General features: G+C 69.0%; 62 protein-coding genes and 10 pseudogenes. 43 read left to right on the top strand and 29 right to left on the bottom strand.

Features of this window, described 5'->3' with window-relative positions:
- Positions 1-485 precede the first annotated feature (485 nt).
- From CG747_RS40330 to CG747_RS40315, 4 genes and pseudogenes are all read right to left on the bottom strand, one after another.
- A pseudogene (locus tag CG747_RS40330) lies at positions 486-677 on the bottom strand (hypothetical protein); the annotation flags it as partial.
- A gap of 44 nt (positions 678-721) precedes the next feature.
- Positions 722-1,594 (bottom strand): glycoside hydrolase family protein, encoded by an 873-nt coding sequence (locus CG747_RS40325; RefSeq protein ID WP_100606864.1) that lies wholly within the window; start codon positions 1,592-1,594, stop codon positions 722-724.
- Positions 1,595-1,611: 17 nt separating this feature from the next.
- The gene (locus tag CG747_RS40320; protein WP_100606889.1) at positions 1,612-2,397 is read right to left on the bottom strand and encodes a thaumatin family protein; all 786 of its coding nucleotides are present in this window, start codon (positions 2,395-2,397) and stop codon (positions 1,612-1,614) included.
- 604 nt (positions 2,398-3,001) lie between these two features.
- Positions 3,002-3,238: a recombinase family protein gene (locus CG747_RS40315; RefSeq protein WP_100606863.1), complete on the bottom strand. Its 237-nt coding sequence runs from the start codon at positions 3,236-3,238 to the stop codon at positions 3,002-3,004.
- 50 nt (positions 3,239-3,288) lie between these two features.
- Between CG747_RS40315 and CG747_RS40310 the strand changes: the two genes are divergently transcribed.
- Positions 3,289-4,242, top strand: a complete 954-nt coding sequence (locus tag CG747_RS40310; protein ID WP_146022245.1) for a hypothetical protein — start codon at positions 3,289-3,291, stop codon at positions 4,240-4,242.
- Between the two features lie 15 nt (positions 4,243-4,257).
- Here the strand turns inward: CG747_RS40310 and CG747_RS40305 are convergent, their stop codons facing one another.
- Entirely contained in the window at positions 4,258-4,461 is a 204-nt protein-coding gene (locus tag CG747_RS40305; protein ID WP_146022244.1) for a hypothetical protein, read from the bottom strand.
- 37 nt (positions 4,462-4,498) lie between these two features.
- Between CG747_RS40305 and CG747_RS40300 the strand changes: the two genes are divergently transcribed.
- A complete protein-coding gene (locus CG747_RS40300; RefSeq protein WP_100606860.1) occupies positions 4,499-4,915 on the top strand; it encodes a hypothetical protein in 417 nt (138 codons plus the stop codon).
- A gap of 551 nt (positions 4,916-5,466) precedes the next feature.
- Positions 5,467-6,477, top strand: coding sequence for an aldo/keto reductase (locus CG747_RS40295; RefSeq protein WP_100606859.1), 1,011 nt, complete (start codon positions 5,467-5,469; stop codon positions 6,475-6,477).
- Positions 6,478-6,483: 6 nt separating this feature from the next.
- Here the strand turns inward: CG747_RS40295 and CG747_RS48530 are convergent, their stop codons facing one another.
- Positions 6,484-6,621 carry a hypothetical protein gene (locus tag CG747_RS48530; protein ID WP_180985924.1) on the bottom strand — a complete coding sequence of 46 codons (138 nt, stop codon included), beginning with the start codon at positions 6,619-6,621 and terminating at the stop codon, positions 6,484-6,486.
- A 38-nt stretch (positions 6,622-6,659) separates the two neighbouring features.
- Here CG747_RS48530 and CG747_RS40290 point away from each other — a divergent pair, with 38 nt between their 5' ends.
- Both CG747_RS40290 and CG747_RS51165 read left to right on the top strand, forming a co-directional pair.
- Positions 6,660-7,046: a hypothetical protein gene (locus CG747_RS40290; RefSeq protein WP_100606858.1), complete on the top strand. Its 387-nt coding sequence runs from the start codon at positions 6,660-6,662 to the stop codon at positions 7,044-7,046.
- A pseudogene (locus CG747_RS51165) lies at positions 7,030-7,465 on the top strand (aldo/keto reductase); the annotation flags it as partial. The gene CG747_RS40290 and the pseudogene CG747_RS51165, both read left to right, overlap by 17 nt.
- A 149-nt stretch (positions 7,466-7,614) precedes the next feature.
- On the opposite strand, the gene CG747_RS40280 reads toward CG747_RS51165, so the two are convergent.
- Positions 7,615-8,220, bottom strand: a complete 606-nt coding sequence (locus CG747_RS40280; protein WP_100606857.1) for a TetR/AcrR family transcriptional regulator — start codon at positions 8,218-8,220, stop codon at positions 7,615-7,617.
- 118 nt (positions 8,221-8,338) lie between these two features.
- Between CG747_RS40280 and CG747_RS40275 the strand changes: the two genes are divergently transcribed.
- The 4 genes from CG747_RS40275 (at position 8,339) to CG747_RS40260 (ending at position 10,966) form a co-directional block, all read left to right on the top strand.
- Entirely contained in the window at positions 8,339-9,442 is a 1,104-nt protein-coding gene (locus CG747_RS40275) for an alkene reductase (RefSeq protein WP_100606856.1), read from the top strand.
- A gap of 19 nt (positions 9,443-9,461) precedes the next feature.
- The gene (locus tag CG747_RS48910) at positions 9,462-9,653 is read left to right on the top strand and encodes a hypothetical protein (RefSeq protein ID WP_219621611.1); all 192 of its coding nucleotides are present in this window, start codon (positions 9,462-9,464) and stop codon (positions 9,651-9,653) included.
- Positions 9,654-9,692: 39 nt separating this feature from the next.
- A complete protein-coding gene (locus CG747_RS40265; RefSeq protein WP_100606855.1) occupies positions 9,693-10,649 on the top strand; it encodes an alcohol dehydrogenase catalytic domain-containing protein in 957 nt (318 codons plus the stop codon).
- 83 nt (positions 10,650-10,732) lie between these two features.
- Entirely contained in the window at positions 10,733-10,966 is a 234-nt protein-coding gene (locus tag CG747_RS40260; protein ID WP_100606854.1) for a hypothetical protein, read from the top strand.
- 285 nt (positions 10,967-11,251) lie between these two features.
- Here CG747_RS40260 and CG747_RS40255 read toward each other — a convergent pair whose 3' ends face one another.
- The gene (locus CG747_RS40255; RefSeq protein WP_100606853.1) at positions 11,252-12,019 is read right to left on the bottom strand and encodes a PIG-L deacetylase family protein; all 768 of its coding nucleotides are present in this window, start codon (positions 12,017-12,019) and stop codon (positions 11,252-11,254) included.
- Positions 12,016-12,429, bottom strand: coding sequence for an acyl-CoA/acyl-ACP dehydrogenase (locus tag CG747_RS48525; RefSeq protein WP_180985923.1), 414 nt, complete (start codon positions 12,427-12,429; stop codon positions 12,016-12,018). The genes CG747_RS40255 and CG747_RS48525 overlap by 4 nt, the downstream gene beginning before the upstream one ends.
- A 489-nt stretch (positions 12,430-12,918) precedes the next feature.
- Here CG747_RS48525 and CG747_RS48520 point away from each other — a divergent pair, with 489 nt between their 5' ends.
- The 11 genes from CG747_RS48520 to CG747_RS40195 all read left to right on the top strand — a co-directional run bounded on the left by CG747_RS48520 (position 12,919) and on the right by CG747_RS40195 (position 19,182).
- Positions 12,919-13,899: a histone protein gene (locus CG747_RS48520; RefSeq protein WP_180985922.1), complete on the top strand. Its 981-nt coding sequence runs from the start codon at positions 12,919-12,921 to the stop codon at positions 13,897-13,899.
- A gap of 6 nt (positions 13,900-13,905) precedes the next feature.
- Complete coding sequence (locus CG747_RS40240) at positions 13,906-14,808, top strand: SRPBCC family protein (protein ID WP_100606850.1); 903 nt, start codon at positions 13,906-13,908, stop codon at positions 14,806-14,808.
- Between the two features lie 222 nt (positions 14,809-15,030).
- Complete coding sequence (locus CG747_RS40235; RefSeq protein ID WP_180985928.1) at positions 15,031-15,417, top strand: gas vesicle protein; 387 nt, start codon at positions 15,031-15,033, stop codon at positions 15,415-15,417.
- Between the two features lie 82 nt (positions 15,418-15,499).
- On the top strand, positions 15,500-15,976 hold the full coding sequence (locus CG747_RS40230) for a gas vesicle structural protein GvpA (protein WP_100606848.1): 477 nt from the start codon (positions 15,500-15,502) through the stop codon (positions 15,974-15,976).
- Between the two features lie 3 nt (positions 15,977-15,979).
- Entirely contained in the window at positions 15,980-16,693 is a 714-nt protein-coding gene (locus CG747_RS40225) for a GvpL/GvpF family gas vesicle protein (RefSeq protein ID WP_180985921.1), read from the top strand.
- Positions 16,694-16,704: 11 nt separating this feature from the next.
- Positions 16,705-16,956: a gas vesicle protein GvpG gene (locus tag CG747_RS40220; RefSeq protein ID WP_100606846.1), complete on the top strand. Its 252-nt coding sequence runs from the start codon at positions 16,705-16,707 to the stop codon at positions 16,954-16,956.
- An 81-nt stretch (positions 16,957-17,037) separates the two neighbouring features.
- A complete protein-coding gene (locus tag CG747_RS40215) occupies positions 17,038-17,436 on the top strand; it encodes a gas vesicle protein (protein ID WP_100606845.1) in 399 nt (132 codons plus the stop codon).
- Positions 17,433-18,236, top strand: a complete 804-nt coding sequence (locus CG747_RS40210) for a GvpL/GvpF family gas vesicle protein (RefSeq protein ID WP_100606844.1) — start codon at positions 17,433-17,435, stop codon at positions 18,234-18,236. The genes CG747_RS40215 and CG747_RS40210 overlap by 4 nt, the downstream gene beginning before the upstream one ends.
- A 23-nt stretch (positions 18,237-18,259) precedes the next feature.
- Positions 18,260-18,490, top strand: a complete 231-nt coding sequence (locus CG747_RS40205; protein ID WP_257981050.1) for a gas vesicle protein — start codon at positions 18,260-18,262, stop codon at positions 18,488-18,490.
- Positions 18,480-18,887: a gas vesicle protein K gene (locus CG747_RS40200; protein ID WP_100606842.1), complete on the top strand. Its 408-nt coding sequence runs from the start codon at positions 18,480-18,482 to the stop codon at positions 18,885-18,887. The genes CG747_RS40205 and CG747_RS40200 overlap by 11 nt, the downstream gene beginning before the upstream one ends.
- Before the next feature lie 121 nt (positions 18,888-19,008).
- On the top strand, positions 19,009-19,182 hold the full coding sequence (locus tag CG747_RS40195) for a CsbD family protein (protein ID WP_100606841.1): 174 nt from the start codon (positions 19,009-19,011) through the stop codon (positions 19,180-19,182).
- 388 nt (positions 19,183-19,570) lie between these two features.
- Here CG747_RS40195 and CG747_RS51160 read toward each other — a convergent pair.
- The 3 genes and pseudogenes from CG747_RS51160 to CG747_RS40185 all read right to left on the bottom strand — a co-directional run.
- A pseudogene (locus CG747_RS51160) lies at positions 19,571-20,011 on the bottom strand (flavin reductase family protein); the annotation flags it as partial.
- 69 nt (positions 20,012-20,080) lie between these two features.
- Positions 20,081-21,295: pseudogene (locus tag CG747_RS40190) on the bottom strand (styrene monooxygenase/indole monooxygenase family protein); the annotation flags it as partial.
- An 81-nt stretch (positions 21,296-21,376) separates the two neighbouring features.
- Positions 21,377-22,597, bottom strand: coding sequence for a styrene monooxygenase/indole monooxygenase family protein (locus tag CG747_RS40185; protein WP_100606839.1), 1,221 nt, complete (start codon positions 22,595-22,597; stop codon positions 21,377-21,379).
- 530 nt (positions 22,598-23,127) lie between these two features.
- Here CG747_RS40185 and CG747_RS40180 point away from each other — a divergent pair.
- Positions 23,128-24,108 (top strand): AraC family transcriptional regulator, encoded by a 981-nt coding sequence (locus CG747_RS40180; RefSeq protein WP_100606838.1) that lies wholly within the window; start codon positions 23,128-23,130, stop codon positions 24,106-24,108.
- Between the two features lie 393 nt (positions 24,109-24,501).
- Here the strand turns inward: CG747_RS40180 and CG747_RS40175 are convergent.
- The 6 genes and pseudogenes from CG747_RS40175 to CG747_RS50215 form a co-directional block, all read right to left on the bottom strand.
- Positions 24,502-25,033: pseudogene (locus tag CG747_RS40175) on the bottom strand (transposase family protein); the annotation flags it as partial.
- Positions 25,034-25,171: 138 nt separating this feature from the next.
- A complete protein-coding gene (locus CG747_RS40170; RefSeq protein WP_100606837.1) occupies positions 25,172-25,702 on the bottom strand; it encodes a hypothetical protein in 531 nt (176 codons plus the stop codon).
- 411 nt (positions 25,703-26,113) lie between these two features.
- Positions 26,114-26,923 (bottom strand): hypothetical protein, encoded by an 810-nt coding sequence (locus tag CG747_RS40165; protein WP_100606836.1) that lies wholly within the window; start codon positions 26,921-26,923, stop codon positions 26,114-26,116.
- Positions 26,924-26,983: 60 nt separating this feature from the next.
- Positions 26,984-27,421: a DUF6221 family protein gene (locus tag CG747_RS40160; protein WP_146022243.1), complete on the bottom strand. Its 438-nt coding sequence runs from the start codon at positions 27,419-27,421 to the stop codon at positions 26,984-26,986.
- Positions 27,422-27,464: 43 nt separating this feature from the next.
- A pseudogene (gene rbsD, locus CG747_RS40155) lies at positions 27,465-27,829 on the bottom strand (D-ribose pyranase); the annotation flags it as partial.
- Positions 27,826-27,983, bottom strand: a pseudogene (locus CG747_RS50215) (ribokinase); the annotation flags it as partial. The pseudogenes rbsD and CG747_RS50215, both read right to left, overlap by 4 nt.
- Positions 27,984-28,020: 37 nt before the next feature.
- On the opposite strand from CG747_RS50215, the gene CG747_RS40150 reads away from it, so the two are divergent.
- Together CG747_RS40150 and CG747_RS50835 are read left to right on the top strand one after the other, a co-directional pair.
- Positions 28,021-28,362 (top strand): hypothetical protein, encoded by a 342-nt coding sequence (locus CG747_RS40150; protein ID WP_100606834.1) that lies wholly within the window; start codon positions 28,021-28,023, stop codon positions 28,360-28,362.
- On the top strand, positions 28,316-28,954 hold the full coding sequence (locus tag CG747_RS50835) for a collagen-like protein (RefSeq protein WP_100606833.1): 639 nt from the start codon (positions 28,316-28,318) through the stop codon (positions 28,952-28,954). Before CG747_RS40150 ends, CG747_RS50835 begins: the two co-directional genes overlap by 47 nt.
- A 35-nt stretch (positions 28,955-28,989) precedes the next feature.
- On the opposite strand, the gene CG747_RS40140 is transcribed toward CG747_RS50835, so the two are convergent.
- Both CG747_RS40140 and CG747_RS40135 read right to left on the bottom strand, forming a co-directional pair.
- Entirely contained in the window at positions 28,990-29,472 is a 483-nt protein-coding gene (locus CG747_RS40140; RefSeq protein ID WP_100606832.1) for a hypothetical protein, read from the bottom strand.
- Between the two features lie 14 nt (positions 29,473-29,486).
- Positions 29,487-30,929 carry a helix-turn-helix transcriptional regulator gene (locus CG747_RS40135; RefSeq protein ID WP_100606831.1) on the bottom strand — a complete coding sequence of 481 codons (1,443 nt, stop codon included), beginning with the start codon at positions 30,927-30,929 and terminating at the stop codon, positions 29,487-29,489.
- 181 nt (positions 30,930-31,110) lie between these two features.
- On the opposite strand from CG747_RS40135, the gene CG747_RS40130 reads away from it, so the two are divergent.
- The 6 genes from CG747_RS40130 (at position 31,111) to CG747_RS40110 (ending at position 33,860) form a co-directional block, all read left to right on the top strand.
- Positions 31,111-31,482 (top strand): DUF6415 family natural product biosynthesis protein, encoded by a 372-nt coding sequence (locus tag CG747_RS40130; RefSeq protein ID WP_146022242.1) that lies wholly within the window; start codon positions 31,111-31,113, stop codon positions 31,480-31,482.
- A complete protein-coding gene (locus tag CG747_RS48515) occupies positions 31,479-31,640 on the top strand; it encodes a hypothetical protein (RefSeq protein ID WP_180985920.1) in 162 nt (53 codons plus the stop codon). Before CG747_RS40130 ends, CG747_RS48515 begins: the two co-directional genes overlap by 4 nt.
- Positions 31,637-31,840 (top strand): hypothetical protein, encoded by a 204-nt coding sequence (locus CG747_RS40125; RefSeq protein ID WP_100606829.1) that lies wholly within the window; start codon positions 31,637-31,639, stop codon positions 31,838-31,840. The genes CG747_RS48515 and CG747_RS40125 overlap by 4 nt, the downstream gene beginning before the upstream one ends.
- A 169-nt stretch (positions 31,841-32,009) precedes the next feature.
- A complete protein-coding gene (locus CG747_RS40120; RefSeq protein WP_100606828.1) occupies positions 32,010-32,192 on the top strand; it encodes a hypothetical protein in 183 nt (60 codons plus the stop codon).
- Positions 32,189-32,677, top strand: coding sequence for an NUDIX domain-containing protein (locus CG747_RS40115; RefSeq protein WP_180985919.1), 489 nt, complete (start codon positions 32,189-32,191; stop codon positions 32,675-32,677). The genes CG747_RS40120 and CG747_RS40115 overlap by 4 nt, the downstream gene beginning before the upstream one ends.
- Positions 32,678-32,876: 199 nt before the next feature.
- The gene (locus CG747_RS40110; protein ID WP_100606826.1) at positions 32,877-33,860 is read left to right on the top strand and encodes a radical SAM/SPASM domain-containing protein; all 984 of its coding nucleotides are present in this window, start codon (positions 32,877-32,879) and stop codon (positions 33,858-33,860) included.
- 616 nt (positions 33,861-34,476) lie between these two features.
- Here the strand turns inward: CG747_RS40110 and CG747_RS47610 are convergent.
- Entirely contained in the window at positions 34,477-34,797 is a 321-nt protein-coding gene (locus CG747_RS47610; protein WP_146022241.1) for a glycosyltransferase family 2 protein, read from the bottom strand.
- A gap of 267 nt (positions 34,798-35,064) precedes the next feature.
- On the opposite strand from CG747_RS47610, the gene CG747_RS40100 reads away from it, so the two are divergent.
- On the top strand, positions 35,065-35,526 hold the full coding sequence (locus tag CG747_RS40100; RefSeq protein WP_100606824.1) for a hypothetical protein: 462 nt from the start codon (positions 35,065-35,067) through the stop codon (positions 35,524-35,526).
- 1,271 nt (positions 35,527-36,797) lie between these two features.
- On the top strand, positions 36,798-37,262 hold the full coding sequence (locus CG747_RS47605) for a Scr1 family TA system antitoxin-like transcriptional regulator (RefSeq protein ID WP_146022240.1): 465 nt from the start codon (positions 36,798-36,800) through the stop codon (positions 37,260-37,262).
- Here CG747_RS47605 and CG747_RS50830 read toward each other — a convergent pair.
- Together CG747_RS50830 and CG747_RS40080 are read right to left on the bottom strand one after the other, a co-directional pair.
- Positions 37,187-37,363 (bottom strand): annotated as a pseudogene (locus CG747_RS50830) (transposase); the annotation flags it as partial. The gene CG747_RS47605 and the pseudogene CG747_RS50830 sit on opposite strands and share 76 nt — an antisense overlap.
- A gap of 75 nt (positions 37,364-37,438) precedes the next feature.
- Positions 37,439-38,233, bottom strand: coding sequence for an NADP-dependent oxidoreductase (locus CG747_RS40080; RefSeq protein WP_107490343.1), 795 nt, complete (start codon positions 38,231-38,233; stop codon positions 37,439-37,441).
- A gap of 423 nt (positions 38,234-38,656) precedes the next feature.
- Between CG747_RS40080 and CG747_RS40075 the strand changes: the two are divergent.
- Positions 38,657-39,040 (top strand): annotated as a pseudogene (locus CG747_RS40075) (transposase); the annotation flags it as partial.
- 81 nt (positions 39,041-39,121) lie between these two features.
- Here CG747_RS40075 and CG747_RS40070 read toward each other — a convergent pair.
- Positions 39,122-40,165, bottom strand: a complete 1,044-nt coding sequence (locus CG747_RS40070; RefSeq protein WP_100606820.1) for an RNA-guided endonuclease TnpB family protein — start codon at positions 40,163-40,165, stop codon at positions 39,122-39,124.
- A gap of 445 nt (positions 40,166-40,610) precedes the next feature.
- Here CG747_RS40070 and CG747_RS40060 point away from each other — a divergent pair, with 445 nt between their 5' ends.
- A complete protein-coding gene (locus CG747_RS40060; protein ID WP_100606818.1) occupies positions 40,611-40,919 on the top strand; it encodes a hypothetical protein in 309 nt (102 codons plus the stop codon).
- Between the two features lie 126 nt (positions 40,920-41,045).
- On the opposite strand, the gene CG747_RS48510 is transcribed toward CG747_RS40060, so the two are convergent.
- Both CG747_RS48510 and CG747_RS40050 read right to left on the bottom strand, forming a co-directional pair.
- Entirely contained in the window at positions 41,046-41,618 is a 573-nt protein-coding gene (locus tag CG747_RS48510; RefSeq protein WP_180985917.1) for a pYEATS domain-containing protein, read from the bottom strand.
- Between the two features lie 390 nt (positions 41,619-42,008).
- Complete coding sequence (locus tag CG747_RS40050; protein WP_100606816.1) at positions 42,009-42,293, bottom strand: hypothetical protein; 285 nt, start codon at positions 42,291-42,293, stop codon at positions 42,009-42,011.
- Positions 42,294-42,703: 410 nt separating this feature from the next.
- On the opposite strand from CG747_RS40050, the gene CG747_RS40045 reads away from it, so the two are divergent.
- Complete coding sequence (locus CG747_RS40045; protein WP_100606815.1) at positions 42,704-43,417, top strand: hypothetical protein; 714 nt, start codon at positions 42,704-42,706, stop codon at positions 43,415-43,417.
- Positions 43,418-43,527: 110 nt separating this feature from the next.
- Here CG747_RS40045 and CG747_RS40040 read toward each other — a convergent pair whose 3' ends face one another.
- A complete protein-coding gene (locus CG747_RS40040) occupies positions 43,528-43,752 on the bottom strand; it encodes a hypothetical protein (RefSeq protein ID WP_100606814.1) in 225 nt (74 codons plus the stop codon).
- A gap of 15 nt (positions 43,753-43,767) precedes the next feature.
- Between CG747_RS40040 and CG747_RS40035 the strand changes: the two genes are divergently transcribed.
- The 5 genes from CG747_RS40035 to CG747_RS40015 all read left to right on the top strand — a co-directional run bounded on the left by CG747_RS40035 (position 43,768) and on the right by CG747_RS40015 (position 48,702).
- Positions 43,768-44,055: a DUF402 domain-containing protein gene (locus tag CG747_RS40035; RefSeq protein ID WP_180985916.1), complete on the top strand. Its 288-nt coding sequence runs from the start codon at positions 43,768-43,770 to the stop codon at positions 44,053-44,055.
- 14 nt (positions 44,056-44,069) lie between these two features.
- A complete protein-coding gene (locus tag CG747_RS40030; RefSeq protein ID WP_100606813.1) occupies positions 44,070-45,038 on the top strand; it encodes a replication-relaxation family protein in 969 nt (322 codons plus the stop codon).
- 7 nt (positions 45,039-45,045) lie between these two features.
- Positions 45,046-46,350 (top strand): NPCBM/NEW2 domain-containing protein, encoded by a 1,305-nt coding sequence (locus CG747_RS40025; protein ID WP_100606812.1) that lies wholly within the window; start codon positions 45,046-45,048, stop codon positions 46,348-46,350.
- 269 nt (positions 46,351-46,619) lie between these two features.
- Positions 46,620-47,648, top strand: a complete 1,029-nt coding sequence (locus tag CG747_RS40020) for a hypothetical protein (RefSeq protein WP_257981049.1) — start codon at positions 46,620-46,622, stop codon at positions 47,646-47,648.
- A gap of 352 nt (positions 47,649-48,000) precedes the next feature.
- Positions 48,001-48,702 carry a helix-turn-helix domain-containing protein gene (locus CG747_RS40015; RefSeq protein WP_100606811.1) on the top strand — a complete coding sequence of 234 codons (702 nt, stop codon included), beginning with the start codon at positions 48,001-48,003 and terminating at the stop codon, positions 48,700-48,702.
- Between the two features lie 20 nt (positions 48,703-48,722).
- Here CG747_RS40015 and CG747_RS40010 read toward each other — a convergent pair whose 3' ends face one another.
- Both CG747_RS40010 and CG747_RS40005 read right to left on the bottom strand, forming a co-directional pair.
- Positions 48,723-49,241, bottom strand: a complete 519-nt coding sequence (locus CG747_RS40010) for a GNAT family N-acetyltransferase (RefSeq protein WP_180985927.1) — start codon at positions 49,239-49,241, stop codon at positions 48,723-48,725.
- A gap of 206 nt (positions 49,242-49,447) precedes the next feature.
- Positions 49,448-50,014, bottom strand: coding sequence for a DinB family protein (locus CG747_RS40005; RefSeq protein ID WP_257981048.1), 567 nt, complete (start codon positions 50,012-50,014; stop codon positions 49,448-49,450).
- 153 nt (positions 50,015-50,167) lie between these two features.
- Between CG747_RS40005 and CG747_RS40000 the strand changes: the two genes are divergently transcribed.
- The 4 genes and pseudogenes from CG747_RS40000 (at position 50,168) to CG747_RS39980 (ending at position 52,583) form a co-directional block, all read left to right on the top strand.
- On the top strand, positions 50,168-50,548 hold the full coding sequence (locus CG747_RS40000; RefSeq protein WP_100606810.1) for a hypothetical protein: 381 nt from the start codon (positions 50,168-50,170) through the stop codon (positions 50,546-50,548).
- 57 nt (positions 50,549-50,605) lie between these two features.
- Positions 50,606-51,061 (top strand): hypothetical protein, encoded by a 456-nt coding sequence (locus CG747_RS39995; protein WP_100606809.1) that lies wholly within the window; start codon positions 50,606-50,608, stop codon positions 51,059-51,061.
- Positions 51,062-51,447: 386 nt separating this feature from the next.
- A pseudogene (locus tag CG747_RS39990) lies at positions 51,448-51,696 on the top strand (diadenosine tetraphosphate hydrolase); the annotation flags it as partial.
- 644 nt (positions 51,697-52,340) lie between these two features.
- Positions 52,341-52,583, top strand: coding sequence for a hypothetical protein (locus tag CG747_RS39980; protein ID WP_100606807.1), 243 nt, complete (start codon positions 52,341-52,343; stop codon positions 52,581-52,583).
- Positions 52,584-52,623: the final 40 nt, after the last annotated feature.

Below are 52,623 nucleotides of genomic sequence, written 5' to 3'. Positions count from 1 at the left end.
TGCCGTCATCGTGCTCACAGCTGTCGAGGGTTGCCTGCACGGCCGTCCGGGGCGTCTGCCTCACGTCATCACGCGCGCTGTGAGTCATGCCCTCACGCCGGAACTCACCCTCCTGGTCGCCCTACACCTCGACGGCGAGTGAGCGCAGCAGGGTGTGCCTCCTGTCGTGACGTAGCGACCAAGGTGGAAATCCGCAGGGCGTGCTTGCGGTTCACCAATCAGCGACGCCTTCTCGCCTTGATCCCTGACGCCATCTGGAGGGACTCCGGGAGGGCGGTGAGCGGCGTTCTGCCCGTTTCGCGCTTTTGGCTGGGTCTGCCGGGCCGGCAGTGGCCTCTCCGGGTGGCTATGGCCGTGGCTGGGTGAACAATGCCTGCTCGGGCTCGGTCAGGATCCCGGTTCGGCCAGCCGCTTGAGCTTCCCCACGGCCTGGGAGCTGTCCGGGCTGTCCTTCCCTGGTCGCGCCGGCGTCGGTGGTGGGGCCCCTACGGCAGCACTTCCTCCGTCACCTCGATGTGGCCCTGGTCGGGGTCGATGACGCCGCCGAGGCGTTGGAAGGCGCCGTCGGTGAGGTCGAGGCACTTGGGTTCCTGCGGGGTCTGGGTGAAGGTGCCGCGGTCGTTGATGCGGACGATGAGGGAGGAGCCGTTTGCGTTGTTGGTGACCTTCACCCGGGTGTTGAAGGGGAGTTATCGAGCGGGAATGCGGGCAGGGCTGCGGTTCAGCCCGCCGCGCGGTAGGCGGCGCCCACCTGCGTGGCGGTCGTGCCGTTGTACAGTCCGGTGCCGTCGCCGCGGCTGGTGGAGAGCGTGAACCAGGCATACCGCTCGACGAACGGCAGGCCCTGGAGCATGGCCGTCGACTGCTGCACGAAGGCCTCCTGCTCCGTCTGCGTCGGGTACCGCGGTGTGCCGGACGAGAAGTCGATGAGGGCGTACTCGGTGAGCCAGAGCGGCTTCTGGTGGCGGTCGTGGGTGGCCTGGAGGTAGCCGCGCAACTGGCTGGTGGCGTTGGCGGCGTTGAAGTCGGCGCCGTACCAGTGGACGGGCAGGAAATCGACCTTGAGGCCGCGGCCGGCGGCGCCCTGGAGGAACTGGTCGAGCCAGCCGCCGGCGGTGTCCGCGCCGGTGGCCACCGCGGGCGCGCCGAGCCGCAGGCCCGTCGACTGCAACCGGGGCCACAGGTCGAGCGCTTGGTTCACGGGCATGGTCGCCTGCCCCGGATGGTCGGGCTCGTTGAAGCCGAGCAGGGTCGTGCCCTGCTGCTTGGCCTGGTTCAGCTCGTCGTCGGTCACCGAGCCCGGCCCCCAGATCATCGGGACGAACTCGACGCCGTCGGGCGCGGCGATCCCGGACCGGCCCGAGGACCAGGTGTAGAACCAGCCGGCCCTGGAATCGGCGAGGGCCTGGGCGTCGCCGGGAAAGTTCCAGGCGCTCACGCCCTTCTTCTTCACGTCGGCGGCGTCCGGAACCGTGATCCGGTTTGTGGCCGTTGCCGGGGTGCCGTCCGGGGCCGGGGCAGCCGCGGCGCGGCCGGCGGCCGAGAGCGCGAGCGGGGCCGCCAGCGCGGCGGTGAGGATGCTTCTTCTGCGCATGGTGTGTTCCCGTCCGGTCAGGCGCCGCGGTGGAATTCGACGGTGAAACCGCTGCACCGGCTGCACTGCTGCATGACCTGGTTGCCCGGCTCCTGGTCCTGCCCCGACCAGCCGTACGCCTTCGGGCAGTTGGTGGCGATCATGTCGCTGTAGGGGGTCTTGGCGTCGCGGTTCGGGCTGGTGCACAACTTCGGCGTGCCGTCGTCCCACCGCGTCAGGTTGTCCGCGGGGCACTTCGGCAGCAGATCCTCGGCGCAGCCCACCTCGCCGCAGCCGCCACCGGAGCCGGACACCTCGGTGGGCGTGATCGTGATCGGCACGGAGAAGGCGTTGACGTAGCTCACGTTGTACCAAGGCGCCAGGCCGTCGCCGCTGTCGAAGTTGAACTCGGCGAGACTGACGGGCTGTTCACCGGTATCCGGCGCGCAGTGGTCGGCGAAGACGCCGCAGTCGCCCAGCTCGCAGTGGAAGCTGCTGCCGGACGCGCCGCTGCACCCCATGCGGGCGAAGAACTTGCCGCGCCAGTAGCCGGGGGCCGTGTCCTCCGGGACGGTGACCGTCGCCGACTGCCCGGGGTCCAGGACCGGCAACGACCCGAAGTTCTTGGAACCATCGGCGTTGACGGCGCTGCCGACCCAGATCTTCTTGCCGGTGCTGTTGACGAATGTCACCGTGTGGGCGCCCACGGTGGCCGCGGCCGGCGTGGCGCCGTCGAGCGCCGTATCCGTGGCCGTCTTCGCCTGGGGCCGGGCGTCCGTATGCGACGGGACCAGCACCAGTAGCGCGGCGACCACGGCGATCATGGCCGTCAGAGTGCTCAAAGCCTTGCGCAAAAAAGCTCCTCCGTCGAATGTGTGGGGGGAGGCGGGGAGGCGGGGCCGGGTCGGTCACGTCGGTGGGTGGGCGGGGCGAACGTCGGCGTGGCGTGCGGCGGCCGGAGTGCGTCGCGGTGGCCGCGGTCCCGGCCGAGCCGGAGCCGGGCGCCTGCGGCGCGCCGGGAGGACAGAGCGGGGCCTGCCACGGCCCTGGCCACGAGGGCACATCGGTTGCGCGTGGCAGGACTTGGGCGGTTGGGGGCCGGTGGATGCGGGAGCGGTAGGCGGACGGTGACGCGGCCGATCATCGGTGGGGTCGTGCAGGATGGCAACGTTGCCATCCCCGGGCGCGGAAGTCCCAGGAGTACGTGCGGGATTCCGACGGGCCCATATCAGCCGTCGTCTCCGCGCCTGTCAATGGACGAGATCCGTTTCCGGCCAGGGGAGGGGAGGCGGCGGGGTGTGCCGCGACCGGTTCGTGTACCGGCCCGCGGTGTTCTCGGAGGAATTGAGCGCCGTCATGCACATTCAATGCGGCCCATGTGGCGGCCGCTGTCGTTGATCAGGTTCATTCGACCGCCGGTGGCTCCGGTCACCGTCGTTTGACGTACTCGACGATGTCGATGAGGTCTTCGAGGTCTCGTGGCTGGCGATCGAGCCGGTCGAGGTCGTAGAAGGTGGCGCCGTCGATCATGCCGAGGGCGAGGTCGGCGAGCAGCTGGCGGAACTCGGGCCGTAGGACGATCCAGTCGATGGTGCCGTCGGCTTTGGTGATCTTAAGTCGGGTGGTAAGGCTGCCCCAGATGCACGGCGGACGCCATCGGCGCACGATGAAAGGGACGTGAGTGTTCCGACGATCCTGCGTCCGGGGTGGGCGACATGGATGTGCCACAGGAAATGTCCCAGGCGCTCTCCGACAGCCTCGCCGATCTCCTCCCAGTCGACGGAGTGAACGGCGTCGACATCGGGCTCGATGCCTCGGGGGAGTCGTTGAGGATGCGGATCCTGGTCAGTGACCCGGACCACCCACCCGGCGGGCTACCGGAGACCATCGGTGGATTCCCCGTGCTGCTGGTGCTCGGCGACCCGGTTGCCGAGCAAGGATGCGCATCTGATGAGGCGAAGCACGATCCGCTCGTCGGCGGGATCCAGATCGGCCCGCGGACCACGACGGGCGGCCTGGCCACCGCCGGAACCCTCGGCTGCATCCTGCGCGACAGGGCCAGCGGAGACCCCGTCGGCGTGAGCAACGCCCACGTCATCTGCGGGATGCCGGACGTGCTCCAGCAACCCGCCCCGCACACCGATCCGCCATCGGGCCTCGAAGAACTCGGCACGGTCCAGCACTGTGAGATTCCCAGCAGCCCGGCGTTCTTCCCGACGCCCGGCATGGGCGGGGTGTCCGGCGAGTTCGACGCGGCCACCTGCTCGGTCGACCTCGCGATCAACAAGGGCAGGATGGCGAACGTGGGCGAGATAGCCGACCTCGGCACCGTGACGGGCTTCGGCTCACCGCACCTCGGCGACCGGGTGCGCAAGCGGGGCTACAAGACGCGTCTCAGCCACGGCGTGGTCGACGGCACACTCGGCAGCTACCAAGTCAGAGACGAAGGCGGCACGGTGCTGTGGTGGATGCTCGGGCAGACGTCCATCGCCATGCTGCCCGACCTGGGCCTCAATCCGTGCGGAGTGTGGTCCCGGCACGGCGACTCGGGATCGGTAGTGGTGAACGATGCCAACGAGATCGTCGCGCTGCACTTCGCCGGAGACGGCGGACATGGCTACGCCACCGACTTCGCCACGGTCGCCGTCGCGCTGGGCGTCGGCCTGTGACTGACGGCTGCGCCTTCAGCGCACGTCCATCGGCAGGGCGGGGTCGGTTGGTCCGGCTTCCGCACGGGGGCAGCGCCAGAACATTGCGTAGCCGTTGGGTGCCTCCTCGAACCGGGCGCCGTCGAAGACCGCGCTGTGGACGCGCTTGAACGCCTCCCGTGTCAGGAAGCGGTCACCGGCCCGGTGTGCCAGCCACGCACCGGTCCGCAGCCGGAACACGGTCCAGACCCTGGACTGGCAACCCACAGCAGACACCATGGATTTGACCGGCGAACCACCGAACGCGCCGGTCGACGTCACGGTCGCCTCGCACGGCATCTACAGCGACAGCCAGCCCTTCTTCATGCTCCTGGCGACGCTCGCACCGGGTGTCTCGCACCTCCGGGAAACCGTGTGGCGCCGCCGCTTCACGCACGTCCCGGAACTCCGACGGCTCGGCGCCGACATCGAGGTGACCGAAGCCCGGGCCCGGATACGCGGCGGCTGCCCGCCCAACCGCCCGGATCAGTCCGTGGCCGGCGGCGACCTCCGCGCCGCAGCCGCCCTACTGCTCGCCGCCCTCGCGGTGCCCGGCCAGGTCCGGGTGCACGGCGCCGAACATCTCGTACGCGGCTACGAGGACCTGGTCACCGACCTAGTAAGACTGGGAGCACATATCCGGTCCGAGCCCTGAACGACGGCCGGCACTGCGGAGCCGGGACCGCTCATCGACACAGTCAGGGAGGGCCGCCGAGAATGCTGTGTTCTGTCGGCCGACGTCCACACCCTGACTGTGCCGACAACGCCGTCCGAGCTGCCCCCGTGCCAACTCGACAGTGCGGAGCGAGGCGTTCCTTGACGACATCGGCGGTTCGGAACGTGGCGGGACGGGGCGGTTGGACCACGATGTGGTGCAGGTAGCGCTCGACGATGGCGCGGCGTTGACGCAATGTGCCCGATGTCCAGCGCTTGAGAAGCTCGTCCGCTGACACAGTGGGGGATGGCGTGGTCTCAGCGGCTTCTACGGCCTCCCGGTGCGCCGAGGTTTTCCGGTTGATGGCGGCCCGCATGGTGAAGTAGTGCGCTCGGCGGAGAATTGACAGTTTGTTACTCGCTACCACTGGGTTCTCTGGTACGTCTGGCCGAAACGGTCGAAACCTGACAGGGCGCACATGCCCCACGCCTCCGAATTCCGGAGCGAGACGTATTGCGTTAGAGCGCACTCCAACTCCTACGTTCGGAAGCATGCGATACAGCAAACTCGGAACAACCGGACTGGAAGTCTCCGCCATCACCCTCGGCTGCATGAGCTTCGGCGAGCCGGACCGGGGCGGCGAGCCCTGGTCGCTGGGCGCGGACGCCAGCCGGGACATCATCAAGCAGGCCCTCGAGGGCGGCGTCAACTTCCTCGACACGGCCAATGGGTACAGTGCCGGAAGCAGCGAGGAGATCGTCGGCCAGGCGGTCAAGGACTTCACCCGGCGCGAGGAGGTCGTTCTCTCCACCAAGGTCTGGATGCGGATGCGCCCCGGCCCGAACGGCGCCGGGCTGTCCCGCAAGGCGATCTTCGCCGAGCTCGACGCCTCCCTGAAGCGACTGGGGACCGACTACATCGACCTGTACCAGATCCACCGCTGGGACTACGACACCCCGATCGAGGAAACCCTCGAAGCGCTGCACGACGCGGTCAAGTCCGGGAAGGTCCGCTACATCGGAGCCTCTTCCATGCACGCCTGGCAGTTCGCCAAGGCCTTGTACCTGGCTGACCTGAACGGCTGGACCCGGTTCGTGTCGATGCAGGACCACTACAACCTCATCCACCGAGAAGCAGAGCGGGAGATGCTCCCGCTCTGCGCCGACCAGGGCATCGGCGTGATCCCGTGGAGCCCGCTGGCGCGGGGCAGGCTGACGCGGGCCCGGGACACCGCCACGGCGCGTGCCGAGACCGACGAGGGCGGCAAGATCCTCTACCGCGACGAGGACCAGGCAGTGGCCGAGCGCGTCCACGAGATCGCGGGCAAGCGGGGTCTGTCCCCGGCCCAGGTCGCCCTGGCCTGGGTCATGCGCAACCCGGTGGTGACCTCGCCCATCGTCGGGGTCACCAAGCCGGCCCAGCTGGCCGACGCGGTCGCCGCGGTGGACGTCGAACTCGACGAAGACGAGGCCGCCTACTTGGAGGAGCCCTACCAGCCGCACGAGGCCGCCTACCTGGAGGAGTCCTTCTACAAGCCGCAGCCTGTGGCGGGCTCCCGGTAGTCCGGGCTACCGCCGGGTCTTCGACGAGTCCTTGGCCTCGGCCTTCACGGCCCTGTGGTCGGCCCGGCGGTGCTCGCGGGCGGTCGCGCGCAACTGCATGATCCGCGCGCTGCCCGCCAGCGCGGTGAGCAGGATGCCCGCCACCGCGCCAGCAGCAGGGCCACGCGCAGCGGAACGTGCCCGTGGGCACCGAAGCAGCTGACGTCCACCGACTGCTCCTGAAGCTCGGGCGTTTCGAGCTCGCGTTGCCTGAGCAGATCACGGTGCACCTTGACGCGGGCCACGACTCCACGGTCACCCGCAAACCGCTGACCGATCTCGGCTGCGAGTGGCGGATCCGGCCCAAGGGCATCGTGATCCCGATCAACCACACTCGCCGCTGGGTCGTCGAGCGCACCAACTCCTGGTACAGCCGCGGCTTCAACTTCACCCCGTCCTGCACGGAACGTCGAGCGGTCGTCATCAACGCACTGCTGGCGTCGATGACCGCGATCATCGTGATCCGGCGCCTCATCCGCGAAGCCCGGACCAGCCAACGCTGGGACACACGGCCAGCCCGCCGACCATGACGCCTTGTCCGCTACCCGCGGAATCTCCTACAACGAAGATCCGTCTTGCTGCCGACGGCCGTGTCGTCCCCTCGCGTTCGTCCTGACCGGCGGCCAAGCGGGCGACGCACCCACCTTCATGGACGTCATGGCCGGCCTCCGTGTACTACGTCGCCGCGGACGGCCCCGAACCAGGCCGGACGTAGTCATGGCCATCCCGTGGTTCCCCATGGCAACCGGTCAGCTCGCACGCTCCGGAGGTCCTCCGGACACGCTCGCCAAGACCTACGATGCGCCCCTCCCAGCTGGCCCTGGCCTGGCTGCTGCGATGCTCCCCGGTGATGCTGCCCATTCCCGGCACCTCCGGCGTCCCCTGCGTCGAGGAGAACACTCACGCAGCGCGGATCGCCCTGAGTGACACCGAGTTCCAGGCACTCAGCCGAGCCGTTCAACCCAGCGGCCCGCGCCGCGAAGCATCCTGTGGGTTGCCCCGGCCACGCCGAGCTCCTGCCCCATGGCCAGGGGCTCCTCATTCATTGCGTGCTCCGCACGCCCGAATTTCTGGGCCCCGCGCGCCGGCGGCAACGTCTCAGCTGTGGTGGGCCCGGGCGTGCAGGTCCTGGCGCGCGGCGGCGAGCAGCTGGTCCGAGAGGTCCGGGTCGGTCGTGGCGGTCGCGCGGGCGAGCAGGAGGGCGCCGGCCATCTGGCTGAACAGGGCGAGCGCGCGTTGCCAGGCGTCCTCCTCGCTCAGGCCGGTGGCCTCCCGGACGGCTTCGGCGAACAGGCGCATGTTGGTGTTGAGCCCGGCGGTGTAGTCGTTGCGGGCGTCGTCGTTGAGCCGGGGGGCGTCACCGAGGAAGCCCGAGTTGGGGCAGCCGTGGTCCACGTCGGCGCGGTGCTCCGGGGACAGGTACCAGTCGATCTGGCCGTCCAGCAGATCGCGGCCCTGCTGTCGGGAGTGTTCCAGGAGCGCGGCCAGGTTCTGCTCCCCCTTGGCCATGGCCTGGGCGACGACCTCGTCCACGAGCGCCGCCTTGGAGGCGAAGTGGTTGTAGAACCCGCCACGGGTCATGCCGGCGGCCGCCATCAGCTCGACCAGTCCGACGGCCTCGACCCCGCGCTGGCGGAACAGCGTCTCGGCGGCCGCGACGATCGCCTGTCGGTTCGCCGCCACCTGCTCCTTGGAAACCCCCATCGGGCACCTCCTTCTCCGCGCACGAGCCTAGACGATGTCGTTCGACATTGACAAAGGTCGGCGCCGGGCATAAAACAATGTCGAGCGACATTGTCATTGAGTGGAGAAGGAGATCCTCATGAACCTCGCCCCGATGTTCACCCCGGTCCGCATGGGCGACCTGGAACTGCCGAACCGGATCGCGATGGCCCCGTTGACCCGGATGAGGGCCGACAACCCCGGCCACGTCCCGACCGACCTGCAGGCCGCCTACTACGCCCAGCGGGCCACGGCGGGGCTGATCGTGGGGGAGGCCACCGCAGTCAGCCCGGACGGCTTCGGCTGGCACAACACGCCCGGCCTGTGGAGCGCGGAGCAGGTGGCCGGCTGGCGCCGGGTGACGCAGGCCGTGCACGGCGCGGGCGGCCGGATGATCGCCCAGCTGTGGCACATGGGCTCCATCTCCCACCCGGACCTGCGCGCCGGAGCCCTGCCGGTGTCCGCCTCGGCCGTCGACCCCGTCCAGCGCAGCGTCACCGCGGCGGGCCGGGTGCCGACCGTCACCCCGAGGGCGATGTCCCTGGTCGAGATCCACCAGACCGTCGCCGACTACGCCACCGCCGCCCGCAACGCGATCGCGGCCGGATTCGACGGCGTCCAGATCCTGGCGAACTTCCTGTACCTGCCGGCGCAGTTCCTGAACAAGGCCACCAACCAGCGCACCGACGCCTATGGCGGCTCGATCGAGAACCGGGCCCGCCTGACGCTGGAGATCGTCGACGCGGTCGCCACCGCCGTCGGCCCGCAGCGCACCGGGATCAAGCTGAGCCCGATGCACGAATCCGGGCCGTTCCAGGCCAACGACGAGACGCTACCCACGGCCGAGTACGTCATCTCCCGCCTGAAGGGTCTTTCGCACCTGCTGCTGATGGGTGCCCAGTCCGACTTCACCGGAACTCCGCTCCAGCACCTTTCCGGCGACGGCATGTTCGCCCACTTCCGCCCGCTGTTCGACGGGACGCTGATCGCCAACACGGGCATGACCGGCGAACGCGGGGCCCGCCTGGTGGAGGACGGCCTGGCCGACGTCATCGCGTTCGGCCGCCCGTTCATCGCCAACCCCGACCTGCCGGCCCGCCTCGCCGCCGGAGCCCCTCTCGCGGACATCGACTGGAGCACCGTCTACGCCGCTGGCCGCGCCGGATACACCGACTACCCCGCCCTGCAGCCCGCAACGGCCTGACGCCTCCCAGGAGCACACCATGAAGCTCACCGGAAACACCGTCCTGGTCACCGGCGGCACCAGCGGCATCGGCCGCGGCCTGGCCGAGGCCCTGGCCGGCGACAGCGAGGAGATCGGCGTCGAGCAGGCCCGGATCTACCGGGGCAACGCCGGGCCGGGCGAGCACGCCTACGTCAACGAGCTCAACACCGCCATGGCCGGCCAGCTGTAGCCCGGCCCACGCGCCACACGACGAAGGAGCACACGGACCATGAAAGCGATCGGACTGACCCGGTTCGGCGGCCCCGAGGTGCTGCAGGTCGTCGACCTGCCCGAACCCGAGCCCGGCCGCGGTGAGGTGCGCATCCGCGTGCATGCGGCCGCGGTCAACCCCACCGACCTCACCTTCCGCACCGGCGGACGGGCCGCGCAACTCGCCCAGCACCCCGCGCCGTACGTGCCCGGCATGGACGTGGCCGGCGTGGTCGACAAGCTCGGCCCCGACACCGACGCGCGCCTGGCCGTCGGAGACCGCGTGGTCGCCTCCGTCATCCCGTTCGGCCCGCACGGCGGTACCTACGCCGAACAGTTGGTCGTCGCCCAGGAGTCCGTGGTTCCGGCTCCCGAGAAGGCGACCTTCCCCGAAGCCGCCACGCTGCTGCTCAACGCGGTCACCGCGCGGCTGTCCCTCGACGCGCTCGCGCTGCTCCCGGGCCGGCAGCTCGTCGTGCTGGGGGCCGCCGGGGCGGTCGGCGGCTTCGCCGTCGAGCTGGCGAAGCGGGACGGACTCACCGTGCTTGCCGACGCCGCCGAGAAGGATCGGGCGGTGGTCGGGAAGTTGGGCGCCGACCAGGTCGTGCCCCGCCGTCACGACGCGGCCACCGACCTACGCGCCGTGGTGCCCGGGGGAGCCCCCGCGCTGATCGACGGCGCCGCCCTCAACGCGCAGGCCCTCGGTGCGGCCGCCGGCGGCGGAGCGCTGGTCAGCCTGAAGGGCTGGACCGGCCCGGCAGAGCGCGGCATCACGATCCACCCCGTCTCCTCGTACGTCGCGGCCAACGACACCGCTCTGCTGGATCGGCTCGCCCGACAGGCCGAAGCCGGCGAACTCACCCTGCGCGTCGGCGAGGTACTGCCGGCCGCGCGAGCCGCCGAGGCACACCGGCGGCTGGCCGCCGGCGGCGTGCGCGGACGCCTCGTCCTGGACCTCGCCAACCCCCGGTGGTGACCGCCGCCCAGCACCGGGCCACACCCGCAGCCCGGCCGCCGTCTCCACCCACTCCGAACACGCACCGGAACAGGTGACCAGCCATGAGCGCCGAAGAGAAGAACAAGGAACTCGTCCGCGAGGCGTTCGACACGCTGTTCAACCAGCGGGACTACGCCGCCGCCGAACGCTTTTGGTCCCCCGACTACATCCAGCACAGCGCCCACATCCCGCCCGGCCGTGAGGGTGGTCGCCGAACAGATCCGCGCCGTCGTTGGGCGCGCCCCCTGATCCGCCCCACCCAGCCGACCGGCAGGACGGGTACTACCTCGACGTGAACGCCGTATCAGCGCACCTCGCCGTGGGGCAGGCCCCTGGTGCAGGCCGTGGCGGTGGCCACGGCGGCGGGCACGGCATCGACGGCGCACAACGCGCCGCAATGTCAGGCGAGTCGGCGGGTGAACACCCCGGCAAACAATCGGGTTCGAGCGCCGTGTGGTAGTGCGGACACGGCAGCGCACGGAGGATGAGGGGCGTACTTGCGGTGCTCGTTCCAGCGTCGGCTCAGCCCCACGGTTCGGTTGCGACGGCGTACTTGGCGCAGAAGTAGGCGGACGGCGTGTTCACCGGAAGACCACCTCGAACGACCTGATGTGGTGGGCCACCTCCTCGGGTGGCAGGATCGCGGCGTTCTTCTCACCGTCTCCCAGCGGACGGATCTGGCTGACGAACTGCGCGATGGCGAGGGACTTCAGGGCGGTCGCTTCTGGCGGAAGTGGCAGGTGCGCAGCCAGGTGCCACGGCACGCGCGGATCCTGCGGCCGGGCCCAGTGCCACATCCACACCGGATACATCCACAGGGGCACTCCAGTGGCTCGGCAGGCGTCGATGGCCGCCCGACCTGCGGCTTCGTGGTCGCTGCGCAGATCTCCGACCCATGGCGCCACGCACCGTGCGGCCTTGACCTCGCGCAGCAATCCGGCGATGGCCCGGGCTACCGTGTCCTGATACCGGTCCACCTGGGTGTCCGGGACCCCCAGCCGCTCCAGACGCACTTCAGACAGCCCCAACTTCTCCAGTGCGTAAAGGAGTTCACGGTGGCGCATCCGAGCCAGCTGGTCCGCGGCGACCAGCGTGCTGCGGGGGTGGGATCCCTCCCCGTCCGTAACCGACACGATGAGCACCTCGGCACCACCGGAGGCCAGCAGGGCCAGGCTGCCGCCGAAGCCCAGCACCTCGTCGTCGGGGTGGGCCGAGACGACCACGACCGGCCCGTCGGGCGGCGGGATGGGCGGCAGGTGCCGCGGGCCGTACCAGGATGCCCATTGGCCTTCAGGCGTGCCGGGGGCTTCGACGGCGTCGGTGGCGGCTCTCCGGTCGGTGCCACTCATGGCGTTCTCCCGTTGCCGGCCGGCAGGTTGCCGTAACCGTCGACGTCGCCCACGAGTTCGGCCGGCAGGTTGTGGAACGTCACGTCGAGGGAGTCACTGCCGGCCAGGCCCGCCGCCTGCCAGGTCCCGGGCGCAGCCAGCACGGCCCGGTCCCCGACGTGCACGGCGAAGAGCCGCGATCCCTGTGCGGTGTCGGCCGTCACCAGCGCGTGGGTGCAGGTGCGTGCGCCCGAACAGTGCGGTTTGACGCCGGTCAGCCTCCAGTCGGTGCTCCTGCCGTCTGCCGTCAACCCCGAGCCCGGCGGGTGCGCCGCCGGCACGCCCCACCGTTCTGACGGCTTCACCTTGGGTCCGCCCAGTTCCGTCAGGGTCGCCACGGCGTCGACGTGCCCCTCTGCCAAACGGGCCATGCACGGGTCTCGCCTGCCGAGGCGGCACAGGGTGTGGAAGTGCTTTCGGGTCTTCCCATAAACAGGCAGGGGAATCCGCAGTGAATCGCTGTCCACGAGGGCGACGCAGGGACCAGCCGATACCCGGCGGGCACTCTCGGCGTCCGGAGTGCCCGGCGCAACAACGGCGGCAACGCTGCAACCCGCTCCGACGCCGGTGGGGGATGTGGGAGGAGGTTCCACGACGGCTCCTCTCAGACGTGAGCAGACGCTCTCCCAGCAGTCTGCTGCGTCGGGCCCTTCTGCCGCACCTCGTACGGATGCCTGGTCCGCAGACACGGGTGGGACGGCGCGTGGCGACCGGTTTCTCCCGGCACGCACGGCGGCCGGTGCCGGAGCGCCTCGTGGGCACAGTGTGTCCGCTCGGTGGCAGACAGTTCTTCGATGCAGCCCGGAGGATCAGCCGGCCTGTCGGGATGCGAAGGCCGTCCGGGGAGTCACCCTGGAGGTATGGCGCCGGAACATCCCGTGGGGTTGTCTGCCGCGGCGCCGGGCTGCACGCCCAGAGAAGGTGACGTACGCATGGACAGTGGGACCAAGGTCCTCGTGGCTGCCGCCTTGGCCGGCGGCTACGTGCTGGGCCGTACCAAGAAGGGCCGCCTCGCACTGAGTTTGATGTCCACCCTGGCGGGGCGCGAACTAGGACTCGATCCGCGGCGCCTTCTGACCGAGGGCGCCCGCCAGCTCGGTGAGATTCCCCAGGTTGCTGAACTCGGGGAGCAGTTGCGCGGGGAGGTCGTGGAGGCCGGGCGCCGTGCCGTCTCGGCGGCGGCGACCCGCGGCATCGCGACGCTCGCAGACACCCTGCACGACCGCACGTTGGAGCTCACCGAAGGCGAGGAGTCCTCCGAAGGGGATTCCGAGTACGACGAGTACGACCAGGGCGACGAAGAAGAGGAAGAACACGAAGAAGAGGAAGAACACGAAGAAGAGGAAGAACACGAAGAAGAGGAAGAAGAAGCGGCGGAGCGCAAACGGGAGCGACCCCAACGGCGGACGGCCCGCGGCACGGCGAAGCCGCGGACGGAAAAACGCACGTCGAGCACGCGGAAACGGGAATCGGGGGCGGGAAAGCGGGAGCCGAGTACGGGGAAACGGGCCAGGAGCCAGAGCGGTGGCGGGACGAGCAAGACCCGTTCGACGTCCCGGAGTTCCTCCGCCGATGAAAAGCCGAAGACCACCACCAAGAAGACCAGACCCGCGACAGCGAAGAAGGCCCCTGCCAAGAAGACCGCGGCGAAGCGGGCACCGGCCAAGAAGACCGCGGCGAAGCGGGCCCCCGCCAAGAAGACCGCGGCGAAGAAGGCCCCTGCCAAGAAGTCAACGGCGAAGAAAGCACCCGCCAAGAAGTCGTCCGCGAAGAGGCAGACCGCACCGTCTTCTCGGAAGAGCACCGGAAGAGCACCGTCGAGTCAGGGACGCCGGAGGTAGCCGATCATGGCCAAGGTCGCACAGGATGAGACGAAGGCGGAGCTCGATCGGTTGCGCGACGAACTCGGTGATTTCGTGACGGCCTGGGCGGGGCACCTCGCCGAACGGGCCGGGGGCAAGCTGACCGACGTCACAGATCAGCTCTCCGACGTTGCCGACAACGGAGGCTCGCTCGCAGGAGTGGGAGCCGCCCTCCTCGGTGGTGGATCGCCCTTGAAGAAGGTGCTCGGAGGTGTGGTGAAGGGCCTCGGCGGCAACGTGCTGGAGAAGGTCAAGGAATCCTTCGGCGGGGGCGGGCGCTCTTCAGGTGACCGGAAGGTCACCAACATCGTCGAGGTCATCGATGTCGGGCTTCCGGTACGCACCGTCTACAACCACTGGACGCAGTTCGAGAAATTCAGCAGCTTCACCAAGGGCGTGCGTGACGTTTCGACGAGTGACGAGGTAACAACGCACTGGAAGGCCAAGGTTGGCCCGTCGACACGAACATGGAAGGCCACCGTGCTGGAACAGGTGCCCGATGAACGCATCATCTGGACTTCCGAGGGTGCCAAGGGCTCGACGCGGGGAATGGTGAGCTTCCACGAGATCACGTCCGACCTCACGCGGGTCGTGCTTGTCGTCGAGTACTACCCCATGGGGCTCTTCGAAAAGACCGGAAACCTGTGGCGAGCGCAGGGCCGCCGTCTGCGCCTGGACCTCAAGCACTTCCAACGCTATGCCAGCCTTGCCGAAGAGGAGCCGGAGGGCTGGCGCGGCGAGATCCTCGACGGGGAAGTGGTCCTCAGCCATGAAGAGGGACTGGAGGAGGACGAAGCGGAAGGGGATTACGAAGACGAGGAAGAGGAGAGCGAAGCGGACGAATACGAGGATGACGAGGAGGATGCGGAGGGCGACGAGGCAGCATGACACCGCCGCTCCGAGGAGCGCCCTTGGTGACAGCTCGTGCGCGCACAGTGCCTCCGGAATCCGGAATCCGGTATACGGAGGGCGACTGTGCGTATGCCCGACGTCCGGACGACTTCCGGCGGCAATTGGCACGGTCCTCGGCGGAACGCAGGTGGATACCATGGAAGGGCGCCGTGTGCGCGCGGCGCTGAATGTACGAAGTCTCCGATGTCGGAGAGCGCAATGGCCGCAGGCGAAGAGGACCACCCGCAAAGGGCCCGGCGCACGCCCCGGCGACGTGCCGAGGGGGCGGACGGATCTCGCGAAGTGCGCCGCGCTGCGAAGGGTTCCGGCACCGGAGAGAAGCACCGTGTCACGGCCCGGCGGGCCATGCACTACGCGGCCGAGCAACTCCAGGAGCTGCTGGGACGGGCCCCGGAATCCGTATCCGCGGTCACTCCCACCTCGGACGGCTGGCAGGCGGACGTGGAAGTCCTGGAACTCGAACGCGTTCCCCCGACGACGAGTGTGATGGCGAGCTACCGGGTCAAGCTGGACGAGGAGGGCGAACTCGTCGCCTACGAGCGCATCCGTCGCTACACCCGCGGTCAGATCGACAAGAGCCGTTAGTCGGCCGGCAGGACGCGCCACGGAGGGCGTGACGAACGACAGAGCCGCCCGCGAGGCGAACGGGCAGCTGAGAGGAGGCACCATGACTGTGGTGCCGCAGGGTGAAGGAGCACTGGCCAGGAGCAACGGCGGTGGCTCGGGCAACCTCTACGACGTTCTCGACCTGATCCTTGACCGCGGCTTGGTCATCGACGTCTTCGCTCGCGTGTCGTTGGTCGGCATCGAGCTGGTCAAGGTGGACGCGCGCATCGTCGTCGCCAGCGTCGACACCTACCTGCGCTTCGCCGAGGCGTGCAACCGCCTGGACCTGGAGGCAGGCAAGAAGGCGCCCGCGCAACTGACGGACATCGTCGGTGAGGTGACCGAAGGAGGGGCGCACGGCAAGACGAAGGGCGCCTTGTCCGGTGCCGCCGAAGCGATCGGCGACGCGATCAAGGGGCGTAAAGGCGACGAGGACGAGGAGGACGAAGCGGAAGAGGAAGACGAGGAGGAGAAGGAGCCCGTGGCATCGAGACGGGAACGGCCGGCGCGGCGGTCCGCGCGCCGCCGGAGGGAATGAGCCATGACTGTGTACGTCTACTCCGTGGTCTCCACCGACCATCCGCAACGCGTCGACGAACTCGACGGCGTCGGGGACCCCCCGGCGAAACTTCGCACGGTTCAGCACGGCTCACTGTCCGCGGTCGTCAGCGACGCGCCCGAGGACCTGCGCCCCAAACGCCGGGACCTCAACGCCCACCACGCGGTCCAGGAACACTTGATGGCCGACGGCGCGGTCCTCCCGCTGCAGTTCGGCTTGACCGCCACCGACGACGGTGCGGTTCGCGCGGTCCTCGAAGAGCGCGTGGACGCGCTCACCGCCCAGTTGGCGGCGCTGGACAACTGCGTCGAGTACAACCTCAAGGTGGGCCAGGACGAGGAGGTGCTGCTGCGCCAGGTTCTGCGCGAATCGGACCAGGCACGGGCACTCAACGACGAGATCACAAGCGGCAGCAACAACCCCGAGTTGCCACTCGCCCTCGGTGAACTGGTCGTTCAGGAAGTCCAGACGCGCCAGGGCCGACTGGCCGCCGACATCGTGGCCGCCCTCCGCGGATCTGTGCGCCAGGACCACCTGGCAGAGCCGGCGGCCAACGACTTCCTGAACGTCTCGTTCCTCGTGCACCGGGACGACGAACAGGACTTCCTCGCCGCGGAGAAGCAACTCGCCGACGAGCTCGGAGCGGACTTCACGGTCCGGCTCCACGGTCCGCTGCCCGCCTACAGCTTCGTGTGAGGAGGCCGGACATGGGACTGCTGACACAGATCGCGACCCTGCCGCTCGCGCCGGTACGCGGGGTGGCCTGGATAGTGGAACGCATCGTCGAGGCCGCCGAGGACGAGTACTACGACCCGCGCCCCATCCAACAGCAACTCGTCGAGCTGGAGGACGCCCTGCTGGCAGGGGAGATCGACGAGGAGACTTTCGACAAGCGTGAGGACGAACTGCTCGAACGGCTCGAGGAGATCAGGGCGTACCGCGGGACCGCCCAGCCCTGACGGCCCTCTTCCCGCCCCGAACGCGCCGGACGAACCGGTGGGTGAGGAGTGACCACCGTGACCGAACCCGTAGCCCGAAGCATGGGGAACCTCCCCTCCAGGGCCAGCCCGTACGGGCAGGGCTCGTCGGCCAACCTCGCCGACATCCTTGAGCGCGTCCTGGACAAGGGCATCGTGATCGCCGGTGACATCCAGATCAACCTGCTCGACATCGAGTTGCTCACCATCAAGCTACGGCTGATCGTGGCGTCCGTGGACAAGGCGAAGGAGATGGGGATCGACTGGTGGGAGCACGACCCCTCGCTCTCCTCGCACGCCGCGGACGGCCATCACTCGCTGGCCGAGGAGAACGCCCGCCTGCGTGCGGAGATCGAGGCGTTGCGCAGCGGGGAGGAACTGCCGGCTGCCGAACAGCACGACGAACGCAGCGGCAAGCGCGGGGAGTCGAAGCCCCGCAGCAGGAGTCACGACGCGTCATGACCGAAGTCAGCTATGTGTACGGCGTGGCCCGGGACCGTGGCGGCTGCCTGGACGAGGTCGTCGCCGATGTGCCTGGGGTCGCGGATGCGGAGGTGCGCCTGGTGCGCTCGGAGCGCCGCAGGGACGTCGTCATCGCCGCGAGTTCGGTGCCGGCCGTCGACTTCAATGAAGCGGCGTTGCGCACGCACCTCGAAGACCTGGAATGGCTGGAGTCGGTCGCGCGGGCGCATCACCGGGTGATCGAGGCGTTGGCCGCACGCACCACGGTGATGCCGCTGCGCCTGGCGACCGTCTACCTGGACGACGACCGGGTGCGGGCCATGCTCGACGAGCGCCTGGCAGCGTTCGACCGCCGCCTGGCGGACTTGGACGGCCTGGTGGAATGGGGCGTCAAGATCTACGTGGACGTCACCGAGGCGGAGGATGCCGCGCCCGAACCGTCGGCGGGTTCCGGACGCGAGTACCTGAGGCGCCGCAGAGCAGTGCGCCATGCCCATGAGGACGTGTACCGCGCCGTCGAGGAGGCGGCGGCCCGAGTCGCCTCCGTCGCCGGCGGCTACGCCGTCGAACGGGCCCAGCACCGCGCGCAACAAGGCCAACTGCTTGCGGGCCCCGGCGAGAATGTGGTCAACGACGCCTACCTGGTACCGGCCCACCACGCGGAGGAATTCCGTTCCGACGTCGAAAGGTCCGCCCGAGGACTCACCGGAATACGGATCGACGTCACCGGCCCCTGGGCGCCCTACTCCTTCGCCGCACCACCGCCAACCGACACCACCGCGAGGAGCGTGCGGCCGTGACCGGTCCGAGCGACCCTCCGGCCGTGACGACCGGGGTACTCCCACAGCGGCAGGTGGCCCTCATAGACCTCCTGGACCGCCTGCTCAGTGGCGGAGTGGTGCTCAGCGGTGACCTCGTGCTGTCCATCGCCGACATCGACCTGGTACGGATTTCGCTGCGTGCCCTGATCGTCTCGATAAGCGAAGAAAACCCTTCCCCATGGGACACGGCGCTCTCTCCGACGGCGGACTCCCTCGACCCTTATGACTCCTGAAGGCGGCAGAGCCAAGGACCGCTTCGGCGAGGTCGCCGATGCGGCGGCCCGGGCATTCCGCCTGCTACCAGCCGCACCCCACGAACTCAGGCGCCCTCACAACGCCCCAGCTCAGCCTGTGCCGCACAGGATCACCACCGGCCCGGACACCGTGGAACGGGACCTGATCAAACTCGTCCTCACACTCGTCGAACTCCTACGGCAGCTCATGGAGCGCCAGGCACTGCAGCGCGTCGACGCCGGGAACCTCACGGAAGAACAGGAAGAACGCCTGGGAACGACGCTGATGCTCCTCCACTCCCGCATGATCGAACTCTGCGCCCAGTACGACCTGTCGCTCCAAGACTTGAACCTCGATCTCGGGCCGCTCGGCACTCTTCTCCCACCATCCGAATAGGCCCGGGACGCCCTGTGCACCAGATCGAACAAGTGGCACAATTTACACATGTCTCCCGCAGGGCTCTGTGGGAGAGCGGCCGAACCGCTGCGGGTCGACCGAGCCCCGCAAGGAGTGCGCTATGAGCATCAGCAAGAAGGCCAAGGGCGTGGCCAAGACGGCAGAGGGAAAGACCAAGGAAACTGCCGGAAAGATCACCGGCGACAAGGATCTCGAACTGAAGGGCAAGGCTGAAAAGGCTCAGGGGCGGGCACGTAAGACCGTAGAGAAGGGAAAGGATCTTCTTGAGCCCTGAATGAACGGCCGTGACGCGCAAGCAGTACTGAGCATGTCGTAACGCCACCCGAGGTGCGGTTCACTGTGGAAGGCCCCCTTTTGCGGCCCGGATGCTGACCAGGTCGATCGCCCACCGCGACCAGTCCGGTTCGCCGCGGGCGCCGAGTTCATCGAGGACGACACGGTGAAGCCGGGCCCGGTCCCGCTGACGGCTCCACTGGGCAAGGAGTCGGTAGACCGTATGCCGGCACGGTCCGAACACTGGCGGCAGCCGGCGCCAATGTCGGCCCCATCGGGAACCTGTGCAGCTCTCGACCCCGAAGTGTGACCAGTCGGTCACCTGTGTGCGGCTCAGCCCCGGCGTCCTGCGTGAGCCGGATGGTGCCAGGCCAGTAGGCAATTCGCGTTCACAGATCGGGATGCTTCGTCGCCACCTGGTAGTACCCCGAGTGGAACACCAGAGGGGTACCGCCGTCGGCCTCGTACTGTTCGACCTCGCCGAGGAAGATGATGTGGTCGCCGGCGTCGAGGCGTTGGACGGTGCGGCATTGGAAGCGGGCGACCGCGCCGTCCAGGAGGGGGGTGCCGGCGATGCCGGGGGTGGTGGGGGTGTCGCGGAATTTGTCGTCGGCCGGGGTGGCGAACTGGCGGGACAGGTGGTGCTGGTCGGCGGCCAGTATGTGGACGGCGAAGTGCGAGGCGTCGGTGAAGTCCGGGAGGCTCGGGGCGTTCTTGCCGGGGCACCACAGGACGAGGGGCGGGTTCAACGAGACGGAGGTGAAGGAGTTCGCGGTCATGCCGACGTTGCGGCCGTCGGGGGCGCGGGCCGTCACCACGGTCACACCGGTGGCGTACTGGCCCAGTGCGCGGCGCAGTTCGCGGCCGTCGAAGCGGGCGGCGTGCTGGGCGCGCTTCTCGGCGAGGAAGCGGTGCGCCTCGGCCTCCTCGAACCACCAGCGGTAGAGGGTGCGCGGGTCGTCGAATCCGGCGGCGAGGGCGCCGGCGACCGAGGGGATTTCGGCCGCCGCGGTCAGGAGGTCGCGGTGGTGGGGACTCAGCTCGGTCAGGAAGGAGTTGGTCCAGCCGACGGCCCATTGAGCCCAGCCGCGCCAGAAGTTGTCGAAGGTGCGCTGCATCCACTGCGGAGTGAATTCGGCGGTGCCGTGGCGGAGGATGCTGTCGAGGTAGTGGGTCGCGGCCTGGGCCGCGTTGTTCGAACCCTGGCCGGTGATCGGATCGTTGAGGACGACGGCGTCGGCCATGCCGAGGACGTGCCGGCCGGAGGCCAGGCGGGCGACGGGGTGCCGGACGGTCGGAGTGAGCCTGCCGCGCAACACGCCGCCGCTGTCGGTGAGTCGGGAGTGCCGGTGGCGCTCGTATTCGTCGGGGAAGAACCGGTGGAGGAGTTCCAGTGAGCGGGTGAGGTGGCCTTCAGGCGTGCGGATGTCGTCCCAGCAGTCCATCGGGCCGCCGGGGACGCCTTCGAAGACCATGATGTCGCAGGGTCCGGTGGTGGTGAGGGCCGGGAAGGAGAAGTATTCGCCGACGCCGGGGACCAGGCGGTAGTGGACGGCGTCCTCCCCCTCCCGCGGTGCCGTTCCCGTGACGTACGTCAGGGCCAGCGCACGGCGCGGCCGGTCGTACGGGGAGAGTTCGGAGTTGCGCGGGAAGAGTTGGCTCAGCTCGCCCTTGCCCGTGGAGACCACGACGAGATCGTGCGTACGCGCGTACCACTCGAGGTCGTTGACGCCCGCCTCGTGCAGCACGATCTCGCCGCGGCCGCCGTCCGCGAACTGCTCGATCCAGGCGGCACACTTGACCCGCTGGTCGATGGAGTGGGCAGGGCCCTCCAGCGGCGCGCGCCAGGAGACGTCCGGAGAGCCGTGCGGACCGATGAGAGAGAACGCGATGCCGGAGATGTCCGGGGCCTGGTCCTCCCAGTGGTGCAGGCCGAGTTCGCGCTCGCTCTGCAGCGCGGTGTCGAACATGCACTGACTGGACATGACCGGGCCGCGGCGTATCTCGTCGGGGGAGCGGTCGGTGACCAGGCTGACGTCATAGCCGTGCGCCTGGAGCCCCAGAGCGAGTTGGGCACCCGCCTGCCCGGCTCCGATCACCGCGATCCTTCTCATGTCCTGCTGTCCTGCTCTCGTTTACGTTGCTGGCGCTGACGTAGCGTCAGTTGGTGTGTGTCCGCTCTTGACGGCAGCCGTTCAGGCACCGACCTCCGTCAGATAGTTCTTCGCGGCGACCGGGTCCATGAACCAGCGAAGCAAGTCGCGCGGGTCGTCGAATCCGTTGACGAAGCGGGCAGCGATACGGGAGTTGGCGCTCGCCGCGCCGAAGATCTCCAGGACGTGCTGCGGCGGGGCGCCGAGCATCGCGTTGGTCCAGGCCGTGGCGGACTGCGCGTTGTCCCAGAAGCGGCCGAAGGCCAGCTCCATGAACGCGGCGTCGTACGGGCGCTCGCCGTGGTCCAGGATGGTGGCGAGGTAGGAGGCCGCGCACTTCGAGGCGTTGTTGGATCCCTGGCCGGTGATCGGGTCGTTGAGGACGACGACGTCGGCGAGGCCGAGCACCTGCGCGCCGGAGGGCAGCGTGGCGACGGGCTTGCGGACGGCCGGCGCGAAGCGGCCCGCGAGGGTGCCGTTCCAGTCGGTGAGCGCGACATCGGTGCAGCGCTCGGCCTCCCACGGAACGTACGTCCGCAGCAGCTCCTGGAACTTCGCCAGCTGCTGGTCGGGGGCGAGCCCGTCGAAGCAGTCGAGCGGGCCACCCGGGATGCCCTCGAAGAACATGATGTCGCAGGGGCCGCTGGTGGTGAGGCTGGGCATGGTGAAGTACTCACCCACACCGGGGATGACGTTGAAGCTGACGCCGGGGCGGTCGGGCAGCGCTGCCATGCCGGTGACGTACGCCAGGGCCAGCGCGCGCTGCGGAGCGTCGTACGGGGAACGCATGGCGTCCCGCTCGAACAGCCCCGCGATCTCGCCCTTGCCGGCCGCGACGATCACCAGGTCGGACTCGGCGGCGTAGCGCTCCAGGTCCTCGATGCCGGCCTCGCAGAGTTCCAGATGGCCTCCGCGGCGCGCGAACTCGCCCATCCAGAGTGGCATTTTCACGCGCTGGTCGATCGAGCGGGCGGTGGCTTCAAGGCGGGCGTCGAAGGAGAGCGCCCGGCCGCCCTGGCCGTCGGCGATGCTCACGCCGAGACCCGCAATCGACGGGCAGGCGTCGCCCCAGAAGTCGAGACCGAGGTTGCGCTCGTGGGCCAGCGCGGTGCCGAACATGGCCTGGCTGGACATGACCCGGCCCTGGCGGATCTGGTCCGGGGTGCGGTTGGACACGATGGTGACGTCAAAACCGTGTTCGATCAGCCCGATGCCGAGCTGGAGCCCGGCCTGGCCGGCTCCGACGATGGTGATCTTGCGCATGCGGGGGTCCTCCGGGGGTTCGGGGTGTGCGGTTTTTGAGCGGTGCCGTGCAGCGCGGTGCGCTGTGCAAGCGTTTCGGCACGTGGCGGCGTCAACGCGTGGGCGGCGGTTGCGTGGAATGCGGCTGCCCGCCGGAGGGGGGCCGGCGGGCAGCCGCGGTAGGCCGGGTCACCCGTAGGACCGGGGGGAGGGCCCCCGGGTAACCCGGCCGGCTAGAGGGGCCCGGCCGAACCGGCGAGCCGGGGCAGCAGAGGCAAGGGTGCCGCGACGTACGGGGGTACGGCCTTGGCGGCCCTCGCCGCGTCGGTCCCGCGTAATACGCGCAGCGCGCATGCGAGGGGACTGTCCGCCGGGCGTGACTCCGCCTCTGACGAGCGCAGTCCGGCCCTGCACTCCCTGCATTGTTGATTCCCAGGATTCTCTCGGGTCCGCGGCGGTCAGGTGTCAATCTTGGTATGGCAAGATCACCTCCGCTATCCGGATCACGCGGGTTGCTGTCCCGATCGCGCATCTCGGCGGTGGAGGTTCACATGCCCGCTGACAAGTCCCCCCTCGCAAATCACCAGCGGTTCCATACAACGGACATTTGGGAGGCGCGGGCCGAGGTCGGCCGCGCCTTCTGTCCGCATGAGCTGCGCATCGTGCGGCGGTCGGCGACGCTCGACGCCCGGCTGCACGGTGCACCCTTCGATCGGACAGGTCTCTACTACCTCGATTACGGAACGGAAGTCCGGATCACACCGGGCGATCTGGAGAGCTTTTTCCTCGTCCAGATCCCGCTTGCCGGTTACGCCGAAATAACCTGCGGCCGCGAGGAGATAATTTCCTCCCCGGAACTCGCTTCTGTCCCCTCCCCGACCGGAAAGTTGGACATGCGCTGGGGTGACGGCAATCCGCAGCTGATCGTGTGGCTCGACCGATCGTCGCTCGAATCGCACCTGGGCAGTTTGCTCGGTCGCGCCGTGCGCCGCCCGATCTTCTTCTCGCTCGGCATGAACCTCACCACGCCGGGCTCCCGGTCCTGGCTCAACATCGTCGACCTCATGCGCCGGGAGGCGGAGGGTCCTGCTGGGATGACAAGCCAGCCCCTCGTGACAAAACAGCTTGAATCGCTGCTCATGACCCAGCTGTTGATGGCCCAGCCCAACAACTACACGTCGGCGCTGCTCGGCGAGCAGCCGCGCGTCGCGCCGCTCGCGGTCCGCCGCGCCATGGAGGTCATCGAGGAACACGCCGCCGAGCCGCTCACGGTCGCGGAGATCGCCGAATGCGTGGGCGTCGGCGTGCGGGCCCTTCAGGAGGGTTTCCGCCGGCACCTCTCCACAACACCGCTCGCGTATCTGCGCGAGGTCCGCCTGGACCGTGTCCGCAAGGAACTCCTGGCCTCCGACCCGGGTTCCGCGACCGTGACCGCCGTCGCCTCCCGCTGGGGCTTCCTGCACCCGGGCCGCTTCTCACTCGCGTACCGCCAACAGTTCGGGGAGTCGCCTTCGGAGACGTTGCGGTCATAGGGGAGCGCTGCACGCCCCGGCTCCTTCAGGGCGCCCGTCAACTCGTTTCGCGGGACTGCGCCGGCTGGACGCGCCGAGAGCATCCTGGCGCGGCCGTACCGCGAGCTGTACGCCGAGGCGACGAGAGCCTGAACGCCCAGGAGGCAGGGCCGCGTTCCACGCGGCGATGGACGCGCGGCGGGCGCGGTCGCGGGCACGGTCCCGCGGACTTGCCGTTCAGCGTCTGGCGCCTTGCCTCCGACCAAGTGGTGCGGGGCTCCGGAAGTCGGAACCCCGCACTGATGCACTCGGGCGAAGCAGCACACAGCAGTGCTGTGTAGCCGCTCTGTTGGCCCAAACGAGACTGCCTCAGGGCTGTCCCGTAATTGATCTTTGAGCAGACCAGGACAGGGTCGACTGGCCTTCGTCCGCCTTGGCGCCGGACTCTGCCCATGCCTTGCAGTCGTTCCGGTTGCCCGGGATGGGTGGTTGCCCGGGACGGGTTTGCCGATCGCCACGACGAGGCGGCTGTGGGCATCGATGACGACCTGGTGGTTGGTGGAGTACCGGCAGTTCTTGTACTGCTCGGCGACGGCGTGGTCGCGGGTAGGGACCAGGGTGCCGTCGACGATCAGCACGGTGTCCTTGCGGAACCGCTGCCGAGGCTTGAGCACCATCAGCGGGCCGACGTGGTCGATGATCCGGTCGGCCGCCGACTTGGAGACCCCGAATAGCGGCGCGAGCTGCCGCAGAGTCAGGTTCGTGCGCCAGTAGGCCGAGACGAGCAGAACCGGTCCTCCAAGGAGAGGCTCCACCGCCGGCCCGGACGCACCGTGTCGGCGCCCTCGCGACGCAGCATCGTGATCAACTTGCGGAAGTCGCGCGGGCTCAGCCCGGTGAACGGGGCTATCCAGGACGGCTCCGACGCCGTGAGCACACCAGCCACCGCGAGGTCATCTCACCCTCCTTTGCCGGGGGCTGGGCGCTCACGGCCGCTGTGCCTCGGCGAATCATGCTGTCTGGCGCTGTGTTCGCCGCGTGGACGGAGCCATCCGGGCTCGGACGGTCTGGACCGGCGAACCCATCAGGCAGGTCGGCGCCGCCGGTAGTAGGCCCAGGCCAGGGCCAGCACGATCGGCCCCCACAGCATCGCCGGGCTGACGCAGACCCGGGCCAGAGCCATCCACCAGCCGTTGCTGTATCCCACTTCGGGGATGGCTCCCGCCCAGGCGAGCGGGTACTGGTCGAACAGCGCCACCAGGATCAGCCCGCCCAGGACCGCCGGGATCACGGCGGCGAGCGGCGGCACGCGACGGCCACCGATGAACGGTATCCAGCGGGGGAACACCTCGCCCCAGCCGGCCACCAGCCCGGTGGTCAGCAGGCACAGCGCCTCGGTGAGCACGCTGAGCCCGACGACATAGCCCGGCGCCCACCAGGGCATGGGCGGGCGGTGCGGATCGATCGTGCCCATCGCGAAGCCGACGGCGAACGGGAGCCGCCACAGGCAGTGCGGCAGCACGATGAACGGGAGGGCCTTGGCGAGCCTGAGGGCCCAGGCGGGGATGGGGCGCTCGGTGTCGCCGAGCGGAAGGGCGAGACGTGTGATCGGCATGACCCCACCGTCGCCTGAACCTCAACGGCAGTGCGTCGGCCACACGCACGATCACGATCCCCCACGAGAGCTACCTCTCCATCATTCTGGTGGCCGACCGTTGGCAGAACCGAGCAGCCATATCGGAGGTCAGTAGAGGTCAGTAGAGGTCAGTAACGGGACAGCCCTTAGGCGCCACCCGTTGCGCGCGGGGCGCCCGGCGCCGCCGACCTTGGCTCTCAGGTCGACCTGGGCCTGACCGACCCGCCGCCGATCCCATCCGCGGCCCCGCCGGCCCCCATGTACGGCGTCTCCCCGGCGCCGCCGCTCCGGACGACACTGCGCCGGACACGAGTGGCGGGGAGATCTCACGGACGAGCAGTGGGCGGTGCTGGAGCCGTTGTTGCCGAAGGGGGGCGAAGGCGGCCCGGCTCAGCTGGCGGGCATCCGGCGGTACGCCCGGCCCCGCACGAAGAGGACGACGAAGGTGGTCGCGGCGATGAAGCACGCCATCATGCCGAAGGTCAGCAGGGCGTAACCCGTCTCGCTGATGCCCGGCACAGTGGTCACCGTGGTCATGGTGGCGGTGGTCTGTTCCGTGCGCTCATGGTCAGGATGATCGATGACGTACAGGATCTCCCCCACGATCCCCAGCACACACAGCGCCGCCCAGACCAGCAGCCATCCGCCCGCCCTGCCCCACCAGGGGATCCGCGGGCGCAGCGCGACCTGCGGGCACCGGACCAGCAGCACGCGCCCGAGGTCCGCGGCGTACGCGGCGAGCCCGTCCGTCCGCAGCCGGCGGCCGTCGGCGAAGCCGATCTCGATGCGGTAGCCGTTGCCGAGCCGGGTCGCGACGCGGTTGACGGCGTTGCCCTCGATGTGGAGGGAGGTGACGCGGTCCCAGGTCCAGCCGGCGGCCCCCCGCCGCGACGCGTGGACCAGGCCCCGCTCGCGCACCTCGAAGTATTCCCCGGGCTCGCCGCGCAGCACCCGGACGATCTGGGTCACCGCGACCCACACGGCGCCCAGCGCGAGGCCGATCAGCAGGCCGACCGCCCGGTTGCTGCGGGCCGACCCCTCGCTGGTGGCGGACAGGCCCCACACGCCCAGCCAGCCGGAGGGCACGGCGATGAGCAGGGCCCAGGTGGCGTTCACCCACCGCTTGCGGTGGTCGACCGGATGCCGGCTGAGCACCGGTCCGAGCTGGTCCAGAGCGTTCGCTCCCTCGATGGCGGTCACCGGCCAAGTCAAACACCCGAGGAGCGCGCACTCAACACCCGGGCTCGACCATGGAGTTGATTACGGCCGCCACGTGTCCCGGTAGTCCGGGTGGTCCGCGTACATCAGCGCGAGCAGCCTGAGCGGACCCTCCAGGATGCCGGCCTGGTACTGGGAGCGGTCCCACGCGTCCAGATCCTCCTGGGACGCCCGCTCCCCGCGCTCCTTGATCCGGCCGACGGCCGCGTCCCGCCGACGGGCCGTCTCCGTGTACTCGTCCACGATCCGCTTCAGAGCCGCGCCGCCGCGCAGCACCCGCGCCGGATTCTGCCGCGCGATGTACCGGCCCGTCGGCTCGTCCGCGATCTCGCACACCTCGCGCGGGCGCTCGCCGCCCCCGGGCGGGCCCTCGGCGATCAACCACCCAGCACCGAACAGCCACTCCCGCCCCAGTGCCGAGCGCGCCGCCCGTGCGTCGTCATCGAGCCGGGCGTACAGAAACCGCACAAGGTCGTCCATGGCGTCCCCTCCCTGTTTCAGGGCCTCTCAGAAGAACCCCCCAACACCGCAACAGCACATTGGCATACGGGCCCGCCTCACCGGTACGCACGATCAGCCGCGCTCCCGCCGACAACTTCTTGCGCCGCTGGTGCGGTACGAAGTCCAGGTTGGCGAACGGCCGCTCCACCAGGTCGAGATGGTCCCCGCGCAGCTCCTCCGCCACCGTGGCGCCCTCCAGCACCAGCTCGTCCACCAGCCCGGCGAAGACCTCCGCGAAGGGCGGCACCCCGGCCCGGAAGGCCAGGTCCACCACGCGCGGCCCGGCCGGGATCGGCATGCCGGCGTCGCGGACCAGCGTCTCGTCCCCGAGCCCAACTCGGCCAGCACGACCGCCAGATGGAGATTCAGGATGCCCGACTTCTTCACAGTTGTTCGACCTCCTCGGCCGTCGGATACGACTCCTGCGCCCCGCCTTCGTCACGGCCGCCGCGCCGACGCGGGTCGCGTAGCCCGCCGCCTCCGCGAGGCTCGTGCCCGCGCCCAGCCGCCAGGCGAGGGCGGCCGTGAAGACATTCATCGCTCAAGATCCACTTTCGACACACGGCCCAGGAGACCGCATGTCCGACGAGCCGACCCTCGGCGAGGTGGAAAGGCGTTTCGAGGATCGGCTCGCCGACGTCCGCGACGACATCCAACAACTCGGACGCCGCATCGACTCCAAGGCCAGCCAGGACGTCTACGACCTGGGCCACGAGGCCCTCGTGGCCCGCATCACCGCGCTGGAGACGCTGAGGGAGAAGGGCGCCGAGAAGCTGGTGGCGACTCGCCGGTGGCTGATCGGCGCGGTGGTCGTGCCGCTGGTCGGGATCCTGCTGCCCGTGGTGATCCTGCTACTCCAGGGATGGGATCGTGATGTGGCCGCAGGTGTGCGCGGACGAGCAGCGCCGGCGCCGCGGTGATGTGCTGACCGTGGCCGGCGCGCTGCTGCTCGGCGCGGTGGTCGCCTCGATCGTCCTCACCGTTCAGCACCTGAGCGCGGACCTGCAGGACGCCAACGCCGCGCGGGATGCCCTCGCCCGCCAGGTGCAGGCCCTCGGCGAGCGCCCAGTGGCTGGCCCACCGGGGAGTCGGGGCGACGCCGGCCAGACCATACGGGGACCGTGCGGGGTTCAAGGCCAGCAGGGCGAGCCCGGGGCACCCGGGGCGACGGGCCCGACCGGCCCGAGCGGAAAGCCCGGCGCCACTGGCAGGGCCGGAACCGCGGGGGCGACCGGCGCGGACGGGGCCCCCGGGCCCGCTGGCACCGACGGCGCCGCCGGCCAGGCCGGCCCGCCCGGCCCGCAGGGCGATCCCGGGCCGGCGGGCAAGGACGGCCGCGACGGGACGGACGGCCTGGACGGCCAGATCTGCCCCACCGGCTACCACCTCCAGGCCCCACCCGCCGATCCGGACGCTCTGGTATACCGCCGCGACAGCGCCCCCGAGAGCCCCGACCCCACCCCGTCAACATCACAGCTGGCCGGCCTCACTCCGGACCGACGTCGTGCCTGATCGCCGAAGCGCTCCTCTCTCGCAAGAGCCCTTCCCTATGCGCCACGTCGCGCGCCGTTTGGCCAGATGATGTCCACCGGCAGGCCTGCGGCACGCGCCAGTTCCACGGTGTCCGCTGTGCCCCCGCCCTTTCCGGAAGGCGGCGCGCCGTCCCAGACGGCTACGAGGCGGTCGGCGCGCTTGAGAAGTTCACCGTTGGCTGCCTCGTATGCCGCGCGATTCGCCGTCTCGTGCGGCATGGTCACCACGTTCGCCGCAGCGGTGAGGCGGTCGAACGTAGGCGCGTGGTCCGGCTTTACCTTGGCCTGCCGGTAGTCCTGTGAGGGCAGGATGACGACCAACCGTCCGCCCGCCGCGATCACTGCCTCAGCGAACAAAGTGTCCGAGCCACGCGCGAGGCAGGTGACTCCGACCAACTCGCCCTGGTGCTTCCCCAGCAGGCTCCGCAACTCATCCTGCACGAGCAACACGGTGCTCTCGCTGAGGTCCATGTGGCCGGTTACGGCGATGGTCGTCATGCCTTCTCTGCCTCCTACGTTGCCAGCAGGTCGCGAATGTCGTCCCGAGCCTCACGAAGCGGTCCCGGAACATCTCTGCCGACGGTATACGGGTAGAGCTGCGCGAGTTGCTGACGGACCCGCCCGGACTGGGTGAGCGCAGCGGCGCCCACAGCATGCCGGGTCGTCTCGGCAGCACCGGCGACATCACCGACGAGGAAGCTGCACTCGGCCAGTCCGATCCAGTCGAGGGCATGGCTCCGGCTGGCTTCCGGGCCTCGCTGGTCGAGCGCGGCCCGGATCGCGCTCGCGGCGGTCGGCGCATGCTGCTGGGGATCGGTGCGGGCGAGGTCGAGGAGTCGCCCGCCGGTCACGCCGGCGAGTTCGGCGCTGTCGAAGTAGCCAATCCAGTAGGGCTCTTCTTCGGTGCTGGCCGAAGTCAGGGTTTCCTCGGCCTGCCTAGTTGCCCGGTGGAAGGCTGCGTGCCTTCCCATCGCCGCGTAAGCCCATGCTTCGCGGGTGTGGAGCATGGCGCGCAGCCTCGGCCCTGCCGTGGTGCGGACGCCGTCCTGGGCAAGTCGGACCAGTTCGAGGGCGTCTTGCGGACGGTTGACGTAGAGCATCTGCCGCGCCATGCCGGCGAGGACGTTGGCCCCGAACCGGGCGTCGCCCGCCGCGTGGGCCGAGCGCAGCGCCACCCGGTAGTAGTCCTGAGCCCGCCGTTGCTGCCCCGAATCCCATGCCATGGTGGCCGCACTACCCGCAAGTTGGGCCATGACCCCGTACAAACGCCGTTCGATGTAGCCCTTTTGATGCTCTTCGAGCGCTGCGGTCACCTCGCTCAGCTGCCCCAGAATCGCCTTGCGTCGCAGCCCGCCGCCGTACTGGTGGTCCCAGCTGCGGAAGGCGCGTGCCGTGGCTTCCAGCGCATCGAGATCCCGCTCACCGAGTCGACCGCGGCGCCGGGGACGACTGTCGGCACTGGCGGGCTGGAGCCAACCTTCCAAGGCGTCGAGCAACGCCGTGCCCGTGACGGCAACGGCGGACAGGGCGCGCGTTGCTGCGCGGCGGTTCATCACGAGATCGCTCCTGGTTAGGTGGTCGGCTAGACCGACAGTGGCGTCGGGACGCCACGGCACCTCCTCGGAGGGTTGGCGTTCCTCGACAGTCGGGGATCCTGGGTGTTGGGCCTCTTGCTCCCATGGGCGAGGGGAGAGGCCCAACAGGGTGCCGGGGATCCCAAGGCCGTCGGCGATACGGCGAATCACCGAGATGGAGGTGACGTTGTGCCGCCCCGAGATGATGTTGGAGACCTTGCCGGGCGTGAGGTCGCACGCCGATGCGATCTTGTTTTGGCTGAGTCCTGCCCATTTCTTGATCAGGGAGAACGCAGCCGCGAAGTCGTGCTCCTCCAGTGCGCGGCGTAGGTCTTCACGCTCTAACACGTCGGGGCCAAGTGGCCTTGTTGGGGTGACCATCGGGCCCTCTTCCAGAGCGATCCCAGGCGCGACCCATCGTCGTGCTGCACCTCCAACGAGTCTATTACCGCCTCGGTAACCCCTGACGGTGATTCCCGCCCCGTCACTCAACCGGCACGCTCAGACCATCCCCACCAGATCGGAGCGAGGAATGGACAGGCCGCCGGACGCCACACTTAACGTGCCGATCGACTCCGAAACGATCGCCGACACGATCCGCCAGGCGCTGCGCCTCGGCTCGATCCGGCCGAGCCGGGAGGAACTCGTGGCCACGGACGAGGCGCTGCGCGGTCACGTCGCGCTGCTCCTCGTCGAGGCCCGCCGGATCACCAGCCCTCACCCGCCGGACCGCTACCGGCTCGACCGGATCACGAAACACATGGCCTTTTCCTTGGGTAAGGGCATACTGTCCGCGTACGCCGAGGTCCCCCAGCGCGCCCGGGACTGCCAATGGCTACTGGCCTACTACACCGCCAGCCGCGGTGAATACAGGCCCCGCCGCGCGGCCAGCGCTGCGCTTCCCGAGGCGCCTACCGCGGGGAGACAGGCGTGAGATTCCGGCAGTGCACCGCACGTCACCAGTGGCCCGCCCAACACCGGCCCCCGCGCCGCCCGCGGTGGGCCCGGTGCGACGGCGGCCGCAAGCACAAGGGCGGCCACCGCACCCGGCTCCCCGAGCTCGGGCTCGACCTGCGGTGGGCGGAGCGATGACGACGACCAGCGAACCCCCGTACGGCGTGATGGCGGGAACCATCGGCGACGACGTGATGACCGTTCACGAACTCGTCTGGGTCGCCGGCAAGCAGCGGCCGAAGTGCGGCGACGGCGCCCCGGACGACCGGGCCGAGGAGTGGTTCCGCCGAGTGAACTGCCCCTACTGCCTGGACGACGAGCAGGCCCCCGCCGCCTGACCACACAGCCCCCGGCGCACGGGTCGCCGGGCGCGCTCCTCACGCCACACCCGGGGTTTTCCTCTTTTCTCCCCGGCGATGGCGGACGAGAGCGCAGCACCCGCCCCAGGTTGGACGCCGCGCCGGGCAGGCGCACCCATCTCCTTTACCCCGCGACTAGGACACAGCCATGGCGACACCCACCCCCGATGATGATGAGTTCTTCAACGACGTCCTGTCCCTCGGGGCAGCGGCGAACGCCTCCCGGGACGAAGGCCTGCCACCCGCGGCGCGCGAGATGTTCAACGACCTTGCCGCCGAGCGGGCCAGCGACTTCGCCCGCAAATACGGCAGCGACAGGGGGACCGGGTGACCACGGCGAGGGACGAGTTCACCGACCCGGACGGCCGCAGGGTCGGGTGCCTCGCCCTCTTCCGCAACACCGCCGGCCACCCCCTGATGCTCCGCAAGCGCAACCGGGACGAACTCCCGTGGTGCCTTCCCGGCGGGTGCGCCGTCGGCGGCGAGTCCGCCCTCGCGGCGCTGCGCCGAAAGGTGCTGGAGGAGACCGGGCTGCACGCCACCCCCGGTCTGCTGCTGGTCGAGCACCACATGCCGGCCACGGCCGGACGGGCAGAGGGGAGCAACCTGGTCTTCGACTGCGGCGAACTCTCGCCCGAGGCGGAAGTCCGTTTGAAGAGCGAGGAGTTCAGCGAGCACGCGTTCATCGCCCCGGACCAGCTCGCAGACGCAGCACAGCCCCACACCGCCGCGCGGGTGCAGGCCGCTCTGTACGTCGCCAAGGTGGGCGGCGGAGCGCTGTTCCTGGAAGGCGCCAGCCGGCCGTACGAGCCCTAGCTCCGACTCCCGTCCGGCCGCCTGGCCAAGTCCGGCCGGACGGGGCCCGCACGTCCCCTCCCCTTGATACGCGGGACGTGCGGAGCACCGGCCGCCCGGACTTTCCACCCTGGTCCGGGCTGCCACCCACCCCGCCCCGGTGCCCCTTGGTGAGGACGGTCGCCGGGGCGGGTCACCAGCGCTCCACAAGGAGGAGTCCATGCCCTTACTGTCGCGCTCGCTCGCCCCACTGGGCCCGCAATTCGCCTGGCTGGAGATCACCGGATTCTGCAACCTGAAGTGCCGCCAGTGCTACGCCGACTCCTCGCCCGAGGGGACGCACGGCACGATGACGGACGCCGACTGGTTCCGGGTCCTCGACGAACTCGCCGCGCTGCACGTCCGCGACGTGCAGTTCATCGGCGGGGAACCCACCCTCCACCCGTCCCTGCCCGCCTACATCGCCCACGCCCGTAAGCACCACATGCGGATCGAGGTGTTCAGCGACCTCACCCATATCACCGGCGAGGTATGGTCCGCGCTCCAACTTCCGGGCGTCCGGCTGGCGTTCAGCTACTACTCCGACGACGGCGACGACCACGACGACGTGACCGAGAACCGCGGCTCCCACGCCCGCACCCGCGCCAACGTAGAGAAGGCCAAGACCCTCGGGATCCCCCTGCGCGGCAGCGTGATCAACGTCCTCCAGGGCCAGCGTGCGACCCAAGCCCGCCGCGACCTGCTCGACATCGGTCTCCGCGATGTCCGCACGGACAAGATCAGGCCGTTCGGCCGCGGCGCCAACGGCACCGGCCCGGACATCACCAAGCTGTGCGGACGCTGCGGACGCAACAAGTTCGCCATCGCACCCAACGGAGACGTGTGGCCGTGCGTGTTCGCCCGCTGGATGACCGCCGGCAACGTCCACGAACAGAGCCTCGCCGCCATCTACAACGGCGCCGCGATGCAGGGCGCCCGCGCCGAACTCGGCCGCGCCTTCCCCGACAAGATGCCCACCGCGAGCGACCCGAGTTGCCTGCCCGACTGCAACCCGTCCTTCGACACGTGCTCGCCACAGCTCGCCTGCGCTCCGGACGCCGTGTGCGGGCCGACGGACGGTGCGGAGGAACTGGCCGAGCCGATCATGTCCCCGCACCGCTCGGTGCGATACGACAACCCTCGGATTGCCGGTACGGACTGCTGAACACGGCTCCACCAACGGGGGAACGTCCGGGCGCGGGGGTGAGTGCGGCAGCACGTGCGAGTAGCGTGACATCGCTCTCGCCCCCCGCCCTACGGAGAAGCCCATGAGCGCCAGCGCGACCGACCTCTATCTGTCCCGCCGGGACGCGTACGCCGCGTTCCTCAGCGCCGCCGACGACGAGTCGTCGGTGTGCTGGTGGAAGGCCGATGGCCAGTACCCGAGCGTGGACGCGACACGGCAGGCGCAGGACGCGGCGTACGCGGCCACCCGGGACGCGTTCAACCGGATCGTGGTCGAGCCGGTCGGACCGCACAAGGAAGCTCACGCCGTCATCGAGCAGATCCGACAGCTCGGCCGGGCCGGCACGGAAGAACAGGACTGGGTTCGTTCAAGAAGGCCCGTGAGGTGTTCGTCGACGCCGCCCGTGCCTGCCTCACAGAGACCCTCGGCAGCACACCGGAGGCCGAGCAGGGCTGACCCTTCCCCGAGCGCTACCCGGTGCACGACGCCCCCGTTTTGCCCCTTGCGGGCGAGGACGGGGGCGTTGTCGTCGGCGGTACCGCGATGTCCTTGAGAGCCGTGTCGAGGGATCCACTCGTGAGCATGTGGACTCTGATCATGGAAACGGCCCCTCACTCAGTGGATTGGGGGTGTTTACCTCACGGTTTACCTGGGTGGGCACAGACGGATTTGAACCGCCGACATCTGCTTTGCAAGTTCGATCGAGCCGCGCATCAGTTCTCGACTCCGGCACCGGCCACGGATCATCGGGCGGGCCCGCGCGGGCATGCACCACGTTGGTCACCCGCGGATGCGCACACAGCACCTCGGCAGTCCCGTCGGTGCTGCGGTCATCCACCACATAGATGTCGTCGCACCACCGCGCCAGCCCATCCAGCGCCGCCCCCAGGCCCGGCCCGCCGTTGCGCACCCGCATCAGACCAAGAACATGCACTACGCCCCGAACCAGACCACGACAGACGAACTGCACTCTACGGCCGACAAGGCCAGGGAGATCAGCAGGAGGCGAGCCGCTGCCACTGATGGCGCTCCCGCCGGCAACCGGCTGCTGTCCTTCCTCCGGTGGGCAGCAGCAGGAGCCGTCTTGTATGAGAGCGCCGCCGGACTGCACTCCACTCACACTCAACCTCACCAGGCACAGTGCCGTCTTCCCAGTCACATACGTGGTGTTTGGGAGGTTTGCATGCTGGTCGTGGAGGAGATCGCCCAGGGGGCTGGCGAGGTACAGCTGTACCGGGAACTGTACGCGGGCACGCCCATGGAGATGCCGGAGCTCACCAGCAAGCCGTGGCCGGCACCGGCAGGGGTCCTCGCCGCGCGCCAGGACGGCGAACTGCTGGGATGGGCGGTGTACTTCAGCAGCGGACACCCGGGCGGCACGGCCATCCTTCAGTGGATCATGGTCCGGCAGGAACGCGAACGCCTCACCACTGGCTACAACACCGCCTCCCCGGCCACCACGGCGGACATCGACGCAATTGCCGCTCTCGCGGCCGAGGCAGCCCGGCACGCCAGGCGGGCCGGCTACACCGAGATGCAGTGGTCCCCGGCCGAGCCCGGCCTCGCCGAGGGCATCACCGCCCGCCTGAACGCCAGGACCGTCAAGGACGAAGACGGCTTCTACTCATACCAACTCGCCTTGTGACCACGCCGCTTCACGCCGAGGCTCTGCTCGAACCGCTTGTCGCGGCCTCGTGGGGATCGCGCAGGGGCAGCAGGAGAGCGGATGATGGGGCGGCCCCAGCGACAGCCAGTGTCGCCTCATTGTGCAGGCGTACACCGCGGTCTACGAGGAAGCGTGAGATACGGGGATCCCCAGCACAGCCCGGCCGGAGCACCCGCGGTCGACCAACTCCGCCCGATCCTCAAGTGCTCTCGGCTGCTCATCCCCGTCAGCGAACACGGGCCACCAGCAACATGCCTGACATGCCTCACTTGGCTCTACCGCTCTGAGCTGCAGAAATACTTGATAGCCCTAGATAACCGGCGGCTACGGGAGACCCGGGCCTGCGGTCCGCGGGACGTCCGGGGCAGCGGGCACTTGCCAGTCCGGCGAGCTCGCCGGACGTGACCGGCCATGGGCCTCCCGGCACCTGACCGGTCACAGTGACCGACGTGCAGGTGACCGGTGGCCGATGGGCCCGCGACCGGTGACCGTCCCGGCCCTCATCGGACACCGGTCACGACCGATCCACGTCCATCGGTCACCCGTCCACTGTGACCGGTCACCCTCGCCTTGCCGCGGCGGCCGGATGGGCTTGCCCGGCACCTCCCCGGGCTTGCCGTGCGCTACATCCACCGGTCACGAGGGCTTGCCCGATCGGCCAACAGGGCTTGCCCGGCCGCGACACAAGCCTGCGACCTGCACTTTGACGCCCGGGGCATGCCTTCGGGCAAGCCGGCAAGAGGAGCGAGAAGGGGGAGGGGACGCGCGGTGTCCGGCGGACATGGCGCGGGCGCCGTCCCGGCCGACACGGCTGTCCGGGCCTTCGGTGGCGACTCGGCGGTGGCCGACGGGCGGGCCGTGGACGCCGGCGGCGCGACCGGCCCGGTGACCGATGACCGGGGGAGCGGCCTCGCGCGCAGCCCAGATGCTCGTCGTATCCCGGCCCGGCATCGGCCACGTGACCGACGAGGCGGTCCGAGACGCCGGGCCCGGGCGCGGGCATGGGCCCAGCCGGACATCGGGCCGGAGAGCCGCGGTCGATCCACAGGGGCCGATCGTCGGTGGTGGTCTGGCGTGCCCGGTGATCCGCTATCGCGAGGAAGGATTCGGCGGCCGACCAGGGCGTCAGCTCGATGCCGAAGGCGCTGGCCGCGCCCGGGCCGTGGAGGTGGACCAGGCGGCCGGAGAGGTAGACGACGTCGCCTTTGCGGAAGGCGCCGGTATACTTGGGGGTTCCGTGCCGGAACCGTGTGCGGTCGCGCGGAGGGCGAGGGCGCTCCACCCGCCGCACCAACCTCCTACGTCAGTACGGCGACGCGGTCCCCGACCCCTTCGTCGACTACCTCGAACTCGAAGAACTCGCCGCCCAGGCGGACATCTACGCCTCCCAGGTCATCCCCGGCATCCTCCAAACCCACCACTACGCCCACGCCGTCATCGAGGGCAGCCGCCGCTGGCGAACCGAACGAGAAGTCAAGACGTTCGCCGAACTGCGCATGCAGCGCGCAGCGGTACTCACCCGCGAGGCTCCACTCCCGGTCCGCCCCGTCGGCGACGGCCGGCCGGCTCGCCCGGACCGCAGCGAGCCGGCCGTGCCGCCGAGCACGTGTGGGGCATCCGTACGACCGCTGGTGCCGCATCAGGCGACGTTCGCCCTGCTGACTACCTCGCGGAGCCGTACGTCGGGTGCGTGCTTGTTCTGCCAGACGATGTAGCGGCGGATCATGCTGCCTTGCTCTTTGCGGCTGGCGCGGTCGGTGCCGTCAAGAGCGAAGTAGCGCAGGGCGGTGAACTGGGCCTCGATGCGGTTGAGCCACCTGTCTCAGCCCGACGACTTCTCGATCGGCAGGCACCGTGGCCCAGCATCGGGATCGGGCGGTGCCCGGTCGGGTCATGCTTGGGTGAGCACGATCTTCTTTCCGCCGGCCCGTCCGGTAACCACCCGGGCGAATGCGGCCGGTCCTTCGCTCAGCGGCAGGGGGTCCGGTGCGAGTTTCAAGGTTCCCGCGGCGGCCTGCTCCGCCAGCTGGACAAGCTGCGTGGCGTTGGGCTCGACGTAGAGGTCCCAACTCGTGATGCCTCGTTCCTCCGGAGGCGCGTCCGAGGTCAGGGAGCACAGGCGGCCGCCGTCCCGCACCAAAGGCAGGGCGGCGTCCGCCGTGCTGGTGGCGATGATGAGGGCGGCGTCGAACCCGCCGCGTACCTTGACCGACCAGTGCGGGTCGTGGTAGTCGACGACCTCCATCGCTCCCAGATCGAGCAGGCGCTCTGCGGCGGCAGCAGACGCGGTCGCGGTCACCTCGATGCCCTTGGCCGCGGCGAGCTGGATGGCCAGGGCTCCGGTGGCCCCGCCTCCGTTGGTGATCAGGAGCCGCTGTCCTTTGCTGAGGTCCAGCTTCTCCAGGGCCTGCAACGCGGTGAGTCCGTTGACCGGCAGCGCCGCCGCGTGCACGGCGTCCAGCCCGGGCGGGCAGGCTGCCGCGTGATCCTCGTTGATCAGAACGCGTTCCGCCCAGAAGCCGCTTCCCCCGGGCAGCGGGGCCTCGTGTGCGAGCACCCGGTCGCCTACGGCAAACCCGGTGACACCCGCGCCGACAGCCAGCACCTTGCCCGCGCCCTCCACTCCCAGCGCCGCCGGGGGCGCAGCCCCACGTCCCAACCAGCGCCGTTCAGCAGTTCGTCCCACGGGCCGACCCCGGCCGCCTCAACCGCCACCAGGAACTGACCGGGGCCGGGAGATGGCGGTTCGGGCAACTCCAGCAGGGCGACTTCCTTCTCGGCCCCGGACACTCCGCACGCCTTCACAGCAGATCTTTGTCCTCTCGCTCAGTCCGGTCGACCGGGAGGTACGGGCCGGAAACCCAAAGCAGGCAGCAGTGTCGACCTCGGGATCCCCTACAGAGGTCGCTCGTGGTCTCATCCGCATTGGTGTCGAGCCTATGCAGCTAGTGACCCGGACATGTGGTCCATTTCGCGCAAACGGGTGGCGAGCCGGCCGCATAAATGGTGCGTACGAGTTGTCGGTCTTCTCGGGGCACAGGCACTGGCCGCCAAACGCTTGAGCTGGGCGGGTAAGTGGTTTCACGCACTGGCTGGCAGTTGCGCCGCGATCATCACCAGCTTCCCCGGCCCGGGCGCCCTCACCGGTGCCCGGATACTCGCCGAGATCGGAGACAACCGGTCCCGCTTCGCCGAGGCCAACGGCCTCAAAGCCTTCGCCGGGGCCGCCTCCGTCACCCGGGCCTCCGGCAAACACCTCGCCGTCATGGCCCGCAAGGTCAAGAACCAGCGACTCGCTGCAGCCGGCTACGTCTGAGCCTTCTCCGCCCTGACCGCCTCACCCGGAGCCCGCGCCCACTGCGACCGTCGCCGAGAAGCCGGAGATCGGCACACCGCAGCCCAGCGCAACCTCTACAACCGCCTTCTGGGCTGGCTTCACCACTGTCTCAGCAACCGCGTCGCCACAATGAGAGCACAGCATTTCCCACCTTGATCCCCGAACTACAAGCGATCGCTCCCAGCACCCGCGGGCCGGACACTTTGTGACCTGCCGTTTCAGAACAGTTCTACCTGTTCATGGCGTTGGAGTGGGAGTGTCGGCGGATTGCTCCGCCGAGGTGGCGCCGGCCCAAATGGGCCAGCGTTTTCCCGCTTCGCCGCACCCTGCTCCCCGGCCCCGGGGGCCGGGGAGTCTGACAGGTGCTCGGCGGGCGTTTTCCGTCTCCCCTCTATCAGCGGCGACGTTGGGTGATTCGGTGTGCCGTTCGATGTTGAGGGCCGCGTTGAGGTCCCGGTCCATCGTCAGGCCGCAGTTGGTGCAGTGGAACGTCCTGTCGGCCAGCGTCAGGCTTGGGTGTTGCCATCCGCAGTTCGAGCAGGTCTTGCTGGAGGGCCACCAGCGGTCGAGGACCGCCAGTTGTGACCCGTACCAGGAAGTCTTGTAGGCGAGTTGCCGGCGCAGCTCGCCGGGGGCGGAGTCGAGGGTTGCTCGGTTCAGGCCGGCTTTTTGCCGTACGCGCCGTCCTGGGGTGTCCACGGTTCCGCGGGCCGAGCGGGTCATTCCGGCGACGTGGAGGTTCTCCACTGACACGATCGAGAAGTGTGTAGCGAGGGCTTTGGTGACCTGATGGAGGACGGCGTTGCGACGGATGGCGACCTGGTGGTGCAGCCGGCCGACTCGTTGCCGGGCCTTCTCCCGCCCCTTGGACCCCTTCTGCTTCCGTGACAGCACTCGCTGGGCCTTCGCCAGCCCCTGCATCGCCGCGCGTAGCGGCCGTGGGTTGTCCACCAGCAGACCGCCCCCGCGGACCTTGACGGGCCCGTCAGTGGGGAGGGGCTTGGAGAGCCCGGCGAGGACCTTCACGCCCAGGTCGACGCCGACCTTGCCGCGTTCGGCCTGCTGGCGTGTCGGGCGGTCGGGGAGGCCCGTGGTGACCTTACACAGCACGGACGCGTACCAGCGGTGCCCGCCGCGGGAGACGGTCACCGACTGCGCGACGGCTTCACCGCGGGCGACCTGGCGGAACAGGCGGTTGCCGGAGTCGTGCAGGCGCATCTCACCGAACGACCCGATCCGCAGCCGGCGGTGCGTGGCCAGCCGGATGCCGGGCTTCTTCACATCGTGGTGCAGACGGAAGGAGTCCCGGGCGCGACCGCGCTTCTTGAACCACGGGGTACCCGACCCGACGGCCGACCCGCTTGCCCGCGAAGGAGTCGAGCCAGTTCTTCCAGGCTCGGTCGGCGTCGATGAACGCGGACTGGAAGACAATAGGTGTTCACCTCATGCCACCACGGGCACACCCTCTCGGCCTCGGTCCGGGTGTCTCCGCGCTCGGCGTTGAACGCCTTCTGGACGGCCGGCTTCGACGGGATCGGGACCCTCGTCTGCTTCCGCGCCTGCGCCTCCGGCGCCCCCCTCCGGCGGGTCGAACTCGCCTCTGTATGCGCCCGGTTAGCCTCTTCACGCCCTGTCAACCGCCGCCTGCTGCTGGCAGGCTGCTTTCTTCTGACTTGAGGGGGGTTGCATGGCGCTCGCATGTCCGCGTTGCAAGGAGTCGAGCCAGGTGTTGCACCTGCCGGAGTTCTGGAAGTCGCTGCCGAAGGAGTCGGAGCTGCGCGACAAGTACGCGCCGCCGGTCGAGTTCAAGGTGCAGTGGGTGTTTCCGTGGGCGGCTGGGGTGTTGGGTGTGGTCGCTTTGGTGACGGGCGGGATGGCGGCCGGAATCCTGTTGCTGGCTGGTGGCGTGGGGATGGGGTTCTGGCTGTCGACTCGGGCGCGGGCTGCTGAGGATGCGCGAGCCAGGTGGTCGCGGTCGTGGATTTGTCGGCGGTGTCCGGCGACGTTTCTGCATGAGGAGGGGCTGGCGGCCTGAGCTGGAAGGTGGAGCAGCCCCGCCCGTCGTGGATGCTGTTGGTTAATTCCGCCCCACTGGATGAGGTCCAGTGGGGCGGAATTAACCAACAGCATCCAACCAGACGGGGCTGCTGTCGTCTCGCGGTCAGAAGTTCAGATACCGCTCCAGCCGGATGGGCTCAAGGCTGTCCTTCACGTAGACGTCGGCCGTCAGATTGAACGTTCCCCAGCCGGCCGTGGTGAGTTCGAAGCTGGTCGCGCGATTCCTAATGGTGCGGTCGGGGTCTCGGAATGTCGGGTGTAGGTGGTAGATGACCTTGACGACACGGTCGAGATCGGAGTCGCTATCGCCCTCAAGGGCGATGCGGAGCCGGAAGTATCTGTAGCCGTTTCGGTCGAGTGCGCTGTCGCGGTGCGCGCTGTGAACCAGATGAACGCTGGGAGCGGCTTCGGTTGCCGGCTCACTCAGTTCGGCCAGCGGTGGTGGCACTTCGAGGACGGGTTGCGCGCCCGGCTGGGGCTCGGCCCCAGTAGGGGCCTGCGGGGAGGAGGGCCCGAGCCTTATCCCTGAAGCCCCTGCCTCGAAGGAGTCGCCACGCTCGACTCGGCTGTTGATTGCTTCGATGAGTCGCCCCAGCCCGGCGCGGAACTTGAAAGCGAGGGTCAGTACCACGATCGGCCAGATCGAAGCCTGTAGAAATGGTATCCAGTCCTTCAACTTCCCCCCCAAAAAAAGTGCCCTGTCGCGCCGACGCTGATCGGCAACGCAGTCTCTCACCGGGGCTTTACGAGTCACAACGCAAGCTGCGCGGACCGATGTTGGACAACCCTCTGTGTGAGCACGTAGTCGGGGGTTGGCGACGCTCGCGCAGGGCCGGCGATGTCCTGTGCGGACATCACTTTGACGCTTCGAGTGTGATGTGGCCGTGGAGGGTGGCGGGTGTCGGCGCCGGTGGAGGCGCGGGCGTTGCGGGCGCGGTCGATTATCTGCTGACGGTGCCCGGCGGTGTTTCCGCGGGAAGAGGCGCTGGCGGTCTGAGCCGGGTGACCACAGCGTGATCCCTTGAGGGTCGGGCGGATGTCTCTCGGCCCCCGAGAGGTCATCTCATCACCCGGACGCCACGACCTCGCCGGCCGTGACCTGGGGAGGGTTGGGGAGCAGTGATGCGAGGTTGTGCTGCACGAAGTCCGCCGCCTTGGAGACTGATTTTTCGGCACTGGCCTGGTTCCGGAAGATGCTGGTCGAGATCATCACTCCGTTCCCGGCGTCGATCCAGTAGTAGGCCACGAAGCCGGGGAGCTGGCGCATGAGCGGTACGAACCCCTCGTTGACGAGGCGCCCTGCCTCGGCGGGATCGGTTACGCCTTCATAGCGTCGGATTGCTGCGTACATGGCTGATCTCCTCGTGGGGGCTCCGGGTGGTGGTGTGCTGATTCGCCGTACCCCTGTGTCGGCCGCCTGGCTCGCGAGGAGTCCATCAATCGCCTGAAAGGCCGAGCTTGATGATCCGAACGGGGCGCGGGAGCAGTGAGCGCGGTCGTGGATTTGCCGGCGGTGTCCGGCGGTGTTTCCGCGGGAGGATGGTGTCGCGTTGTGAGGCCGCGACGACGAAGGTCCCCGCCCGGGCTTCCGGGGAGTGGGGGCGCTCGTCGAGGAATGTCTTAAGGTCGACGTCCGCTTGTCGGAGGTCGCGTTGCAGCTGCACCAGGCCGTCGGGGAACTCGTTGTGAGGCCGTGCCGTGCAAGGCGTCGCAGGCCGATGAGGCCTATCTGCCGTGCGGAGTGTCGAAAGGAAGAGACCGGTGATCCACCCGAACCGGCGGCATCTGGTGCGGACCCGGGAACTGCTGGCCCAGGACATGGGCATGGCCATGGGGACTTTCGGAAACAAGAAGCCGTACGCCGCGGAGGGGTTTCCGGCGCCGATCAGCTCCGAAGGGGCCCGGGTGCTGTTGTGGGACGGCGAGCAGACCACCGCCTATCTCGCCGGCGAGCCCGTCCCGGCGCTGCCGCCCATGGAGGGCCCCGAGGTCCTCTTGGACCGGCAGGAAGCCGCAGCGTCGCTGGATGTGGGCCCCCGGACCTGGGACGGGTACAAGGCGGACTCCGAGCTCACGCGGCACCTGGTGGACGTCTGCGGGGTGGAGCACTGGCCCCGCGGCGCCGTACTCGCCTTCAAGGACGCGCGCCCGGGCAAGGGGAGCGCGGCCGGTCGACCGAAGGGGAGGACGAACGCGGCTCCGCGCGGTGAACTCCGCCCAAGGGTCGCGGCGCTCCTTGACGCTTCGCCAGCGATCACGATCGCCGACGTGCGCGGCGCGCTCAAGGTCGCGCCGGCGACAGCTCAGCGGGTGCTGTCCCAGATTCGCGGCGAGCGCATCGCGGCACTGATGAAGACGGGGCTGTCGTTCGACCAGGCCGCCGACAGACTCGGCTATCCCGCCGCGGTCCGCCGGGGCGCGCGCAACGTCGCAGAGTCGGGGCATGACCATGCGAACGGTGATCGCGGTGGATGAATGGGACGCGCACTGTGCGGCTGGCCGCGGCTTCCGGCCGATCTCCGTGCGGTGCCGAGTGATCGCCCGGCCCTGCCAGTCGTACGCGGCCCACTCCTCGGCCGGCACCTTCATCTGCTGGGCCACGTGCGCCACCGCAGGCGCCGGAACTTCTCCCGCCTTCTCGGGAACCGTGCCTCGACCTCGAAGAACTTCAGCAACAGGGCGAGGCCCAGCCGATTCGCCCCGGTCTTGTTCCTCAGCCGCACAGCCTCGTCCTCAAGAAGCGTCCAGACCTCGACCAGGTCCTCCGGCTCCGATTCCTGCCGTGCCCATGCCTCCGCGGCCTCAACCAACTGGATCTCCGCATCGTGGCGACCACCGACGGGTTCGAGACCTTCGACCTTGCTGTGGACCTGGTCATCGCCCCGGACCTGAGCCGGTGGGAGTGGAAGGACGAAGACGAGCACGCCCACGCGAGGCGACTCGGCATCATCAGCGACACCGAGCACCAGTCCGTCGACGCTGCCCGCGCACACATCCTCGCGATGCTGGAGGAACGCACAGGCCCTTTCGCCGAGGGCGTGACGAAGCTTGCGGCTCGTCGGGGTCGGGCAGTGGCGCCCCAGTCGTACCGCTTTTGCACGTCGACGCGGTAGGTGACCTGGTCGCAGTGCTTCTCGCCGATGACGCGGTACTGGAAGTGGTTCAGGCCGTAGTACCAGTCCGTACGCTTCTCCAGCGACTGGCCTCGCCGCACCTGACCTACCGGCACACCCTGAAGAAGACGGCCGCCCAGCAGAAGGAAGCGTGCACAGCTTCCACGGCGGCGCGGCGAACGATCTGCGCAGGCACGGCCTGGTTGGCCGCCGCTGCGATCGACCTGGACCGCATGCCGGAGGAGATGGGCAGCATGCCCAAGAGCGCGGGCCGCTCCGGTGCCGCGCACCCGATGACGGTGAACGAGACGGTCATCGCGCTGATCCGCCCGAAGCCCGACCTCGATCAGCTCACCGAGCAGCCAGCCGAAGCCCAGGCCGCCGCGCGGGCTGCTGTCGACGCCTCGGACGGGATCGGCACCCTCACCTCCTACGCCACCGAGGTCGCGTTCCCGGTGAAGGGCACTTGGAAGAACCCGGCGATCGGCAGTGCCCGCGCCGACGTCGTCCTCACCGCCCCGGAGGCCGGGCTGCCGCTGCTGTTCATCGAGGCCGACAACTGCACCGAGGGCGCCGCCCTCATCGCCGCGAAGTTCGACAAGTACGCCCGGTTCTTCAAGCAGAAGGAGAAGGACGCCGACGGCATCGACAAGCCGATGTGGCGCACCCGCTGGAGCGCACCCGGGTGCGACGAATACGAGCGGGTGCACCCGCCAGCCCTGCTCGTTTTCCACCAGGTCGGCAAGCGCTCCGCCAAGAGCCAGATAGCGAAGGTCGCCGACCTCAACCGCCCACACCGGCAAGGCAGGTGGCAAAGCCAGGCCCCGGAGCATGGGAGGATCGCATCTCGGGGATGCCTACCAAGTCACGCCGCATCAAGATGCGTTGTTCCACACCGGTCGGCGGCGCGACGGGCCGGCCGCCGGAGTCGTCCACGCCTTGCGGTATTTTTATCAGTCGTCAGGACGTTGAAGGGTCGGTAGCCCACTCATGCAAGAGCAATTCGACCCAATCGGTGGGACAGAACTGTCCGATACCGAACTGGTCCAGCGTATCCGTGCGGCAGCCCGGATCAGGGACCGGGTGGCGGCTGATGCGTGTGACGCGCCAGCTCCAGACGGCGCAGCCGAGGCAGGCGAGGAAGCCCTCAACGAGTTCCACCGCCGGCACTACGCCGAGGTACTGGCCTACGCCCGCGCCTGCTGCGGATCCTCCCAGGCCGCAGCGCATCTGGCGGCGGAAGCCATCGCCGGCGTCCTGCACTCCCACGACCCAGGAGAGCATCCCGATGCGGCCTGGCGGGGCAGCTTGCTGGCGGCGGTACGCCACACCGCCACTGCCTGGCACCGGAACTCCCGAAGCACCGAGCTGCGCGACGACTTCGCGTCCTGGCTGGCCGCCCAGCACTCGGGGGATGGCCCCGATCCCTCCGGCACCGAACAGGAGTCCTCCACCGGTGGCGAGCCCGCCGCCGTGCGCCCCGTGGGGCTGAACCCGTCCGCCGAACCAGGTAGGGCCCAGGTATCCCGACTCTCACCGGCGCGCATCGTCGTGCTCGCTGTTGCCGTGACCGTCCTGGCCGGCGTTGCCCTATCCGTCGGCTCCCTGCTCGGCCTGGCGCGCCACGATGCCTCGGCTACCAGCCCCGGACGGTCCGGCCCCGCTTCGGCCACCAGCTCCGGACGGTCCGGTCCCTCTTCTGCCCCCACTCCGGACCAGCCGCCGACGGCTTCTCCCGGGAGCTCAGCGACCGTCTCCAGCTCGGCGTCGGGCACACCAGCCGCAACGCCCACCACGGCGTCGACGCAATCGAGCTCCCAACCCTCGTCGTCGCCATCCGCGCACCCGGGCACCGGGGGGAACCCGTCGACCGCCCGCACCACCGCGTTGGGTGCCCGGCCGTGGACCTCCAGCACCAACGGCTGGGGGCCGGTGAGGGTGAATAGCAGCACCGACGGACACCCCCTCACCATCAAGGGTGTCGGCTACCCCGAAGGTCTGGGGGCCCACGCCTACAGCGAGATCACCTACAACCTCGGCGGCACCTGCTCGGCCCTCAGCGTGGACGTGGGCATCGACGACGAGGTGGGCGCGAACGGTTCAGTGGTCTTCCAGATCTACCGGGACGGTACGAAGGCCGCCGACAGCGGGCTGATGACGGTCGGCCAATCCGCGAAGCACCTCACTGCAGACCTCACCGGCGGCACCGAGCTGCGGCTCGTGGTCACTGACGGCGGCAACGGGAACAACTCCGACCACGCGGACTGGGGTGGCCCCCTCATCACCTGCAGCTGAGCGGCCGCCTACAGCGGTCGGACCTTGTAGTCGTAACGATCATTCCGGCGGATCTTGCGGTCACCCGCACGGATGCGCCGCCTCCGCACCGGCCCAGGCAACCTCGCGCCGAGAAGATGACGGGGTTGCTCTGGAGGGGCAGAGGTGATGTGCGAGAAACCTGCCATTTCGTGACGGACCGTCAGATCCGGTGGCGGTGAGTGCCGGCACCGGGAGCGACGACGGACGCTCTTATCTTTCACTTAGAACGTTTCCATAGCGTCTCGTTCATGATGATGCAACGTGGTGCAGTCGGATCTGTTGTCCTCACGGCCGTGGCCTTGACGGCCATCGTCGGGGTGGCCGCCGCGGCTCCGGCCCCCGACAAGGCTGCCGCCTCGGTGTCCCACGGCAAGGTGACGGACAATCTGTACATGTCGCTCGGTGCATTCGAGGATGCCACGTCCGGCGAGGACCCTATGGTCAAGGCCATGATTGACCGTACGGACATCGGCGGCGTACAGGTGGTGGTGCCCTGGAAGGCCCTTGAGGGGAAGAAGGGGGAGTACAAGTGGTCGCGGCTGGACAATGCCCTGACGTATCTCCAGGAACGCCACAAGAAACTGTTCGTCCAGGTTCAGGATCGGTTCTTCGATGTAGCCATGAAGGACGCCAACGTTCCCCAATATGTGAAGGACGAGGGCGGGGTCGCGCCGACGGTCGATGAGAACCCTGACAACCCCACCACCCATGGGGCCATGGCCGCGCAGTGGAACAAAGAGGTGCGAGCAGACTTCCAGGCCATGCTGAAGGCGATGGCGGAGAAGTTCGACGGCAAGCTCGCCGGGGTGAACCTTCCGGAGACCGCGGTCGAGGTGGACACCAAGAAGGATCAGACCAAGTACACCTCGAAGTCCTACAGCGATGCCGAGATCGACAACATGCGCTACGGCAAGAAGGTCTTCACCAAGACGCAGTTCATCCAGTACATCAACTTCCTGCCGGACGACGACGACCACAAGCGCATGAAGGAGATGTTCGACCTCGCCAGGGACAAGAAGATCGGCATCGGAGGACCGGACACCCTGCCGGACCGGAAGTACCAGATGGAGAACTCCTACAAGTTCCTCCACGAATACAAGGATGCCCTTCCCCTCGTCGCAATGGCCGTCCAGGAACCCGACATCAACGCCAAGGACCCCAAGACCGGTAAGCCGTACACCCGCGAACGGTTCACGGACTTCGCCCACGACTACCTCGGTGCGCGCCACATGTTCTGGACCACCGAAGCAGACTGGCTGCAGAAGCCCCCGGCATGACACGTGCACGAGTGCGGCTACTCGGACCCGTGTGAGTGACCGAGCGCTCCCGGGGTGGCACAACCTCGCGATGTGATCACCACATGACCAACGCGAATTGCGCAGCAGAGCCGTGAACGCCCTCAGAACAACCCCAGGGTCGTTGGAGGTGATGCGTCCGAAGGGCGCCCCCGCGGGGGCGCCCTTCGGACGCATCACCTCCAACGACCCCGTACGCACCCACGTGCACCTTTGTGGGGTACCGGCCTTGTCCTCGCAGGATTGCAGCTGACCGCAGCAATCCTGGGCGACGCCAGGTTCCCCATGTCCGCCGTCAGTCGACGGGGCGTCCGGCAGCGCGGCACCGTCGTCGATGACGGGCAGCAGCAGCGCGGTGCGGTACCGCCGCGCGATGACGATCCTGGCCTCGGCCGGAGGCAACCGCGTGCCGGTGATCGCGCAGCTGGTCCAGGCGGACGAGAACACCGTCCGCGATGTGATCCACCGGTTCAACGAGATCGGGCTGGCCTGCTTGGACCCTCAGCGGGCGGGAGGCCGTCCCCGCCTGCTCGACCGGCTGCCGGCGACCTACCACCGCACCCATGGCGTCACCTACTTCCATGGCTGCTACTCGATCTGCGACGACACCCTGTGGGGCGTCAACCGTCACCACAAAGGCGCGGCAAACCCCCTGGCGGCGCTGAAGTCGATCCGGGACGCCCGCCCCGACGGCGCCCCGATCTACGTAATCCTGGACAACCTCTCCGCCCACAAAGGAGCCAAGACCCGGCACTGGGCGAAGAAGAGCAAGGCCGAGCTGGGCTTCACCCCGACCAACGCCTCCTGGGCCAACCCGACCGAGGCGCACTTCGGCCCGCTGCGGCAGTTCACCATCGCCAACTCCACCCACCCCAACCACACCGTGCAGACCCGAGCCCTGCACCGTTACCTGCGGTGGCGCAACGCCAATGCCCGCCACCCCGACGTTCTGGCCGCTCAACGCCGCGAACGCGCCCGCATCCGCAGCGAGAAGGGCATCCGCTGTGGCGGACGCGCACATGCTGCCGCGGCCTGACCGCCGCGCCGACTCGACAGTCACAACTCAGTGTTCTGCCGCGAGCCTTCCCACCAAGCGGGTGGAATCCGGCGGGCAGGGCCCTCAAAGACGAGTTCGAGACCGTCCTCTTCGTCCCACTGCTCTCCAACCTCAACGAAGCCGAAGCCCGAGATCGTGGCCAGGGATGCCACGTTGTCGGGGCTGATCGTCGCCCGGACGGTCGTGACTGCGGTTTCGGCTGCTGTCCGGCGGAGCAACTCGATCAGCGTGGATCGGGCGTATCCCTGGCGACGGAAGCCGGGAGCGACGGAGTAGCCGATCTCGACCATGCCGACCTCATCTGGCGGTCCGTGGAACCCGGCATGCCCGACGACGAGACCCTTGTCGCCGACGACCGCTTGCCGCACCATCCACCGCGCATGGCCGGGATCGGCGGCCATCTGGTCGAGCCGGAACTGCCACAACCACCGTGCTCTGTCGGTCACGAAGTACTCGGTCAGCGAAACCCCGGCCATCCTGCTGGCTCCGGGCAGGTCTCCATCGAGCAAAGCGGACATCGTCCCGCCGGACAGCTCGACAAAACGGATGCGTTTCGGGCTCCTCGTGAGCGGTCTCTGGTGATCGGATTCATCTGTCACCTGCGGATGCTCGCCGACTCACCCGAAGGGTGTCCAACGGTTTCGAAGCGGTCCGGCAAGCGGCTCACGGCACCATCCACCACCGCAACCCCAACCCGGTGAACGTTCCCGGTCACGGCACGCCGTCAGCCTGTGGTCGTCGATGGGCTGTTGGCAGTCCGCTGGAGACGTAGTTGGCCGATCTCCGCGGCGTTCTTCATCAGTTCGGCGTTCACCCAGGCGACCATGTGAGCAACGGTGTGTCGGGGGCCGTTCTGCCACGGGAAGGGGGCGGTCGAGTACAGGTCGGTACCGGTGAGCCGGCCCAGTGCCTCCAGCCACTGCTCACGCAGACCGTGCAGCCACTCGACAGCCGGCTTGCCCACGCCCGGCCAGGTGATGGCGCTGCGCTCCTGAGGCGCTCTGCCGTGAGCGTGGTCAATGGCCACGCTCCACCACCAGCCGATGTGCCAGCTCAGCCAGCCGATACTCGGTACAGGAACGGGGTCGGGCTCGCTCTCCGCCCAGTCCGGTACCCACGTCCCGTCGTCGGCCTGGCGTATCGTCCAGCAGTTTGCGGCAGGCTCCCACAGGAAGTCGTCTGGTTCGAGCCTCTCCAGGTGGTACTCGAACAGTGACCAGGTCAGGTCGAACTGCCAGCGCAGCAGGTCGAGTGCATATTCCGGGACGGATTCGTTTCGGGAGGCAGTCACTGGCCGACCCTCGCACAACGTCGATGCGTTGGGAATCGAGAATCCGGCAGCACGGCTACTCGGGTCGTCGCTGCTCGCGCTCGCCCGTCGGGGGTGCGCCGGCGCAAGTCGGCCCCGGGGCTGCGGTCAGCAACTCCCGTCCTGGTCGCGGTGATGATGACCAAGACGGCGAAGAAGGTGGCGAGGTCGGGCCGGCGGCTGGGGCTTGCCGGCCGGCAGTTGGTGGTCGAGGTTCCACCGCCATGCATCCGCGGCCGCCGCGCGGGGCATCTGGTCTTCGTCGTCGGCCTGGACGAGGTCCGCCTCCGCGACCCGGCCGCCTTCCTGGGGCCGCGGCTGGCCTCTCGTTGGCCGAGCGGCTGTGGGCGTGGCCGCGGATCGCGGAGGTGGACCCGCAGTTGGACGCTCGGCTGGTCGCCGCGCGCCCGCTCACCGGTGGCGTCGCGGGCGTGGGGGAGTGATGGGGAGGCCGCGGTGCGGCTGCTGGCAGGCGGGCCGTCTGCGGAGGGAGCCTGGCTGGTCGTCCTGGTGTAGCGGGATTGTCCGCTCGAGCCTGCCGGCGGCCTTGAACCGCGGGCCGTCGAACGCCTGGTGCTGCTCCAGCGCACCGTCGCCCTGGAGGAGGGACTGCTGGAGTTGGCTGCCGTGGCCGGCTCGCTCGATGCCGCTGTCGCGTTCGTCGTCGCGAAGGACGCGGGCACCGACGGCTACGTGATCGTGCTGCACTGCCTCGTGCAGGCCGACTCGGCTGCCTGGATCGCCGACGTCCTCGCCATGCTCGCTGCCTTCGCCCGGGTGGAGCTCGGCGCGTTCTGCCTCGGCGCCGCCGCGACCGACGCGCACCGCCCCGGCGCGCACCCGGCCGGCGCGGGCCCGGCGGCCGCCGCGGGGCCGGCTTCTGCAGGCCTTGACCCGGCAGCAGGCCGCGGCGCGCCAGGGCGCGCTGGCCCTTGGACTGCCTTCGTGCGGCGGCGTGTCGGCATAGCACCGGCGGCCGACGGCGGTGCGCGAGCGTTGTCGGGGCTGGGCTGTCCGCCGGGAACTTGACGATGCGCGGGGCCGGCCGTTGCCGCGATGCTCAGCACCGCCGTGTGGTGCTCATGGGCGTGTTCGTACGGCCGTCCTCGACGCCCGGGCCCGCCGCCCGCCCTTGAACACCGTCTTCGGGCACTTGCGCGGCTAACCCCTTGCTGTTCCACGGTGCTGCCACCACCTGCCGCCTAGCACCCTCGAACCTGCCGGTCCAATCTTCGCGATTCCCCGTCAGAATGCCCTGTGACGTGGTGTTTTACGGATTTTCGCGAGAGCTGGATCGGTTGATAAGGATCTTTGAAAACGGCCGGCACCGCGCCCCACTTGCTTGGTATTTGAACTGTGTGAGGAAGATGGGGAGCGAAGAGCGGTCCCCGATCACCGGAATGTAGGTTTTGGCCATGACTGGTGACTGGCGGATGGATCGGATCGGGACTGCGCTGAGGGGTGAAAACCCGACCGTGCTGCGACGGTTGACGTCGGGGTTCGCGGCGATCGGCGATGTTCAGTTCCTGCCGGGCTACTCGGTTCTGCTCGTGGATGAACCGGATGTGCAGCGGCTGTCGGACCTGCCGAAAGCCAAGCGGCTGTCGTTCTTGTCTGACATGGACCAGCTCCGCCGGGCGTTCGGCCATGAATCATGTCGCAAGAGAGGGCGTCGCGTGGCCAGGACTGCCATACGTCCGTTCCCTGCACCGTAGGGGCCCACCTCGCAGTGGTGTGTGCGGGTTCTTGGTGCAGCGTGGCCCGTCCGGATGCTGTGCTGTCAGTCATCGGCCGGCAGTCGTAAGGCGAGGTTGCCGGCGAGTTGTCGGGCCGCAAACGCGCCCTCACCCGCCCCCGCGGCCAGCAGCTACAGGAGCGCCACCGCCGCGTGTGCCTCGCGCACGGTAGGCGCCGCTCGCCTTCGTCGCCGACGCCCTCGATGAGGCCAGGAGCCGTTCATCCAATTCGCTCATGATCTGAGAAACGGGGCCCTGACCTGCGTGGTTACGACGACATGCTGTTGGCACATGACTGTGGCATATGCGCTCGGGCCGGCCGCGCCAGCCGCATCCTCGCCGCCGAGCAACGCGGCCGGGAACTCGCCGCCGCCGACCGTCGCGGCGAGGAACTCCCGGGAGAGTGGGTCGACCGAACCGAATGGGTCCAGCGCGAAGCCGCCCAAATCCGGGTCGGTCGCGGCGCCGCCTAACCCCAGAACCCAATTACGCACCGTCGCTGATCCGATGCTCTGCTGAACGCCTACCCCAACCCGGCCCGTGTTCAGGCAGACCTGTAGGAGGTCAGCGCGTTGTTCCGGCTCATCTACGACCCCGGCTGCGAACCCCTCCACGGCCAACTCCCACCCGACGCGAGCCACGCCCTCACCGTCGCCCTCGAAGCCGCCTGCCGCGACCCCATCGGACACACCGCCCCCCGCGGTCACGCCGACGAGTGGAACCGGCGGCTACACATTGACGGCGCCCTCGCCATGATCTTCGTCAGCTACAAACAGAAAACCGTGGCCGTCGTCGACATCATCGACCTCAGCTGACGCCGCTCACCAGCAAGGTCGGCTAGAAGGCTCATGAAGA

Source organism: Streptomyces sp. CB02959, assembly GCF_002803155.1.
Classification (GTDB): domain Bacteria; phylum Actinomycetota; class Actinomycetes; order Streptomycetales; family Streptomycetaceae; genus Streptomyces.
The sequence above is the reverse complement of the archived record's forward strand: the minus strand, read 5'-3'. Positions and strand labels throughout refer to the sequence as shown.

What these genes read in the sequence shown, in the direction of transcription:
- CG747_RS40325 (WP_100606864.1), bottom strand. Translation starts at nt 1,594, where the DNA reads ATGCGCAGAAGAAGCATCCTCACCGCCGCGCTGGCGGCCCCGCTCGCG.
- CG747_RS40320 (WP_100606889.1), bottom strand. Translation starts at nt 2,397, where the DNA reads ATGATCGCCGTGGTCGCCGCGCTACTGGTGCTGGTCCCGTCGCATACG.
- CG747_RS40310 (WP_146022245.1), top strand. Translation starts at nt 3,289, where the DNA reads ATGGATGTGCCACAGGAAATGTCCCAGGCGCTCTCCGACAGCCTCGCC.
- CG747_RS40300 (WP_100606860.1), top strand. Translation starts at nt 4,499, where the DNA reads ATGGATTTGACCGGCGAACCACCGAACGCGCCGGTCGACGTCACGGTC.
- CG747_RS40295 (WP_100606859.1), top strand. Translation starts at nt 5,467, where the DNA reads ATGCGATACAGCAAACTCGGAACAACCGGACTGGAAGTCTCCGCCATC.
- CG747_RS40280 (WP_100606857.1), bottom strand. Translation starts at nt 8,220, where the DNA reads ATGGGGGTTTCCAAGGAGCAGGTGGCGGCGAACCGACAGGCGATCGTC.
- CG747_RS40275 (WP_100606856.1), top strand. Translation starts at nt 8,339, where the DNA reads ATGAACCTCGCCCCGATGTTCACCCCGGTCCGCATGGGCGACCTGGAA.
- CG747_RS48910 (WP_219621611.1), top strand. Translation starts at nt 9,462, where the DNA reads ATGAAGCTCACCGGAAACACCGTCCTGGTCACCGGCGGCACCAGCGGC.
- CG747_RS40265 (WP_100606855.1), top strand. Translation starts at nt 9,693, where the DNA reads ATGAAAGCGATCGGACTGACCCGGTTCGGCGGCCCCGAGGTGCTGCAG.
- CG747_RS40260 (WP_100606854.1), top strand. Translation starts at nt 10,733, where the DNA reads ATGAGCGCCGAAGAGAAGAACAAGGAACTCGTCCGCGAGGCGTTCGAC.
- CG747_RS40255 (WP_100606853.1), bottom strand. Translation starts at nt 12,019, where the DNA reads ATGAGTGGCACCGACCGGAGAGCCGCCACCGACGCCGTCGAAGCCCCC.
- CG747_RS48525 (WP_180985923.1), bottom strand. Translation starts at nt 12,429, where the DNA reads ATGGCCCGTTTGGCAGAGGGGCACGTCGACGCCGTGGCGACCCTGACG.
- CG747_RS48520 (WP_180985922.1), top strand. Translation starts at nt 12,919, where the DNA reads ATGGCGCCGGAACATCCCGTGGGGTTGTCTGCCGCGGCGCCGGGCTGC.
- CG747_RS40240 (WP_100606850.1), top strand. Translation starts at nt 13,906, where the DNA reads ATGGCCAAGGTCGCACAGGATGAGACGAAGGCGGAGCTCGATCGGTTG.
- CG747_RS40235 (WP_180985928.1), top strand. Translation starts at nt 15,031, where the DNA reads ATGGCCGCAGGCGAAGAGGACCACCCGCAAAGGGCCCGGCGCACGCCC.
- CG747_RS40230 (WP_100606848.1), top strand. Translation starts at nt 15,500, where the DNA reads ATGACTGTGGTGCCGCAGGGTGAAGGAGCACTGGCCAGGAGCAACGGC.
- CG747_RS40225 (WP_180985921.1), top strand. Translation starts at nt 15,980, where the DNA reads ATGACTGTGTACGTCTACTCCGTGGTCTCCACCGACCATCCGCAACGC.
- CG747_RS40220 (WP_100606846.1), top strand. Translation starts at nt 16,705, where the DNA reads ATGGGACTGCTGACACAGATCGCGACCCTGCCGCTCGCGCCGGTACGC.
- CG747_RS40215 (WP_100606845.1), top strand. Translation starts at nt 17,038, where the DNA reads ATGGGGAACCTCCCCTCCAGGGCCAGCCCGTACGGGCAGGGCTCGTCG.
- CG747_RS40210 (WP_100606844.1), top strand. Translation starts at nt 17,433, where the DNA reads ATGACCGAAGTCAGCTATGTGTACGGCGTGGCCCGGGACCGTGGCGGC.
- CG747_RS40200 (WP_100606842.1), top strand. Translation starts at nt 18,480, where the DNA reads ATGACTCCTGAAGGCGGCAGAGCCAAGGACCGCTTCGGCGAGGTCGCC.
- CG747_RS40195 (WP_100606841.1), top strand. Translation starts at nt 19,009, where the DNA reads ATGAGCATCAGCAAGAAGGCCAAGGGCGTGGCCAAGACGGCAGAGGGA.
- CG747_RS40185 (WP_100606839.1), bottom strand. Translation starts at nt 22,597, where the DNA reads ATGCGCAAGATCACCATCGTCGGAGCCGGCCAGGCCGGGCTCCAGCTC.
- CG747_RS40180 (WP_100606838.1), top strand. Translation starts at nt 23,128, where the DNA reads ATGCCCGCTGACAAGTCCCCCCTCGCAAATCACCAGCGGTTCCATACA.
- CG747_RS40170 (WP_100606837.1), bottom strand. Translation starts at nt 25,702, where the DNA reads ATGCCGATCACACGTCTCGCCCTTCCGCTCGGCGACACCGAGCGCCCC.
- CG747_RS40160 (WP_146022243.1), bottom strand. Translation starts at nt 27,421, where the DNA reads ATGGACGACCTTGTGCGGTTTCTGTACGCCCGGCTCGATGACGACGCA.
- CG747_RS40150 (WP_100606834.1), top strand. Translation starts at nt 28,021, where the DNA reads ATGTCCGACGAGCCGACCCTCGGCGAGGTGGAAAGGCGTTTCGAGGAT.
- CG747_RS50835 (WP_100606833.1), top strand. Translation starts at nt 28,316, where the DNA reads ATGTGGCCGCAGGTGTGCGCGGACGAGCAGCGCCGGCGCCGCGGTGAT.
- CG747_RS40140 (WP_100606832.1), bottom strand. Translation starts at nt 29,472, where the DNA reads ATGACGACCATCGCCGTAACCGGCCACATGGACCTCAGCGAGAGCACC.
- CG747_RS40135 (WP_100606831.1), bottom strand. Translation starts at nt 30,929, where the DNA reads ATGGTCACCCCAACAAGGCCACTTGGCCCCGACGTGTTAGAGCGTGAA.
- CG747_RS40125 (WP_100606829.1), top strand. Translation starts at nt 31,637, where the DNA reads ATGACGACGACCAGCGAACCCCCGTACGGCGTGATGGCGGGAACCATC.
- CG747_RS40120 (WP_100606828.1), top strand. Translation starts at nt 32,010, where the DNA reads ATGGCGACACCCACCCCCGATGATGATGAGTTCTTCAACGACGTCCTG.
- CG747_RS40110 (WP_100606826.1), top strand. Translation starts at nt 32,877, where the DNA reads ATGCCCTTACTGTCGCGCTCGCTCGCCCCACTGGGCCCGCAATTCGCC.
- CG747_RS47610 (WP_146022241.1), bottom strand. Translation starts at nt 34,797, where the DNA reads ATGCGGGTGCGCAACGGCGGGCCGGGCCTGGGGGCGGCGCTGGATGGG.
- CG747_RS40100 (WP_100606824.1), top strand. Translation starts at nt 35,065, where the DNA reads ATGCTGGTCGTGGAGGAGATCGCCCAGGGGGCTGGCGAGGTACAGCTG.
- CG747_RS40050 (WP_100606816.1), bottom strand. Translation starts at nt 42,293, where the DNA reads ATGTACGCAGCAATCCGACGCTATGAAGGCGTAACCGATCCCGCCGAG.
- CG747_RS40025 (WP_100606812.1), top strand. Translation starts at nt 45,046, where the DNA reads ATGCAAGAGCAATTCGACCCAATCGGTGGGACAGAACTGTCCGATACC.
- CG747_RS40020 (WP_257981049.1), top strand. Translation starts at nt 46,620, where the DNA reads ATGATGATGCAACGTGGTGCAGTCGGATCTGTTGTCCTCACGGCCGTG.
- CG747_RS40015 (WP_100606811.1), top strand. Translation starts at nt 48,001, where the DNA reads ATGACGGGCAGCAGCAGCGCGGTGCGGTACCGCCGCGCGATGACGATC.
- CG747_RS40010 (WP_180985927.1), bottom strand. Translation starts at nt 49,241, where the DNA reads ATGTCCGCTTTGCTCGATGGAGACCTGCCCGGAGCCAGCAGGATGGCC.
- CG747_RS40000 (WP_100606810.1), top strand. Translation starts at nt 50,168, where the DNA reads ATGATGACCAAGACGGCGAAGAAGGTGGCGAGGTCGGGCCGGCGGCTG.